Source organism: Rhizobium sp. AN80A (genome assembly GCF_030053015.1).
GTDB classification, from domain to species: Bacteria; Pseudomonadota; Alphaproteobacteria; order Rhizobiales; family Rhizobiaceae; genus Rhizobium; species Rhizobium metallidurans.
In genome coordinates, this window is sequence record NZ_JASJPX010000002.1 from 113776 (window position 1) to 171446 (window position 57671).

34 protein-coding genes and 5 pseudogenes (2 of these 39 only partly in view) are annotated in these 57671 nt (G+C 58.4%); 17 read left to right on the plus strand and 22 right to left on the minus strand.

The genetic code is table 11. The features are described 5' to 3' along the window. A protein-coding gene (locus P3R82_RS06935; protein WP_283193572.1) for a PRC-barrel domain-containing protein crosses the window boundary here: on the plus strand, positions 1-166 show its end. 647 nt of this gene lie to the left of the window's left edge; 166 of the gene's 813 nt are visible here — the last part of the coding sequence; its start codon lies off the left edge, out of view; the stop codon is at positions 164-166. 973 nt (positions 167-1139) lie between these two features. Here the strand turns inward: P3R82_RS06935 and P3R82_RS06940 are convergent. The 8 genes from P3R82_RS06940 to P3R82_RS06975 all read right to left on the minus strand — a co-directional run bounded on the left by P3R82_RS06940 (position 1140) and on the right by P3R82_RS06975 (position 12364). Beyond that, positions 1140-3134 carry a BCCT family transporter gene (locus P3R82_RS06940; protein WP_283193573.1) on the minus strand — a complete coding sequence of 665 codons (1995 nt, stop codon included), beginning with the start codon at positions 3132-3134 and terminating at the stop codon, positions 1140-1142. Positions 3135-3297: 163 nt separating this feature from the next. After that, entirely contained in the window at positions 3298-5517 is a 2220-nt protein-coding gene (locus tag P3R82_RS06945; protein ID WP_111564657.1) for a mechanosensitive ion channel domain-containing protein, read from the minus strand. 1247 nt (positions 5518-6764) lie between these two features. Then, a complete protein-coding gene (locus P3R82_RS06950) occupies positions 6765-7484 on the minus strand; it encodes a hypothetical protein (RefSeq protein WP_283193574.1) in 720 nt (239 codons plus the stop codon). Between the two features lie 124 nt (positions 7485-7608). Further along, positions 7609-8211, minus strand: coding sequence for a YecA family protein (locus tag P3R82_RS06955; protein ID WP_283193575.1), 603 nt, complete (start codon positions 8209-8211; stop codon positions 7609-7611). After that, positions 8208-9779 carry an IS66 family transposase gene (locus P3R82_RS06960; protein ID WP_283193576.1) on the minus strand — a complete coding sequence of 524 codons (1572 nt, stop codon included), beginning with the start codon at positions 9777-9779 and terminating at the stop codon, positions 8208-8210. Before P3R82_RS06960 ends, P3R82_RS06955 begins: the two co-directional genes overlap by 4 nt. A gap of 49 nt (positions 9780-9828) precedes the next feature. Next, positions 9829-10182, minus strand: coding sequence for an IS66 family insertion sequence element accessory protein TnpB (gene tnpB / locus P3R82_RS06965; protein ID WP_283193577.1), 354 nt, complete (start codon positions 10180-10182; stop codon positions 9829-9831). Continuing rightward, positions 10124-10654 carry a transposase gene (locus P3R82_RS06970; RefSeq protein ID WP_283193578.1) on the minus strand — a complete coding sequence of 177 codons (531 nt, stop codon included), beginning with the start codon at positions 10652-10654 and terminating at the stop codon, positions 10124-10126. The genes tnpB and P3R82_RS06970 overlap by 59 nt, the downstream gene beginning before the upstream one ends. 717 nt (positions 10655-11371) lie before the next feature. Beyond that, the gene (locus P3R82_RS06975) at positions 11372-12364 is read right to left on the minus strand and encodes a LacI family DNA-binding transcriptional regulator (RefSeq protein WP_111564651.1); all 993 of its coding nucleotides are present in this window, start codon (positions 12362-12364) and stop codon (positions 11372-11374) included. Positions 12365-12542: 178 nt separating this feature from the next. On the opposite strand from P3R82_RS06975, the gene P3R82_RS06980 reads away from it, so the two are divergent. From P3R82_RS06980 to ugpC, 5 genes are all read left to right on the plus strand, one after another. Then, on the plus strand, positions 12543-13787 hold the full coding sequence (locus P3R82_RS06980) for a sugar ABC transporter substrate-binding protein (RefSeq protein ID WP_112436527.1): 1245 nt from the start codon (positions 12543-12545) through the stop codon (positions 13785-13787). 75 nt (positions 13788-13862) lie between these two features. After that, entirely contained in the window at positions 13863-14789 is a 927-nt protein-coding gene (locus P3R82_RS06985) for a sugar ABC transporter permease (RefSeq protein ID WP_283193579.1), read from the plus strand. Beyond that, positions 14789-15658, plus strand: a complete 870-nt coding sequence (locus tag P3R82_RS06990) for a carbohydrate ABC transporter permease (protein WP_283193580.1) — start codon at positions 14789-14791, stop codon at positions 15656-15658. The genes P3R82_RS06985 and P3R82_RS06990 overlap by 1 nt, the downstream gene beginning before the upstream one ends. 29 nt (positions 15659-15687) lie before the next feature. Further along, positions 15688-17619 (plus strand): beta-L-arabinofuranosidase domain-containing protein, encoded by a 1932-nt coding sequence (locus P3R82_RS06995; RefSeq protein WP_283193581.1) that lies wholly within the window; start codon positions 15688-15690, stop codon positions 17617-17619. 9 nt (positions 17620-17628) lie between these two features. Next, positions 17629-18726 carry a sn-glycerol-3-phosphate ABC transporter ATP-binding protein UgpC gene (gene ugpC / locus P3R82_RS07000; protein WP_283193582.1) on the plus strand — a complete coding sequence of 366 codons (1098 nt, stop codon included), beginning with the start codon at positions 17629-17631 and terminating at the stop codon, positions 18724-18726. A gap of 70 nt (positions 18727-18796) precedes the next feature. Here ugpC and P3R82_RS07005 read toward each other — a convergent pair. Continuing rightward, positions 18797-19006, minus strand: a pseudogene (locus P3R82_RS07005) (proline iminopeptidase); the annotation flags it as partial. A gap of 644 nt (positions 19007-19650) precedes the next feature. Between P3R82_RS07005 and P3R82_RS07010 the strand changes: the two are divergent. After that, the gene (locus tag P3R82_RS07010; protein ID WP_112989562.1) at positions 19651-21492 is read left to right on the plus strand and encodes a HipA domain-containing protein; all 1842 of its coding nucleotides are present in this window, start codon (positions 19651-19653) and stop codon (positions 21490-21492) included. Positions 21493-21830: 338 nt separating this feature from the next. Here the strand turns inward: P3R82_RS07010 and P3R82_RS07015 are convergent. Next, positions 21831-22007 (minus strand): annotated as a pseudogene (locus tag P3R82_RS07015) (mandelate racemase/muconate lactonizing enzyme family protein); the annotation flags it as partial. Between the two features lie 27 nt (positions 22008-22034). Then, positions 22035-22556, minus strand: coding sequence for a LacI family DNA-binding transcriptional regulator (locus P3R82_RS07020; RefSeq protein WP_162725572.1), 522 nt, complete (start codon positions 22554-22556; stop codon positions 22035-22037). A 41-nt stretch (positions 22557-22597) separates the two neighbouring features. Here P3R82_RS07020 and P3R82_RS07025 point away from each other — a divergent pair. The 4 genes and pseudogenes from P3R82_RS07025 to P3R82_RS07045 all read left to right on the plus strand — a co-directional run. Beyond that, positions 22598-22744, plus strand: a pseudogene (locus P3R82_RS07025) (SDR family oxidoreductase); the annotation flags it as partial. A gap of 561 nt (positions 22745-23305) precedes the next feature. Beyond that, complete coding sequence (locus P3R82_RS07030) at positions 23306-24388, plus strand: ATP-binding protein (RefSeq protein ID WP_003501654.1); 1083 nt, start codon at positions 23306-23308, stop codon at positions 24386-24388. A 622-nt stretch (positions 24389-25010) separates the two neighbouring features. Beyond that, a pseudogene (locus P3R82_RS30230) lies at positions 25011-26734 on the plus strand (S8 family peptidase). Positions 26735-26964: 230 nt separating this feature from the next. After that, positions 26965-27882, plus strand: coding sequence for an HNH endonuclease (locus P3R82_RS07045; protein ID WP_003501657.1), 918 nt, complete (start codon positions 26965-26967; stop codon positions 27880-27882). Between the two features lie 385 nt (positions 27883-28267). Here the strand turns inward: P3R82_RS07045 and istB are convergent, their stop codons facing one another. Then, complete coding sequence (istB, locus tag P3R82_RS07050) at positions 28268-29110, minus strand: IS21-like element helper ATPase IstB (protein WP_113178757.1); 843 nt, start codon at positions 29108-29110, stop codon at positions 28268-28270. Continuing rightward, a complete protein-coding gene (istA, locus tag P3R82_RS07055; protein ID WP_283193586.1) occupies positions 29107-30591 on the minus strand; it encodes an IS21 family transposase in 1485 nt (494 codons plus the stop codon). The genes istB and istA overlap by 4 nt, the downstream gene beginning before the upstream one ends. A gap of 181 nt (positions 30592-30772) precedes the next feature. Between istA and P3R82_RS07060 the strand changes: the two genes are divergently transcribed. Then, positions 30773-31036, plus strand: a complete 264-nt coding sequence (locus tag P3R82_RS07060; RefSeq protein ID WP_283193587.1) for a DUF559 domain-containing protein — start codon at positions 30773-30775, stop codon at positions 31034-31036. On the opposite strand, the gene P3R82_RS07065 is transcribed toward P3R82_RS07060, so the two are convergent. From P3R82_RS07065 to P3R82_RS07090, 6 genes are all read right to left on the minus strand, one after another. Beyond that, the gene (locus tag P3R82_RS07065) at positions 30956-36829 is read right to left on the minus strand and encodes a DEAD/DEAH box helicase (protein WP_003501661.1); all 5874 of its coding nucleotides are present in this window, start codon (positions 36827-36829) and stop codon (positions 30956-30958) included. The genes P3R82_RS07060 and P3R82_RS07065 overlap by 81 nt on opposite strands. Before the next feature lie 2 nt (positions 36830-36831). Beyond that, positions 36832-38751: a hypothetical protein gene (locus P3R82_RS07070; RefSeq protein WP_003501662.1), complete on the minus strand. Its 1920-nt coding sequence runs from the start codon at positions 38749-38751 to the stop codon at positions 36832-36834. Between the two features lie 125 nt (positions 38752-38876). After that, positions 38877-41246, minus strand: coding sequence for a hypothetical protein (locus tag P3R82_RS07075; protein ID WP_283193588.1), 2370 nt, complete (start codon positions 41244-41246; stop codon positions 38877-38879). Positions 41247-41386: 140 nt separating this feature from the next. Next, positions 41387-43207 (minus strand): DNA cytosine methyltransferase, encoded by a 1821-nt coding sequence (locus P3R82_RS07080; RefSeq protein ID WP_283193589.1) that lies wholly within the window; start codon positions 43205-43207, stop codon positions 41387-41389. A 135-nt stretch (positions 43208-43342) separates the two neighbouring features. Continuing rightward, positions 43343-44482 carry an RHE_PE00001 family protein gene (locus P3R82_RS07085; RefSeq protein ID WP_035243717.1) on the minus strand — a complete coding sequence of 380 codons (1140 nt, stop codon included), beginning with the start codon at positions 44480-44482 and terminating at the stop codon, positions 43343-43345. 236 nt (positions 44483-44718) lie between these two features. Beyond that, entirely contained in the window at positions 44719-45612 is an 894-nt protein-coding gene (locus P3R82_RS07090) for a LysR family transcriptional regulator (RefSeq protein ID WP_283193590.1), read from the minus strand. 79 nt (positions 45613-45691) lie between these two features. Here P3R82_RS07090 and P3R82_RS07095 point away from each other — a divergent pair, with 79 nt between their 5' ends. The 4 genes and pseudogenes from P3R82_RS07095 to P3R82_RS07110 all read left to right on the plus strand — a co-directional run bounded on the left by P3R82_RS07095 (position 45692) and on the right by P3R82_RS07110 (position 51361). Beyond that, positions 45692-46033: a helix-turn-helix transcriptional regulator gene (locus P3R82_RS07095; RefSeq protein WP_112982076.1), complete on the plus strand. Its 342-nt coding sequence runs from the start codon at positions 45692-45694 to the stop codon at positions 46031-46033. A 356-nt stretch (positions 46034-46389) separates the two neighbouring features. Continuing rightward, complete coding sequence (locus P3R82_RS07100) at positions 46390-47307, plus strand: recombinase family protein (RefSeq protein ID WP_283193591.1); 918 nt, start codon at positions 46390-46392, stop codon at positions 47305-47307. A gap of 1473 nt (positions 47308-48780) precedes the next feature. Beyond that, a pseudogene (locus P3R82_RS07105) lies at positions 48781-49723 on the plus strand (IS110 family transposase). A 1152-nt stretch (positions 49724-50875) separates the two neighbouring features. Further along, a complete protein-coding gene (locus tag P3R82_RS07110; RefSeq protein WP_283193592.1) occupies positions 50876-51361 on the plus strand; it encodes a hypothetical protein in 486 nt (161 codons plus the stop codon). 1909 nt (positions 51362-53270) lie between these two features. Here P3R82_RS07110 and repC read toward each other — a convergent pair. From repC to repA, 3 genes are all read right to left on the minus strand, one after another. Further along, positions 53271-54494 (minus strand): plasmid replication protein RepC, encoded by a 1224-nt coding sequence (repC, locus tag P3R82_RS07115; RefSeq protein WP_283193593.1) that lies wholly within the window; start codon positions 54492-54494, stop codon positions 53271-53273. A 154-nt stretch (positions 54495-54648) separates the two neighbouring features. Further along, positions 54649-55641 (minus strand): plasmid partitioning protein RepB, encoded by a 993-nt coding sequence (repB, locus tag P3R82_RS07120; protein WP_111564288.1) that lies wholly within the window; start codon positions 55639-55641, stop codon positions 54649-54651. Next, the gene (repA, locus tag P3R82_RS07125; protein WP_111564343.1) at positions 55638-56873 is read right to left on the minus strand and encodes a plasmid partitioning protein RepA; all 1236 of its coding nucleotides are present in this window, start codon (positions 56871-56873) and stop codon (positions 55638-55640) included. The genes repB and repA overlap by 4 nt, the downstream gene beginning before the upstream one ends. A gap of 700 nt (positions 56874-57573) precedes the next feature. Here repA and trbB point away from each other — a divergent pair. Continuing rightward, positions 57574-57671: the 5' end (the start) of a P-type conjugative transfer ATPase TrbB gene (gene trbB / locus P3R82_RS07130; RefSeq protein ID WP_111564287.1), read on the plus strand. The gene runs 874 nt beyond the window's last position; the window shows 98 of its 972 coding nt (coding positions 1-98); the start codon lies at positions 57574-57576; the stop codon falls past the right edge of the window.

Genomic DNA, 57671 nt, shown 5'->3' on the forward strand with positions numbered 1-57671 from the left:
GCAGCTGGTGCTAGATATCGGTGGATTTCTCGGGATGGGAGAACATCGTATTGCCGTGCCTCTCAATCAGGCAAACATCATGCGCAACGAGAAGGGCGACGACGTCAGGGTTTATGTCGATGCCACTAAGGAGAAGTTGAAAGCGCAGCCTGAGTATACAAACTAACCATCCAGACGCCGGTCCGTAAATGGACCGGCGTCAATCTAATCTGGGAGTTGGCAGCAGAAGAACGGCAAGTGCGGAATCTAGGGCGTTCAATCCAATCCAAACCGGTGATGGGGAAGAACGACTTTCAAGAGCCTAGAACGTCTACACTGTGCTGCTTGGTCGCTCAGGATGCCGAAATGTCCGATGGAATTTCTCGATCCACGGCCTTCTGAAGGGCGGGATACCTGGCCGCCGTGACGACTTTAGTGATCTGCGGCGATATTCAGCAGACACTGTACCTCGATGTGTTTCTGTGGTGCAGCTGGCCAAGGTTGCTATGCGGACGCCCGCAACGTCTGAACTTTGCTCATGCGAGTGTCTGATACCGCAGCCAGACGGACGAGCCGAATTCTATCGTTAATTCAGCATTCTCGATGGACAGCTGCTGCTGCAACCGAACCTCACGCAGCCGGTCGCGTTGGGGTATGGGCCGGCGGCCCCGCCACAGACGCGTGCGATTTGTCGCGCGGCGTTGGCACTGCGGGTCCTTGCGCGTCACCTTCTTGTTTTTTCGTGGCTTTGATCGGCCTGGCCGAACGTCAGTTGGTGTCCTTGTCGCAAATGCGCAGGCCTATGTAGCCATGATTTCCGGCTTCGTTGTGGCCGACTGGTTGGCGCTTGCCTCGACAAAAAGCATCAAAGAACGTCAATCTGTGATCGGTGTGTCAGACCTTTCCTGATTTTGGTCAGAATCGGACGTGCATTTGCTCGCGCGATTGCGTTTGTCTTTTTTATCCTCCTTGCTATCTACCTCGCCTTCACTCGTAATGACCGGAAAGCTCTTTCGCTGTGTAGTGTATGTCTGTGCCGCTCTGCATTGTTGCACCTCTTTCACAGAGAGGCTGGGATGCGACCGTTCCTTCAAACCATGCAACAGAAAGCAATGCGTGGTGAGCGGCTAAACCCGTCCGCCACCACGCACTGTCTGAAACTACACACCGGATTGATGTTCCGGGGCGCTGTGGACCAACTGAAACTCCGGCGAATGGACGAGATGCAGATATCGTTCGAACTGGGCAAGCACATCGCTTATCAACTGATCCCGTGACATGCCCATCACGTCGTAGCCGCGGTTTCCGCTCGAGAAGTATGTGCGCGCTTCGTAACGAAGTTCTGCCGAGCCGGCGCGAACGGGTGTGAAGCTGGCAATTCGGTGACCAACGACGCTTACGCCGTAGACAAAGTCGCGAACACCGTCTGCAGGCGAGCGAAGAGCAATGGCCCTATCACGCTCTTCCTCCACCACCTGAGTATGCCTGCCGCGAGAGCTGAGTTCAGCAGCAACCTGATCAAGCGCCGGTCGCACCTGTGTATCAATGAAGCGTCGAACGTCCTTCTCCGTCGCGGCCGTCAGCATGAGCGCCAAACGGCGCTGCCACGTTTGCCCCGACGCAGGCTGGGCGGCCGGAAGCGGGTTCTGTCCATGATGGGCATCTCGCTGCGCCAGGTCTTCCCGCATGCCGAGGTAGAGCGACAGGACGAGTGCCAACATGACGATGGTGAAGGGCAGGGCACTGGCGACCGTCGCCGACTGTAGGGCCGTAAGTCCGCCTGCCAGCAGTAGGCAGCCGGCGACGATACCCTCCATCGCACACCAGAACACACGCTGCCCCGTTGTTGTTTGCGTCTCGCCGCCAGCCGCGATGGAATCGACTACTAGCGCACCGGAATCGGCCGAGGTTATGAAAAAGATCGAAACCAGAAGGACAGCAAGTGTCGACGTCAGTCCGGAGAGCGGCAGGTATTGAAAGAAACGGAACAGACCGACCGAGACGTCATCGGCAATGGCCGTGCCCAGAGCACCGGCCGCGACACCGGTATCGATGAACATCGCCGTATTGCCGAAGACTGTCATCCAGAAAAAGGTAAAACCCGCTGGAATGAAGAGCACAGCCATGACGAATTCGCGAACGGTTCGACCGCGGGAAATACGAGCAATGAACATTCCGACGAATGGCGACCAGGATATCCACCACGCCCAATAGAACAGGGTCCAGCTATCGATCCAGGGCGTTGGCTGATAGGCGTAGATATTGAAGGTTCTTAGCACCAGGGTGTCAAAATAAAGACCGAGGTTCTGAACAAAATCGCGCAACAATTGGCTGGTTGGCCCGACGACAAGAACGAACACCATCAGCAGGATGGCAATGATGAGGTTGGTCTCGGACAGGATACGCACGCCTTTGTCGAGGCCGGTAACAACGGAGACCGTGGCCATTGCGGTGACGACCGCAATCAGGGGAAGTTGGAGTTCAATGCCGATCGGAATACCAAGCAAGTGGTTGAGGCCAGCATTAATCTGCGATACGCCGACGCCAAGAGAGGTGGCGATACCGAACATCGTGCCGACAATGGCAAAAATATCGACGGCGTGGCCTATCGGGCCATCGACCCGGCTTTTAAGCAGTGGGTACAGCCCCGAACGGATGGTCAGCGGCAGATTAAAGCGGTAGCCGAAATAGGCCAGCGACAGTCCAACCACCGCATATATCGCCCAGGCGTGGATGCCCCAATGGAAGAAGGTGACGGTCATCGCCTCTCGCATGGCTTCGATCGAGCGAGGTTCGGCCGTTGGCGGTGCCATGAAGTGCGTCATCGGCTCGCCGACGGCATAAAACATAAGCCCGATACCCATGCCGGCGGCAAAAAGCATTGCGATCCATGAGACGAAACGGAAATCCGGGACAGAATCGTCCGGGCCGAGCTTCAATTGTCCAAAACGACCGAAGCAGAGCACCAGCACCGCGAGCAGGAAGACGCCGACCGAAAGCAGATAGAACCAGCCGAAGGCGCCGAGGATAGAGGTCTGGATCGCCCCGAACAGCGCCCCGGCCTGGCCGGGGACAAGCACGCCGACTCCAAGGAACAGGCCAATGACAATGATGGAACCGTAGAAGACCGGTGGATTGATGATGAAGCTTTTCATAGGCGAGAACTGCCTTTCTTCGCTTGATACGGCGCTCCCGGAAATCCTAAAGCAACCGGTCATTCACTTGGACTGGCATGAGAATTAGGACTCTCTCATGCAAATTCCATCTCAGGTCGAAGCGCCTAACCGGCAGCATATGCTCGGCCTGGCGCATCGCCGATTAAGGCTGCAGGATCGGCTTCACATCGCTTTCCGGTAATTGATTTGGGTGCGTTCCGCCCTTCAGCCGCAGCGGTGGCGCCTTGCCGGCCTTGTCCTCGCCCATATAGAGCGTGACATGCGGGAACGGGATTTCGATACCACGGCGATCGAAGACCTGCTTGATGAACTCGTTATAGACGCGGCCGGCCCCCCAGTGCCCGCCGGCGACCGTCTTGATGCGGGCACGTACGGTGATGGCGCTGTCGCCGAAGGCGGTGATGCCTTGCATGTCGAGCTTGTCGATGATTTTTTCGCTCCACTCGGTCTGCATCAGGAGATCGAAGGCTTCGTGCATCGCCTTCTTCACCTCGTCGATATTTTCTCGATAGGCAACGCCGATCTCGGCGACATGGTAGCCAAAACCCTTGACCATGTTGGAGACGGTATCGACGGAGGAGAACGGAATGAGGTGCAGCGTTCCGTCCAGCGAGCGGATCGAGACTGAGCGGATAGTCAGCTTTTCCACGACGCCGCTGACACTACCGAGGCTGACGACATCGCCCTCGTTCATCACGTTCTCGAGCTGGATGAAGACGCCGGTGATAATGTCTTGGACCAGTTTCTGGGCGCCAAAGCCGATCGCGAGACCCAGCACGCCAGCACCCGCCAGAAGCGGCGCGATGTTGACGCCGATCTGGGCCAACGCCAGCATCGACACCAAGACAACTAGGGTGATGGTGAAGGCGTTTCGGAAGAGAGACAGCAGTGTCTTCTCGCGGCTTGTAGGTATCGTGCCGAATGCCGGATTAAGCCGGTATTCGACCCAGGAGGACATAGCCAGATAGGCGACGAAGCCGATTATAAGGATAACCAGTGCGGCAAAGGCCGATCCGCTGATCCGTTGACCAGCTTCAGAAGACAGCCATCCGAGAAAGTCGATCAGGCCCCATGACTGGGCAATAGCAACTACGACCCCGATCGTCACCACTGTCCTGATGATCTGCATCACACGCGGAACGAAGGCCTGTAGCCTTCCCTCCAAGGCAGGCAGGCGGGCGCGAACATCCTCAGGCAACCTGAGACCTCCATTGGCAAAGCGACCGACAAAGGCAATGATCAAACCGCCAACGACCACAGCGACGATCGACTTGATCGTGGCGGCCATCATGAAGGGGAGAGCGGCTGTTGGATTGACGAGCCAGACGAAGAAGATCGCAATCAGATAGGCGATTGCCAAAAGATGCCAGATGCCGGCGAGAAATGCTCCACTGCGGCCGATAAAGTCTGTCCGGCCGCCGGCTGCACGAGACGACAAGGCCTGTCGCACACGATCGCGGTTCTGCAGGATGACGATGATAGCAATGACCAGTGCGGTGAGCATCACCAGAACACGAACCGCCTGGGCCGCTGCTTCGGATACATTCGACGCGAGGATGGGCGCGACAAACATGAAGGTGTACCCGACAAGCGAGACGGCGCGCGCTGCCCAAAAATACCAGTAGGCCGCCATGGTATCGGAAACGAGCACAAATCGAAGCGCCGGGAAGCGTGGCTGCAGCGCGAGCCGCATTGCGACCTTCAGCATCTCTACCATCAGAAAAGCATTGAGAAGGAGGGTCTGGTTGATATCCATGCGGCCGGTGGCGCCACCGACGACCTGCAGCGCAATCACGTAACCGGCACCCCAGGCCAAGGCAACGGTCACGATATCCGCGACTGTGGCAATCACAGTAAAGATCGTCCGGATCGACCAATGGCGGCCGACTGCCCGGCGATCCAGGCCCCGTTGAAGAAGGTGAACCAACATCCGCAACACAAAGAACGAAGCAAAAAGGCCGGCGCCAACGAGGATCACATTGAGGACCAGAGTCTGGATTGCACTATAGTCGACCGTGCTCGTGCCAGTGAAGATGACAGCCAGCCCCGCGACGCCGCTCCAGACCGCTTCACCACCGGTGACAATCTGTTCTGCCGCCGCTCTTGTTTGTTCAGCGATCTGACGGGCGATGGTGGGATGCTCTTCTACCGGCTCCTGAACCTGATGTGCTGCCGCTTCATTTTTTAGTCTCGTGAGAAGGTCATTTCGGGCATGTTCATTCTCAAGAATCCGGATCAAATCGTCGACGCTACTGGCCGGCTGCGGTGTTGGCGAAGATGGCTCCTGCGCATATGAAGGCGCTGGAACGAAGAGAAGAGCCAACAGAAACAACAAGCTGGCGGCAATACGTCGGAAGGGCATGACATCCTTTCGGGATTCGTAATTTAGGCGAAAGCATGGCGCCCCCATCGCTTTCGTCAACCCTTAGGCGTTCACAAAAACACGATCCCCTTCGGTAGCCGCGTCGACGTGACAGTTAATTTCTTCGCACTACAGATTGAAAAGACGGCGGCAATCGAAAGTTATGTCCTGAGCGGCGACGTCCGGGACGGTAATGCCGAGTGGTGTGTGCCGCAACCGAGCGTTATGCTGACCGTCGGCGGGCCCGCCGAGTAGATGAGAGCCGCGATCACAATGAGCGCCCCCTAGAAGAGGTACTGGTAGGTCTGCGTCAGGCTGAGAAATGTCACCGCACTGAGAACTTCGGCCAGCAGCACCGCGACCATGATGGGGCCTACGAACGTCCCTCACCTGCAAGGCTGGTTCCACATAGGTCCTGTTGACAAAGTATGGCAGCCATATCTTGGCTGCAGCTAGGGCAAGGAATGCTGCGAAGGACAATCGGGTTTGTCGTATCGGGCCGCGACGCGGCGGAAATGTTTGCTGCGTGCCGCCTAGCCAAAGACTTGTTACCGGTCTCAAATTAATTGCTAATTCTCAAATTAGGTGCCCGGCTAAGTTATTGAAAGAGTTGAGGCGGAATCTGATAGTTAAATACAAACCTACACTACGCGTCCCGGCTTTTTCAGCGTTTCAAGATTTGCTCATCGAGGAGATACGGGTTCAGAAGGGCGGTGGGGGCTGAGCGTTGCCCCACATAGCTGAGGCAGCGGCCTAGGCGACGCGGCCCTTGCGCCCATTTCGTTTTCAACCTGCCTCATCCTGCCACGCTCAAACGCGCCCGTGACGGCCCCTCGAAGTTCGCCGCAACCTCCGCGCGTTACATGTTAACGCATATTTTCGACGAATAACTCTGCGTTGTCGCACAATTCCTTAAGCTGACAAATGCTACGATGGCGACTTCCTGCGCGAGGAACTGCTGATCAACGGGATCAGGCCGGTTATTCCACCAAAGACCAACCGGAAGAACCCTCTGTCGGAATGGTGCCCGCACTCGATCGTGAAGTTCACCATTGAGCTCGGCCGTCCGAACCTGCATGAGCATGTGAGCGCCATGGAGCGTCCATCGCATCTGTTGCTTCTTGACCATCCTCTTGCCGACCAACGAGTTCACCTCTGACCCGGCGAGGGTGCTGGCGACACGAAGCCCAGGCTCGGTGGCGCTGTCCATAGTTGACGATCGCGCCACGGTTCGAACGAATATAGGTCTAAAGTCGCGAACCGAAGCTGTGAAGCCTTGATAGCGAGGAACCACCTTCTTGCTGTAACGGTTTCAGCCGTGCCAAAGCGGCCCCGAGATGACGGATGGCGCGATCGATACTTCCGTGCCACAGGCGCCATTTCACAGCCGTGATCTCCCTGTCGATGGACGAAAGGGTTTCGAAGAGATCGGATTGGGATCGCACCATGAAGTCCGCGATCTGCTGCATAGGCTGGATCCGCATGGCAATGTGGAACCAGTCGATAATATGCGTCGTCGGTTTCGGCAGGATACGAGGCAGGCGCTTGAGGATTTCAGCCCCATCCGAGAGCACGGTAACGTCGCCGTAACCGCAATACCCCTCCCGTCGAAGCGCATGCCAAGTTCGATCCCGGATTGCCTTGTGATCGGTGTTGGCAGTGACAAAACAGCGGCCGCCGCCATCGCCGCTACCACCACGACCACATCGGGCAACAACAAGCTCGAAGCTTCGGGCTGAATAGCGTTCGGCGCTACGAACATGGGCAGTGTCGATGCTGATGACGAACTCTTCGCGTCGATCACCTGGAAGCGGCATTTCGAGTTGGTGCCGCTCCTCCATCTTCCTTGTCGCGAGCCATTCTTCGTTTGCAATCTGGTCGTCGATCCGCTCACCGACCCTGATGGTACGCTTGCGCACTGTCGCGTGCGTCTCGGTTGGCTCAATAGGAAGAAACTTCTTGAGCACGCTCGCCGCTTGTCTGTAGGTATCCGTTGCAAGCGTCCCACTACGATTTGGCTTGACGTTTGATGGGCTCTGCGCGGTCGGGTGTCGTTGAAGGCGTTATAGGAAGCGGCCGTCGTCGATCCGACTAGATGTCGTTTGCGGGAGCGCCTGGATTGAAGCGGATCGGCTTGCAGTGCGCGTAAATGCTCTCGACCGCGATCGGGATCGCTCGCCATGCGTCTGCAAGAAGGTCCTCAGGGAGTTTTGGGAACGCCGCTGCGATCACCTCGATTAGATCGGGCTTCGTACATTGAACGAGTATGCCCATGATCGGTTCGCCGGTCTGCTTTTGGGCGAGCAACGGTGCCCAAGCGCCGAGGTTCAGGCTCATGGCGCCGTAGAACCCGTCGGCCCAAGCTCCAGAAAGCACTTCTTCGTCGTCCGTGCGCATCAACACCGGAGCATATCGGCGGGGCGCCGTCAGTTGGTGGGCGATGAGGTTGTAGTGGTCGACGATCGTATCGATCACTGCCTGGACCTCGTTGCCGACGAACGCTCTTTTCTCGTGTTCGCCGATGACATGGAACATCCAGTCATTGGGTAACAGGAAGACCGGTCCCGCAGCCAGACCGGTCAGGAAGCCGTTTAACATCGAAACGCCCCCACACGGTGGTGCCGGTTCGGTCTTGTCGAACCAGGTCTCCAACTGCTCCAGGGTCAGAAGTTTTGCACGCTTGGGGCTTTTCACGCTGCGACCGCCATATTCATATCCGCATGTTCCTCTTTCCAATGCCACGGCAGGCAACGCTCCAAGGAAGTCGACTTTATCTCGCCCGACACGATGCGTTCAAGAATGTCGTTGAGCCACGTATAGGGATCGAGGCCGTTCAACTTTGCCGTGGTCAGCAAGGAGCCCAAAATGGCCCACGTCTCGGCGCCGCCATCACTGCCGGCGAACAGACTATTGACGCGCCCAAGCGCAACGCTGCGCATATTACGCTCGACGGTATTGGAATCGACCTCAAGTCTTCCATCCTCGAGAAAGAGGGTTAGGCCCGACCAATGTCCCAGCGTGTATCTAATGGCGGATGCGACGGGGTCCTTCGCGGATATATCCTTGATCGTGTTCATCAGGAGGATTTTCAGATCAGCCATCAGGCCCTTGCTCTTTTCCTGACGAACACAGAGCCGATGTTCGGCGCTCGTGCCGTGGATATTGGCTTCGATCGCATAGATCTCGGCCAGGCGTTCGATCACCACCCTGGCCAGCTCGGACTTATACTTCTTGAAGACATCGACGAACTTGCGGCGGGCATGGGCCAGGCAATAGGCAAGAGTGATCGTGCCGGCCCGACGGCCGGGGCGGGTCAAGCTCTTGTAGGCTTTGTAGGCATCGACTTGCAGAAGTCCTCTGTAGCGGACCAACTGCGACTGGATCTCCGTCTTGCCCCGCCCTTGAGCAAAGACATAGGCGACCGCCGGATAGGCTGGGCCATTCCACGGGCGATCGTCGACCGCATGAGCCCAGAACTGACAAATCTTCGTTCGTGTTCGGTCCCTTTTGAGCACGGGCATCCGGGTTTCGTCGACAAACACCCGAGGGTGACTGTGGATATAGGCCAATAGCTTGTCGTAGAGCGATCTCAGCCACCAGGCTGAACGCTTCACCCAGCCGCAAAGCGTCGACGTGTCTAACCGGATGCCTTGTCCCTTCAGCATCTGAACCTGGCGGTTGAGCGGCAGATACCAAGCATATCGCCATACGACTACATTGCTGATCAAGGACGTCGTCGCCAGGCCGCCATCAAACAAACGCGGCCTCGCCCTGACTTGAACGATGCCGGTTTCGCAGGCCCGGCGGGCGTATTTCGGGCGCACGGTGCGCAAGACGTAAAGTGTAGCCGGCCGCGACGCCAGGGCCTCGCTTTCATCTTCACCAATGCGATGGAGCTGCCTTTGGCAGCAGGCACATTCCAAGGATAGCGGCTCGATGACCTCAACGACGCGTTCAAGATGGTCCGGCAGGGCGCCGAGATTGCGCCGGGGTGGAGACTTGACACTTGCCTGGCGCGCCATCGTGGTGAGCCTGGCCTCATCGCTGGCCGAAGCCACCTCAGGGGCAAGGGCTACGTCCCCTAGATCGAGACGGGCTTGCCCCTCCAGAACGCTTATCGACTTTTCGGATTTTTGCCCAAAAGGCTGGGCGTTGGCCGCCTTCAAAAGAACCTTCAAACGCTCTATTTCAGCGTCTCTTTCCAGGACCATGCCGACCAGAATGTCGGGATCCCGAGGCAGGTGTCGTTCACGATCGAACATGTCCAACCCTAGCAAAAGCCCAAAGAATTGTCGATAGATTACAATGGGATCACGCTATTTTTGTGGGACGTTTCACCGCCTTTCTCTCCACCCTCGTCCAGTCCAGACCGTCGAGCAAAAGCGCTAATTCGCTCGCCCCAAGATGAACCGCCCCGTCGCGAACCGCAGGCCAAGTGAAGTGCCGGTCTTCCAAAATTTTCGTCAACAACACCATGCCGCTGCCATCCCAAACAATCATCTTCAATCGATCGTTGCGCTTACTGCGGAAGATATAGATATCACCGGAATAGGGGTTCGCACCGAGCGCTGTCGATACCAGCGCCGCCAGCCCATTGATGCCTTTCCTAAAATCGACCGGCTTTGAAGCAACCAAGATCCGCAAATCCGATCCAAGCGAGATCACGCGAATGCTCGCAGCGCATTGAACACCGTACGCAACGCATCCTCATCAACGCCGCCTCAATCACGACACAAGCACCGTTCATCTCAACGCGGACGGCCAACTTCGTGACAATAGCCGGATGGGCCAGGTCACACTGGCCCTCATCGACCCTGACCACTGGCACGAAACGCATGTCCTGCTCATCCGATACGCGCTCGCGGGTGCAGCGCCGCCAATAGTGTAACAGGCCTTGGCTCACGCCGTATTGACGCGCAACGGCCAAAATATTGGCGCCAGGCACAAAACTGGCTGCCGTAATCATCACCTTATCCTGCGGGCTCCAGCGACGCCGGCGCTCTTTGCCAAGAATTACCTCGACGCGGCGCGAACCCGATCTATCACCCCCGATATCGCCTTCCGCATAGTGCTGATGACGATCATCAGCACTATGCGGCGTCGCCTTCTCGTCGTCCTCGATTGGTACCAAATCCATAAATCCGACCCTCAAATTTCGATAGATCAAGATTATGCGCGAGCTGAAACGGACTTAAAATGTGGGGCGTTCGCAACGCTTACGTCTTTAGGACATAACGCTTCCCAGCCGTGCCGTCAGCTCCATCAGCTCAGACGTCGCCCGATCAGGGCAGACTTTCTTTAGTGGCGCGAACGCACCGACCATGCCTGGATAGCAATCGCTGCACATCATCCAGCGGGGATTGCGAACCTTCACTGTGCCAAAAACGGTTTCGATGCGGCGCGTCGTGTGATCTTTGACTGCTCGGAACGTGTGGCAGTCCAGGGCAGACACGGCGGTAAAGGGAATAGGTCTCGGCCTCATGGTTCACGACGGCGTTCCGCAGCGCTTCCATAATCCTCTTGCCGTCCTCAATCGACAGGCCGAGGTCACCATCAAACAGCCGCTCCCCCCGAGATTGTCTATGCGTATTTCCTTTCGGCAACTATCGCCGAACGCATTCTTGTCCTCGATCGTGATCGTTCATTCCACTGCCATCGTTGACTCCTCCATCGAGGCAATCAAGATGGCTCAGCCGGCACTAACAGTTCGTGAGCACCCCAGAAAAGGTACCGGTCTCCAACAGCCGCAATCTCACGGTTAACTGCCAAACGACACACTGCAGCAAGATCCGCGGCTGACGAAGACGAAGGGCCGTTCAGTTGTAAATCGATCGCGCTGGAATCTTCGCGTGGGTCACGCGGAGGCCCGTCTAACGAGACTGCAGGGATGCCGCACGATACCCGGCTCAAGTTTCTCGCGGCGAGAAAGCCCAAGGATCGCCAGGCCCGCCCGGCGCCCAATATCCTTGAGCGCCATGTCAAGCGTCGTGAGCGGTGGCCGTGTCTGCTTGGAGATGACCTCCCAGTTATCAAACCCGACGACCGCGACCTCATCGGGGATGGAGATCCCTCGATCGCGAAGCGCACCGATAACGCCACGGGCGATCTCGTCGCTGCCGCAGAAAATTGCATCGGGTTTCTTACCTGTCTGGGAATAGACCGCGTCGATTGCGGTGTGCCCCCACTCCTCGGACCACTCACCGAACATCACATCGAAAGCCCCCGAAGCTTCTCTGTAGGCCTCCGCGCGGATACGGGCGGCGAGATAGTTCTGTTCGCCGGTGATATGCAGGATGCGTGATCTGCCAAGGGCCTGGAGATGCTGCACGGCCAGACGCGCGCCCTGGGCATCATCAGGATGGAAGCTTACACTATCAGCGGGTCCCTGTGAGAATGCGTAGATGACTGGAATTCCAAGTTTCAGAAGCTCGGGCGGCGGCTCCAGGTCGATCCGCGTTGCGCTGAAGATGATCCCATCAACTTGTCGGTCCAGCAATGCATCAAGATGCAGCTTGGCAAGCCGCGGATCATTGTTGGTCGCGCAGAGGAAGAGCGAAACGCCGTGGTCGACAAGGATCTCGGACACGCCCGCCGCCATTGGAAGCGTCAGTCGACCATAGGTATCGTTGGTCAACATCCCAATGGCGTGACTGCGCTTTGTCAGCAATCCACGCGCGAGTGCATTCGGCCGAAAGCCAAGCTCGTCGGCAATCCGTTTGACCTTTTCACGCGTTTCGGCATTCGTCCGGCCGATACCGTTCAAAGCGTTTGAGGCAGTCGAAATGCTGACGCCGGCCGCCTTTGCCACATCTCGGATTGTTCGCCGTTTATCGTCCGGACCGGTCAAAATTCGATGCTCCTAGCTCATATGCTAAAACCTTTTAACAGAAAAAATATAGGAGATAAAAGGTTTTATCAAAAAGCTACCGTTAACGACCCGCCTCGCTGTCGACATATAATATTTCCTGATCTAACCTTCCCTTCGCCTTGAGGTCCTGGAGCCTCATAAGAGAAGGGGAACCCGCATGTACCGTCTAAAAACCACTATTGCAGCTGTCGCACTGTTGGCGAGCACTTCTCTCGCCAGCGCTGAAGAAATCACGCTATGGGTGCGTACGTCGTCAGGGGCAGTGCTCCAGGGGCTAGCCGAGAAATATAACGCCTCGCATTCCGACAAGGTCAATGTCACTCAGATCACCGCTGAACAGATGGTGCCGAAGCTCGGTGCCGCGATCGCCGGCGGCGCAGCGCCCGACGGCGCGGTGCTCGACCTCATCTATCTCCCGACCTTTGCCGCGAACGACAGCCTCGAAGACATCAGCGATTTCGTAAAGGGTCTTCCATACGCCGACGCCCTCAGCCCCTCGCATATTCGCCTGGCAACCTATGACGGCAAGGTGTACGGCGTACCTGCATTGCCTGACGCTTCGATCATCGCCTACAATACCGACCTCTTCAAGAAGGCGGGTCTCGATCCGGACAAGGCACCGGCCTCCCTCGAGGAGATTGCTGCCGACGCCAAGAAGATCCATGCGCTCGACAAGGAAACCTACGGCTTTTATTTCGTTGCCAATTCCGGCAGCTGGCTGATCTACGACTTCCTGCCGCATCTATGGGCCGCAAGCGCCGATGTCCTGAGCGATGACGGCCGCACCGCAACCGTCGATACGCCAGCGCTGCGCGAGACCGTTGCCGCTTATCGCGACATGTGGACGTCCGGCGCCATCCACCCGACCTCGCGCTCGGGCAACGGCAACAATGCGGTTGAAGCCTTCGCATCGGGCAAGGTCGGCATCCTGATGACCGGTTCCTACATCGTCAACTTGCTCACCAGCAAATACCCGGATGTTAAGTTCGCCGTCGCTCCGATCCCGGGTCCGAAGGGCGGCGCATCGAGCTTTGCCGGCGGTGATACCCTGGCACTCATCAAGGGCCTCAGCGAGGAAAAGAAGAAGGTCGCCCTGGACTTTGTGAAGTTCTACATGGAGCCCGAGCAGCAGGTTTATATCACGCAGGAATCCGGCATGCCGTCGCGCACGGATCTTGCCAAGGAAGCCTACGCGAAGTTCGACCAGCGCAACCTCATTGCCTATGACGTTCTGGCGAAAGCCCGCACGCCTTACACCTTCTCGTCGGATGAGCTTTTCGTCAGCCGCACCGGCCCATTCCTCAACCTGATCCAGGGCACGATCTTCGGCGATGACGTCGATGGATCGATCAAGAAGGCGCAGGACGACTTCACCAAGATCCTCGACCGCACCAATCCGTAACGGCCGCGTGCGGGGTGGGCTCTTCCGCCCCGCACTTCTCCAATCGCTGATGCGCACTTTCGAGTTCTTCGAGGAATGATTGTGGTCGACACCCCGACAAAGGATATGAAGCAGCCGATCTGCGGAGAACCGGAGCCACAGGGCTGGCTTGGATTGGCGTTCATCCTGCCTGGCTTTGTGTTTATCCTGGTGCTGTTTCTGGTTCCGCTCGCCATGACGATATGGATGAGCTTCTACAACTGGCCCCTGCTTGGGCGGAAGAAGTTCATCGGCTTTGCCAATTACGCTGAACTGCTTGGCGATATGCAGCTCTGGCACTCGCTGGGCTTCACCCTGCTCTACACGGTTCTGGTAACGGCCGCGATCTTTGCCGTGGCCTTTCCCTTGGCGCTGCTCGTCGATCGCCCGCTGCGATCTGCCGGCTTCTTCCGTACGATCTTCTTCATGCCGGTTGTCATCGGCTTCGGTGCGGCATCCACGCTCTGGATGTGGCTGCTCAACCCCGACAGCGGCGTCTTTGCCCAGGTCCTGCGCGGCATCGGCGTTATCAGCGCCGCACCCCGGCCGCTTGAAAGCTTCTGGCCGGCGCTTGCCGTGATCATCCTGATGGTGGTCTGGAAGACCGCGGGCTTCACCATGGTCATTCTGCTGACCGGTCTGCAGGGTATTTCCAACGACGTGATCGAGGCTGCCAAGATCGACGGTGCCAGCGTCCTCAGTCGCTTTCGCCGGATCACGCTGCCGCTCATGCGCAATTCGCTTGTGCTGGCCCTGGTCCTCAACGTTACCTCGTCGATGCTCGCCTTCGACCAGTTCTTCATCATCACGCAAGGCGGCCCCGAAAACAGCACGATCTCGGCGGTGTTCTCGATCTACCTTGCATCCTTCTCGTCCTACCGGCTCGGTTACGGCTCTGCGCTCTCCTTTGCGCTGCTAATTGTGCTGGTTGCCATCAGTGCCATTCAATTCGTGCTGTTGCGCGAACGCGCGGAGGAAGGCTGATGACCTCCACCCAATCCAATCCGAGCAGCAATCCGCGCGGCGGCCACACCAGCTATCTGCTGTTCCTGCTCGCATCGATTCTGTTTGCGATCTTCTTCATAATGCCGATCGTCTGGTCGCTGGCGAATTCGTTCAAGCCAGCGGCGGAAGCGCTCGCCAATCCGGCTGCGCTGTTTTCGAAGACCTTCTCGCTGGAAAATTACCGCCGCCTCGAGAATGTCGGTGCCGGATGGTACGTCTATGCGGGCAATTCCGTGCTGATCGCGGTAGGGACGGTGCTGCTGACAATCATCGTCTCGGTGCCTGCCGGCTACGGCTTCTCCAAGTTCAAGTTCCCCGGTCAGTCGATGCTGTTCGTCTTGATCATGGCGACGATGATGATCCCGTTTCAGTCTATCCTGACGCCGCTGTTCCTCATCCTGAAGATGCTCAGCCTGCAGAATAGCCTGTTCGGGCTGGTCCTGATCTACGCCACGTTCCAGCTGCCGTTTTCGGTCTTCATGATGCGCAATGCCTTTGATGCCGTGCCCAAGGCGCTGATCGAGGCAGCGCGCATCGACGGTGCCTCGCAGGCGACGATCCTACGGCGCATCATGTTGCCGATCGCTTTGCCTGGTGTGGCGACGGTGGCGATGTTCGCCTTCCTGAATTCGTGGAACGAGTTCCTGGCCGCGCTCATCTTCCTGTCGGACCAGAACAAGTTCACCCTGCCGATCATGCTGGTGAACGTTTCGTCTGGCCTCTACGGCATCATCGATTGGGGCGCATTGCAGGCCGGCATCGCCGTCACCATGATCCCCTGCATCATCCTCTTCCTTCTTCTGCAACGCTATTATGTGCGCGGCCTGACGGCCGGCGCCGTGAAATGAGAAGCGGTCCGTCCGCTCAAGGAGTCTTCATGTCTAATGCCCAGAAAGCACAGCCGCGGTTGCCGATCGACCGCTACGTTCCGGCCGACCACGCCCGCGTCACCTTCGACGGCGGTTTCTGGAAAAGCTGGACGGACACCGTCCGCGACGTCACCATTCCGACCCAGCACATGCGGCTGGACGAGGAAGGCTTCCTTGAGGTTCTCGATTTCGACAAGCCTGCCGGCCCGCTCGCCCGCCCGATCCAGCCGAGCGGCCTGTCGATGCAGCACTTCTTCGATTCCGATTTCGGCAAGTGGATCGAGGCCGCCAGCTACACGCTGAAGAACAATCCCAACCCTGATGTCGAGGCAAAGATCGATGCGATCGTCGAGAAACTCGAAAACGGCCAGATGGCTGATGGCTATCTGAACAGCTGGTTCATCCGCCGCGAGCCGGAAAACCGCTGGACCAACCTGCGTGATCTTCACGAGATGTATTCGATGGGCCATCTCCTCGAAGGAGCCGTCGCCTATTTCGAAGCGACAGGAAAGCGCCGCTTCCTCGACGTAATGATCCGTGCGGTCGATCATATCATCGATACGTTCGGCCGCGAGCCGGGCAAGCTTCGCGGCTATGATGCGCACGAGGAGATCGAGCTCGCACTCGTCAAGCTCTACCGCGTCACCAAGGATCCGCGCCACCTGAAGCTGGCGACCTACTTTGTCGATGAGCGCGGCCAAATGCCTTCCTACTACGACGAAGAAGCGCGCAAGCGTGGCGAGGATCCCGCAAGCTACGTGTTCCAGACTTACGCCTACAGCCAGGCCCACATGCCGGTGCGCGAACAGACCCAGGTTGTCGGTCATGCCGTGCGCGCGATGTACCTGTTCTCCGCCATGGCAGATCTTGCCTTCGAAAACGACGATGAAAGCCTGAAGAGCGCCTGTGGCCGACTGTTCGACAATCTGGTCGGGCGTCAGCTCTATGTCACCGGCGGCCTTGGCCCCTCGGCGTCCAACGAAGGATTCACGCGCGAATACGATCTGCCGAACGAGACTGCCTATGCCGAGACCTGTGCGGCTGTCGCGCTCGGCTTCTTCAGCCACCGCATGGCCCAGATCGAGCTCGACAGCAAATTCACCGACAAGCTCGAGACGGTGCTCTACAATGGGGCCCTTTCCGGAATTTCGCGCGACGGGGAGCATTATTTCTACGAGAACGTCTTGGAGAGCCATGGGCAGAACCGTCGCTGGAAGTGGCACTATTGCCCTTGCTGCCCGACCAACATCGCCCGGTTCATCACGTCGCTCGGCCAGTACTTCTATTCCACCAAGGCCGATGAGGTGGCGATCCATCTATACGGCGAGAACACGGCTGAGCTTTCCGTCGGCGACACCTTCCTGCGCCTGCAGCAGAAGAGCCAATATCCGTGGAACGGCGACGTCGCCATCGCGCTCGGCCTCGATCAGGCAAAGCGCTTCACCTTGCGGCTTCGCATTCCAGGCTGGTGCCGCGATGCGCGGGTCTTCGTCAATGACGAGGCCATCAAGCTCGACGTCACCAAGGGCTACGCCGCGATCGAGCGGGAATGGAAGGACGGCGATACCGTCAGGCTGGCTTTCGACATGCCGGTCGACCGCCTCTATGCCCATCCCGCCGCGACGGAAGACAACGGCCGCTTTGCGCTTCGGCGCGGGCCAGTGATCTTCTGCGTGGAGGAAGCCGATCTTGGAACCGAACCGCAACGGCTGAGATTGCCGGCGCAAGGCGAGATCGCCGCAAGCTTCGACGAGACACTGCTCGGTGGGGCGACCGTGCTTGAAGGTGATGCACTCGAAGCAGATGCATCCGACTGGCAGGAAACGCTCTATCGCACGCAACCGCCGGCGCTCAAGCCGACGCGCTTCAAGGCGATCCCGTACCACCTCTGGGCCAACAGAGAGCCGGGCGCCATGGCCGTCTGGCTGCACGAGAAGTAGGGGAACACCATGGCTCGCCTTGAACTTCGCAATGTGATCAAATCCTACGGCATCTACGAAGCCGTGCGCGGTATCGACCTCACAATCGAGGACAACGAGTTTGTCGTTTTCGTCGGTCCGTCGGGCTGCGGCAAGTCGACGACGCTGCGCATGATCGCCGGCCTGGAACATATCACCGGCGGCGATATCGTCATCGGCGATCAGGTCGTCAATCGGCTCGGCCCAGGCAAGCGCGATATTGCCATGGTCTTCCAGAACTATGCGCTCTATCCGCATATGAGTGTCAGGGAGAACATTTCCTTCTGCCTCGAGCAGCAGAAGCTCCCCAAGGCGCAGATCGACGAGCGCATCAACCGCGCCGCGGAGACGCTGCATATCACCGAGCTGCTGTCGCGGCGCCCCGGCCAGCTGTCGGGCGGGCAGCGTCAGCGTGTTGCCATGGGGCGCGCGATCGTACGCAACCCGAAGGTCTTCCTGTTCGACGAACCACTTTCCAATCTCGACGCCAAGCTTCGCGTTCAGATGCGCACCGAGATCAAGCGCCTGCACCAATTGCTGCCGACGACGACCGTCTATGTCACCCATGACCAGGTCGAGGCGATGACCATGGCCGATCGTGTCGTCGTGATGAACGGCGGCATCATCGAACAGGCCGGGCCGCCGCAGGAACTATACCATCGTCCGGTCAGTCAGTTCGTGGCGGGCTTCATCGGCTCGCCGTCGATGAATTTCCTGAACGCGAAGCTTGAGAGCGCTGGCGACGGATTGGTTGTCGTTCTCGACGATGGCAGCCGGCTTGCCGTTCCCGCGTCCCGGACCGCCGAATACAGGCCGCATGCGGGCAAGCCGGTCGTCTTCGGCATCAGGCCTGAATCGATATCGAGCGTTACGCAGAAACCCGGCTTTGAAACGGTCGAGGCGAATATTGATCTCGTTGAGCCGCTGGGTCCGGAAACGATGATCTACTTCAATATCGGGTCAGTCAGCCTTTGCGCCAACGTCGATCCGGAAAGCGAGCCGCGCCCGGGCTCGCGCATGCCGCTTTCCTTCAACATGAACCGCATGCACCTTTTCGATCCGGCCGGAGGCCGTTCACTTTCGTCCTGAAGGCGTCAGGGATGAACAGCTAAAAGTTTTCTGGCCGGCCTAGTTGCCGACCAGAGAACGAATTTTGGTTCTAGCCCAGTGGGCCGCCCCGCTCGCGCACCATCTGGCGGAGGCGCGAGAAGACGGCCGAAGACTGGCGGACGCCGTCATGTTCGAACTCGTTGGTTACCCAAGCCTGGACATTGCCGACATCTCTGGCAGTTTCCAGCGACAGTTTAGCATCGACATACATGTCGTCGAAGTAGACGGCCGCGGATACGGGTACTTCGCTCGATGCCAATGCACGGAGATCGGCGGTCCGATGGACAAGTAGTCCCATGCAAAATTGGTAGAGGGATATTTCACCAGCGCAAACGAGTGGCCAACTCCCGCACCAAACCACCCTCATTGATGGAAATGCGCTGGCGTCGCGGTACAATCTCCCGACGCCAGCCAAGAATCAGAATTCAGTCCACTTTGCAGTTGCGTTCCCACCAGCAGCTGCGACTTGACGGATCGCCGGGAAGGCTGCCGTGTTGCTCTGAGCCAGCCGCGTTGGTTGCGCAGGTTCACCACCAGCGCTTCGGATTTTGAAGGCAGAGACCTGTATGAACGCTGTAATACTAGTTCTGGATCTTCGGCGCTTTTTCAACGGTCCAGTGCAAGCTGACGATCATCGTCATGTTGACGCATGCGAAGGCGGGTCGGCATCATGACAGCGATGATCGTCGTCGCCATCGCCCCAATCGGTAATAAATCAATTATGGAAAAGGAAATATAGATTTCGATTAGATATCAGCTAGATAGATGATTTTTGATTGAGTTTAAGGTGTTGATTAGTGTCACTATCGCGTATTTCAGATACGCGATAGTGACGGCAATCTTGATGACCCGACGTAAATGATGTAACTTTTCCGTATCTGAAAGACGCGAAAGTTCCATATTATGCCCCTTTATCTCGTTGGCGAAAACATCGATAAAACCCGTAGCCACCGCCAAGCGGAGGCTGGGAAACTGGTCCAGCTCATGCGCGGCATCTACGTTGACGCTGATGATGATATCGATCAGACGGTACGCGCCCATGCGGTGCGCATCGCCAAATACCTCTATCCGAATGCCTACCTATCGGCCGCCAGCGCCGTGCTGCTTGCCCCCATGCGTGATGGCCGCCTGTTTCTGACCGGCCGCCGCGTGCAGCGCCAACGTATCAGAGCGCTCGAAATCATTCAGAACAAAGCGCCGGACCACCCCTCTGTCGCCCAGGCGGTAGTCGGCGATGACATGGGCGAGTTCCGCGTGGACGTGTCTTCGCTGCGCCAGCGTTTTCTGGAAGCCTTCCGCATCCGTAGTGAACATGCGGCCTCATTTGACGAAGACATGAAAGAGGCAATCGCTGCACGGCTGATCGAAGAATACGGAAGCCCGGAGAGCGCCGCCGATGCGGTGTTTAAGCTTGCCCGCGACAATGACTGGCTTAACGAAGGGAGTGCGGCTGAGCGTTTCCTAAAACGGAAGCCATCGGCCGCTGTCGCCGTTATCAACCAGGCTACGCTCGATCTAATCGTGGCGTGGCATGGCGCCGCAATCGGCAACTTGGTGCATGATGGCTTCGAATGGCGATGGAAGGCATCCGATCCGGATGGCCCGCCGCTTGTGCGCCAGACCACGCCCGGCAAATTGCCGCCCTTTATTGAATCGCTGTTGCCGGAAGGCTGGTTGAACCGAGTGCTGAACAGCCCGGACGAGCGGGCGGAACTGCGCACCGGTAAGCGCTATATGTCGAACATCACGATCGTAGAGCGAGCGAGCGAGCTGACGACGCTTCCAGCCGACATTCTACTGACGCGGCTGGCCGGCTTCACGACAAATCACCTGTTTACAGGGACCTATGTCGGTCCCGGCCGGGGTGATATTCATGATACGTTCGAACAGAACCTGGCAAAAATCTTCGCAACGGGCGCAACGCCGCGCCTGTCAGGCGTTCAAATCAAGGCGCCAATGTTTCTCGACGCCACCGGTACGCTTATGCCCAGTTCGAACAAGCCGTTCACACATATTCTCAAGCCCGCCGGAACATCGGGATTTGAGGCGCTGCCCGCAATAGAGTGGCAGTCCATGGAACTTGGCCGGGCGGCCGGGTTCATCGTGCCCGCCATTGCGCTTGTCGCTATGCCAGACGGCATGCCGCATGCGCTTGCAGTTGAACGGTTTGATATCCGCACAGGTCTTGACGAAATGCGCCGTATGGCGCTCGAAGACATGGCATCCGTTCTCGGCGTTCGGGCGGAAGACAAATACACAGGCACCATGGAGCGGATTGCGGCAGCCCTGCGTCCCCTCTCCACCGACGCCGATACCGATTTACTGCTGGTCTTGCGTCGGGCTCTGTTCGCGTGGCTGATCGCGGACGGCGACATGCACCTGAAGAACATGGCCGTCCTGAAAATCGCGGAACCAGGCAGAGGAGATTTTAGCTCGGTCCGTATGGCGCCGCTCTATGACGCTGTAACAACGCGGGTGTTTCCGAACCTTCAGAATGACCATATGGCGCTGAAAATCAGCGGCAAGGACGAACGGTTGAAAAGAGCGGATTTCCGCCGGTTTGCAGCTACGGCAAGTATTCCGGCGGCGGCGGCGGACACGGCCATGGATGAACTGGCGGCGGCCCTTGCGCGCGGCGTGGATGAGCTTGCTCTGCCGGACCCGCTGGCAGACGGTTCAGTCGGCGCTGAACGGGCGGCGCAGATGCGGGAAATTGTCCGCGAGCGTTTAGCCGCTTTTGATTAGCATCGAGCTAAATTTGACCTTAGGCAATGGGTCGCCCGGCAGGACTCGAACCTGCAACTAGTGTCGCCCGACCGTGAAAGCGGAGCCGAAGGGTGAAAATGCGAACGGCACCGCCGAAATGAGTCGGGCGAATCAGAATACGCAACGTTGATGGGGGCACCTCTATAATATTTCGCGACGTCACCTTTCAAAATGGTGTTTGACGGTAACGTAGCACCACATCGTTTCATAACGTTAATTTATGGAACCATCGGGCGGGCCTGGGTATGTTCGCCGGAGTTGGATAGCATTGAGGCGGTGATAAAAGCGTAAGTATCAAAACCCAACGTTCTTCCAGGCGGTGCCTCCCAGTATTCGAAGCTTTGCTTGGCGATCAGCTCCCCGTTGACTTCGATCCCGAGGCCCCGATCGTCCGAAACCGCATAATGCGCGCCTTCGAGCCTTGGTTGTACCGAGAAAAAGTCTTAATTGTCGAAGCCTAGATGCTTTTCGGCCCGGCTCGCGCGGGTCTCCAGAGTGCAAGGTGCCAATGATCCCGGCGCTTACGATTCATTCGGAGCCATTCCTTGCGGTATACTTCGGGCAGAACTTACCGCTTGATGAGGGCCAACCGAGTGCCTTAGAACCAAGGATGTTTCAACACTTCTTGTTGGGCTCGCCACGCTTCCAACAGGCCGCTGTCGTGCTGCTTCGACGAGTTCGATCGCGGCTCGACCGATAGCATCGTAGGGCTGCCCTATGGAACTCAACGGAGGCGAGAGGAACCGGGTCATGCTGTCGTCATACCCAATAAGCGAAATGTCATCGGGAACCCGAAGACGACGTTCGTAAAGTGCCTGAAGAACGCCGGCGACAAGAATGTCTGAACCTGCAATGATTGCGCTGACTTCCGGAATGTTATTGTCTAGAATCTGGCTTGCCAGCCGATACCCGGGAAGAGTTTCGACTAGCCCCCCAGGCTCATATTCGCCAAGTAAAACCGGGCAACCATCTACATCAAAGCCAGCTAATGCGGCTGCCTCCCGGAAAGCATCGGCACGTTCCTCTTCTGCTGTAATCGGCACCCCGACGCGATTCTGCGACCTCCTGCCGCCGATAAACGCGAGCTTCAGACTTCCAGCGGAGTCTGACGTCGCTGGGGCGCTACGGCGAGCCAAAGGAGATCGCGAACGCCGTGGTATTTCTGGCAAGCTCCGCCGCGAGCATAATCACTGGGGCGACGCTTACCGCAGACGGCGGCGCGATCGCCTGACGCACTTCCCCATAGGCGTGGCCATTCGCTGAGGACGGCCACGCTTTTCCGCGACATCGGAAACCTTCCCTGCAGTCAAAGGCTGCGCAAGATTTCTACAGTCGCCTTGAGAGGAATCGAACCGTCGACCCTATAAGTTGGCGTCTTCAATAAGGACAACCAGGCAACTGAAACTAAAAGGCTTTTGTTTATCCTGGCGCACCCGATCACCGAACGACGGGAAAGCCACTCTTCCTCTCTTTTCAGTCCTTGGAAGACATACACCCAAACACAGGGTGATCGGGGAGCGCAACCAACGCCGACGCGGAAGCCCTGTGATCATGTGCCTTCCCGCCGTTCTCCGCCTCTTCTCTTTCTCCCTCAATCGGGTGGTGTCGATCGACCCCGACTGCTATCAGCTTACGAACAACTATCGGGGCGGAGCGTTATGCCTGTGGCTCCTTCCGGGTCGTAAGGTCCGCGCGAGCCGAGTCGCGCAGGATACAAGTAAATCTGTTCAGAAAGTTCCCATATAATCGTTCCGGGCTTCCTAAATTCCGCAACACGCTTAGAGTTAAGACCATGGCATCGGCACAACAGATCATAGGGCTCGTGAAGAGCCATGCTGAAGGCGACAAGGATCGTTTCTACGACCTTGCGATGCAGTTGGCCGCCGCCGAATCCCAGAAGGGCCACAGCCGTCTTGCCGAACAGCTTCGCCAATGGGCAGAGGCAGGCGCCAGCGCGCCCGAGCAGAAGCGACCCAACCTGACGCCGCTTGCCGCACCGCGCGGCGAGCTGTCAGGTTTCCTCGGGGCCAGCTATCCGACGGCCCGCATGTCGGATGTGATTGTACCACCGGTCATTGAAGATGAGCTCCGGCATCTAGTCGTTGAAATCCATCATGCCGAAAAGCTCGAAGAGCGCGGCCTGCGGCCACGGCGGCGGGTGCTTCTGGCCGGCCCGCCGGGGACCGGCAAGACCCTGACGGCCGCGGCATTGTCCGCCGAACTTCGCTATCCACTCTTTACCGTTCTTCTGCACGGGCTAATCACGAAGTTCATGGGCGAGACTGCCCAGAAGCTTCGCATGGTTTTCGACGCGATCAAGACGACACGCGGCGTCTACCTCTTTGACGAAATCGATGCGCTGGCCTCAAGCCGCGGCAACGAGAACGATATCGGCGAGGCAAGACGCGTCCTGAACTCGTTCTTGCAGTTCCTCGACGAGGACACTGGTCCGTCGATCATCATCGCGACCACAAATCTTCCCGAACTGCTCGACCGCGCGGTTTTGCGCCGCTTCGATCTGGTCCTGTCTTACGATCTGCCGAACGAGGACGCGATCGAAAAGGCGATGCGCCGCCGGCTGCACGGCTTCGACGTCGGTGCGATCAACTGGAGTCAGATCACCGGCTGCGCCGATGGTCTGTCGACGGCCGACGTGATCGCGGCTGCTGAAGACGCGGCGCGCCGTGCTGTCATTCTCGATTCGGGTGCCGTCGAGACTTCAGCCGTGGTGGCATCGCTGGAGCGGAGGCGTTCGCTGCAAGGCATAGGAACAGACAAGCATGGCTCGAGATCGGCGCCACTTCACACTGAGCGGGATCGGAAAGACGCGCCCGTTCGCAGCAAAAACCGGCGGATCGTCAAAACATCCAAGTGACGTCAACCACCGTGAGGCGCATGCGCAGGCGCTGCTGACTGCCCTCGACCACCTCCCGAACATCACCGAGAACAATCTACCGGGTGTCTACCTCGCGATCGAGGGACGGGCGCATGAGGTGATGGTCACCAAGAGCCTGAACGCCAGCGGGCTGACGCTTCTTAAAGTCGAGAAGCAGCCCGGCGCGACGGCGGCGGCGACGGTATTTGCGACCGAAAAAGGCATCGAGAAGCTTCGCAAGAAGATCGAGGATTTTGGCGGCGATCTACCGGTCAACGAAGACGGAAGCTTCAAACCGCCGAAGAACGCCGATTTGGTGCAAAGCATCAGCGCGATTTCCGAGGCCGGGCTCCGGGCCTTATGGCGCAGTCCCGGTGGCCGGTTTCCGACCCAGCCCGGCAAGCAGGCTTGGGAAGTTTGGCTTGGAAGGCCGGACGCCCCTGGCTTTCTCGCCAGTGCCGCGGACTACGGTGTTGCGGTCGGAACCGACAGGCTGGAATTCCCGGAAGATGTGGTGGTGATCGCGGTTGCGACTGCCGTCGAACTGGCAGCCGCAGTCCGAAATCTTGGCGGTGTCCGGGCGCTTGCGACGCCGACCCGCACCGCGGACGATTTCGATGCCATGCCGATCGAGGAACAGCATGAGTGGGTCGGTGATCTCGTCGGCCGCACGACATTTTCCGTCGATGCCGATCCGAACTACATCACGCTCCTCGATCGCGGCGTAACCCGGGCCCATCCTCTGATCCAGCCCGCACTGGCGGCAGCCGACCGGCATGCCGCGGAGGCGGCATGGGACGTCAACGATTTCGTCGGGCATGGCACGCAGCTGGCCGGCCTGGCGCTGTTCGGCGATCTGAGCACGGCCTTGCAGACCACCTTGCCGATCACCATCGGTCACCGGCTGGAATCAGCAAAGATCATGCCGGATGCCGGTCACAATCCCCATCATCTGCTCGGAACCGTGACCCGCAAGGGCATCAATGCGGCGGAGGCGGCTGCGGTCCGGCGGCGGACCTTCTGCCTGGCGAGCACCACGGAAGACGACACACCACATGACGGCGCGCCGACGTCCTGGTCGAGTGAAATCGATCAGCTCGCGTCCGGCGCGTCAGGACTGCAAAGACGCCAGAGACTTATTCTGGTCTCGGCGGGCAACAGCGACCAGAACGCTTTCACCGGTGGCAATTATCTCGCCGTCTCCGATCACCCCGACAACGAGCTGGAATCGCCAGCGCAAGCATGGAATGCAATCAGTGTTGGCGCCTATACGCAAAAGGTCACGCTGCCGCCGGGGAGCCTGGCGTTTGCGTTGCGCCCTTGGGCGATCTGGCGCCGTCATCGCGGACCGCAAGCTGGCAATCCTACTGGCCGATCAAGCCAGACGTCGTCTACGAGGGTGGCAACTGGTTTATGCACGGCGCGCCGCCGCCGATGAAACATCCGGCCCTTGCGCCGCTCACCACCGATCACCAATATCCGGCGCGGGCGTTCACGACTTGCGGCGAGACCAGTGCGGCGACAGCGCTTGCCTCGCGCGACATCACCGCGCTGTGGTCGGACTATCCGGAGCTCTGGCCGGAAACCGTGCGGGCAATCTTCGTGTCGTCGGCCCGATGGACCAACCGGATGCTCAGCCACGTTCCTCAGCAGCCGTCGAAGACGGATCTCGGAATCCTCTTCAGGCGCTATGGCTATGGCGTTCCGGATATGGAGCGGGCACGGCGCAGCGCATCGAATGCCTTGACGCTGATAGTCGAGGACGCGATCCAGCCCTACAAGAAGAGCGCCACGAAGAATGCCGAGCACATCCATAACGAGCTGAAGCTGTTCGAGCTTCCTTGGCCGGTCCAAGAGCTGCGCCGGCTTGGCGCATCCGAGGTCAAGCTGCGTATCAGCCTCAGCACCTTTATGTTGCCAAACCCGTCAGAACCGGCCCGCGGCAACAAATACCGTTATGCGTCGCACAATCTGCGCTTCAAGTTGAACAGGCCTAATGAAAAGCCGGGCGCCTTTATTAAGAGGATCAGCAAGATTGCGGAGCAAACAGATGAAGGAATGATCGAGGAACCGGATGGCTGGATGTTTGGGCCGAACCGGCGCGATGTCGGATCGCTGCAGATCGATCAGCTGACATGTGCTGCCTCTGACCTTGCACGCCGCAATCTGATTGCAGTCCATCCCGTGACCGGATGGTGGAAAGCGAAGAGCATCTCCAATCCCCATAACCTTAATGCTCGCTTTGCGCTGGTCGTCGAAATCGACGCCGGCACTGTCCCGGCCGAGCTTTATGCCGAGGTACAGGCCGCTATCGACAACATGGCAGCGGCCGTGGTCGCGGTCTAAGTCGCAACCGAGTGACTGCGTATGATGGGGGAGATGAAGAGCGGCGGTAGAAGGACTGATGCGCGATCGGTGAGTGACCCTACTTGGAGAAGCGCGCCGAGCGACGGCGGATATCTGGCGCTGGTAAGCGGCAACGTAGATGAGTTGCCGAGCAAAAGTTGCTTCAATTGTGAAGATGAAAAGGTCATAGTAGCTCTGTGCGATATTGGTGGGTAAATCACGCGCAGACAATGCGCCAGGAGGTTGACGGCGGTTACCTATGGTCGCCGGTTAGAGAAGCCCATGGTGCCCGGAGCCAGTTCTACGACAATATGCGCCGCGCAGCGCCGGGTGATGTGGTGTTATCCTATGCCGCGGGGAAAGTGGGACGAGTTGGTATAGTCTCCGACTATGTTATAAGCGCGCCAAAGCCGGAGGAGTTTGGGAACATCGGGGTATACTGGAGCGACACCGGCTGGCTTCTCCCGGTGCAATGGCTTGAAGCGGTTTTCGCAGTCAGCCCTAAAGAACTCATAAGTGATCTCGCCCCGCTACTTCCAACGAAGCACTCTCCAATCCAACCGCAGAGTGGAAATGGCAATCAGAAAGCATATCTAGCCGAGGTTGATCGCCGCGTAGTTGATCTGGTTTTGGCCGCCGCACGACTGCCTACCGCGAATCTGCTCGCTGCGCCCACCGGCACGGCAGCTGATTTCGCCACCACGCTTGATGATGTCGTTGAACGCAACATCCAGCGCGACATTTCGCTCGATGAGACGGTACGCGAGCAGTTGGTGCGAGCACGAAGGGGACAGGGAGTGTTTAGGAAGCGGGTGCTCGATTTCGAGCCTGTCTGTCGAATCACCGGCCTCGCCACACCAACCCTTCTGATCGCCAGTCACATCAAACCCTGGCGCGCATGCGGCACCGCGGCCGAGAGGCTTGATGGAGCGAATGGTTTGATGTTGGCCCCTCACGCAGACTTTCTGTTTGATCGCGGCCTGCTTGGTTTCGAGAGCGATGGAAGACCAATATTCTCCTCGCAGCTGACAGATGCCGACGCTGACAAGCTAGGAATGCATGTTGTGCAGCGACCACCACCGAGACCGTTACATAACGATAGCCGGAGCTACCTGGACCATCACCGCATGAATGTCTTTATCCCTTAGCAATGTCTCAGGATTTGTAAGCCACTGAAGCGGTACGCCGCCGAATGCAGCGCACTGCGCGCAAGGATAACCCCTTCGAGCGGGCTGTTCGATCGCAGCTCTATGCGCGCAGGTTTCGCTATCGGATCCATCACAAGATCCCGGGCTTGAAGCGGACCTCATGTGACTTCGCATTTCCGGGCTTGAAAATCGCGATCTTCCTCGATGGTTGCTTCTGGCATGGGTGCGAACTTCACCCGCCATCGGTAAAAAAGAATACAGACTTCTGGCTATCGAAGATCGCTTATAGCGCGGCAATCTGGAAGGAACTCGCGCGACAATCTAGATGGGACTGTTGTGTCGCGGACAGTGGGACTTTAGCAGCGTGATTGACGCTGGCAAGCGGTCATTGCTCTTCTAATTGTCGCGGAGCGTCAATCTGTGTAGCCTCGTTGATTGTCGCGTAGATTGGAGGCCGCCCGCGTTGCCGTTTTGCCTCCATAGCTGAGCGGCGACGGTAGCTCTCGACGTTCATCTCGAAGATCGTGGCGTGATGAACGAGGCGATCCACCGCGGCGAGCGTCATGGCGGGATCTGGAAAAACTTTGTTCCATTCGCCAAAGGGCTGATTTGCGGTCAGCAGGATAGATCGCCGCTCATAGCGTGCCGAGATGAGCTCGAAGAGGACGCTGGTCTCAGCCTGATCCTTTGCGACATAGGCAAGATCGTCGAGGATAAGCAGATCGAACTTGTCGAGCTTGTTGATGGCGGATTCCAGTTGCAGTTCGCGTCGCGCGACCTGGAGCTTTTGAACGAGATCCGTCGTCCTGGTGAAGAGCACGCGCCAGCCGTTCTCGACCAGCGCCAAGCCGATGGCTGCCGCAAGATGGCTTTTACCGCCCCCCGGCGGCCCGAACATGAGAACATTAGCCCCCTTCGCCAGCCAGCTATCTCCCGCCGTCATCGCCATGATCTGCGCTTTGGAGATCATCGGCACGGCGTCGAAGGCAAAGCTGTCGAGCGTTTTGCCCGGCGGCAACCTGGCCTCGGACAGATGGCGTTCGATCCTGCGTCTGTCACGTTCGGCAAGCTCATGCTCGGCGATAATCGATAGGAAGCGGGCCGCGGGCCAACCCTCTCTGTCGGCCTGTTGGGCAAAGTCTGCCCAAAGCATCTTGATCGCCGGCAAGCGAAGCTCGTTCAACATAATGCTCAGACGGCCAGCATCGATATCATTGGGATTGGTCATGCGCGTTCTCCCACCTGGTCGGCGCTGACAAGGACCTCGTAGCCGCTTAGCGGTGCCAGATGGACGGAGACGACGGGTAAGGCGGTGGGGTCGGGCGCAAAGTGCTTTCGCAACTCAGCCATATCGGGAAGCTCGCCGGCATCCAACGTTCTGGCCAGTTGCTCGGCCAGTTCGCGTTCGCAGGTTCGCTCATGGGCCAGCGCCAGGATCTCGACCATGGTCTTGCAGGCCTGCTTGTCGGTCAGCCGCTCCAGCAAGACCTCGAAGGTTTGCCGATATTCCAGCCTCGGGAAGAGCTGGTCTCGATAGACGAGCCGCAATAGCGCCATCGGCTTCTGACGGAGGGAGTGAATGACGTGCCGGTAATTGACGACCTGGCTGTGGCGACCATCTGGATGTCCCCGCCCTCGGGAAAGCGTCATGAGATAGGTGCCGCCGACGAACACATCAAGTCGGTCATCGAAGAGGCGCACCCGTAGCCGATGACCGATCAAGCGGGAAGGCACACTGTAGAAGACTTTGCGCAGCGAGAAGCCGCCGGTGCGCATCACCCTGACAACCACCTCCTCGAAGTCTGTCGTCCTGCGCTGCGGCAGGTCCTGAAGATGAGGTCTTTCTGCCTCGATACGCTTGAGATTGTGGGCATTGCGGCGGCTAACGATCTCATCGATGAAGGCACGGTAGGCGGCAAGATCGTCGAAGTCGTTGCTGCCGCGCATGAGCAGCGCATCACGGATCTCTGCCTTGATATGCCCGTGCACGCTCTCGATCGAGCCGTTCTCGTGGGCGATGCCTTTGTTATTGCGCGTTGGCTTCATGTGATAGTGAGCGCAAAGTTCCTCGTATCGAAGCGTCAGATCCTCCTGCTCGTCGGCAGTCAGGTTGCGGAACGCCGCCGACAGGCTGTCGCTGCGATGGTCATGCGGCGCGCCGCCAAGGGACCACAGGGCGTTTTGTAGCCCTTCCGCCAGGGCGACAAAGCTCTCGCCGCCGAGGATGACATGACCATGTTCGAAGCCGGAATAGGCAAGGCGGAAGTGATAAAGGAGATGATCGAGCAACTGGCCGGCGATCGTGACCTCCAGACTATCCATGTTGGTGAAATCCGAAAGGCCCAACCGGCCGGGCTCGTGAACCTGCCGGAAGATGACCTCCTGCTCTGCGCCATGCACAGCGCGCCAGGAGCGAATGCGCCGCTCCATCGTCCGACGAATGCCGTCCCCAAGCTCCGGGTGGCGGCGCAACATCTCCTCGAATATCGCCACCGCCCGTATTCCGGGCGCAGCCTGAAGCAGCGGCACGATCTCGGCGTCAAAGATATGGGCCAGTGGATCCGGACGCCGGCGCTCTCGCGGTTTTGTCTTTTGAGATGGCAGACGCGGATCCTTCTCGATCCGGAAAGCTGTCGTGCGGCCGATCTCGGCTTTTGCAGCAGCAACCGTGACGGAATGATTTTGACGTAACTTCATGAAAAGCCTCATTTGATGATCGTTTACATGGCGACCTGGCACAAAGTGATTCTCCGGTTATGGAAAATCGCCAGATTGACCGCGATCACAGGCGCAAGGCATGCCTGAATTTGCGCCACGGGTGGTGGGCATAACTTCGATCGGGCTACGCCCTCACTCCGTTACGCCCACCACCCGCAAAGTCCCATCCTGATTGTCGCTCGAATTCCACGTTGATCGTCGCGCGGCAATCGCTCGCAACCGGGCAAGGGATGCGCGTGCGACGGCGCATCTGACGGAAATTGGTTGGACGGTGCTCAGATTCTGGGAGCACGAGGACGTGGCGACGATCGTTGAGAGCATCGCCGCCACGGTCGAAGCCAAGAAGGCGTCCGCGTTACCTCACCGCGGCGCGAGCACGCTGCAAGACGTGCAGCGGTCGCCGGGCAAGTTCGAAGCTGTCGATCGCGATGTGTGAGCGATCCAGTCCGATCCGGTCGAAGAGCTTCCTTGCATCCCACAGCGGATGGACCACGACACCCCAACGGCTACCGCTGTCGTCCAGAGAGAACGTGGGGATGTCCGGTCTGTCCTTGGCATGGGCGACCGTGTTGCCGGGGATGAACGTCTTCGTCTGCTCCGCAAGATCGGCCGCAGATGCCTTCCAGTCCGAAACCTCGAAACAACCGAAGTCGCCATCGACCCCAGCTTGATAGGACGGATCTGCAATCGCCCTGAGATAGGCAAGCCCCAGCCGCCAATCGAGCAACCCGTGGAAGTTTCGATTGTTGTACCGCTGGAGGCAGCGGTAGCAAGAGGATCCGCAGCTCTTCCTGTGAGCCTCCACGGCAACGTCCTGCCGTGGCCATTCTTCGGTATCGTCAAGAATGCTCTTGATGAGACCGGAAACAGGAATAGTGCTGTCGCCGAGAAGGTGACGGCAGAACCCGGAGCCGTTCGGCAACGCGTCTGATATCTGGAGATATGGAAGCCGCTCGCCCATAGCTGTCACCATGATGTTCGGCGCCAGGGCGTCGAACTCTTCAGGTGCGATGTCGAGATCCAAAGCAGCGCGCTGCACGAGGATCTCGGTTGCCGAAATCGCCGCTGCGCGGACACTGGTTCTTGTAGGCTCGCGACGTCCCATCGAAAGCCCGACGTCCATGTCGAGCAGTCGCAGGTTCGGGTTCATCCGGATCGGGCTGATCTGGAGCGAGTTGGTGATCTTCGTTGACGCCAGCCACGCCTTGATCACCGTCTCGTCCGCACGGTAACGAACACCTTGGTCTTCGGCCACGACTTCGGCGCTGATGGCTTGATTCGCAAGCTTCACGACGGGTTTCGTGCTCGCCCACCAAGAGATCCGCTTCGCGTCCTGATCGACCGCTTCCTGCAACTGGAAGCCAGTGAAGTCCGTTTCGTCACGCTGACCGGGATTGACGAGGAAGATCTCTGACTGCTCGGCGAAGTTCACCTGCAGGTTAGCCTCAGTCTTCTCCTTGTCGACCTTGCCGATACTGGCAAGCGTCATCCGCTGACCAACCTTCGAAGCCAAATTCTCGTCCGTCGGACGGAACTCGGTGCGATAGCCCGCGGGCGTTATGCACCGGATACCCGGATCTGTCGTCGCTGCGCCGCAGGCTGGGCATTCAGACGTTTCGTTGCAACCTCGGCTCCACGCACCGCAGGTTCCGCAGAAGCGAAGCTGAAAGTCGTCCTTCCACCACTCGCCGAACGGCTTTATCGGGGTGCCGAAGTCCGTGATGTGCTCATTCGGTTTGGGAAGCGTTCCCGTGAAGCCGATGCAACGGTGGCGGAGCTTCTCGCGCGTGCGGACGCTGCCGGGCGCGAAATCGAAGATCGCCATGTCCTGGTCACGGTCGATAGTGTCCCAGTCTGCATCGAAGTCCTCCTTAGCCTTTGCCTTGGCCAAATCGACGTAAAGGTTTCGGGTGCGTGTCGGCATGCCATAGAGAGGAAGCAGGCCGCGCTCCGCCAGCGCGGATGCAATGCCGATAGGTTGCAGGCCCAGTTCGTCGAATAGGCCATCGATGGCTTCGAGCACTTTTTCGGCAGTGACCGCGGACAGGATCCGGTCGACGTCGCACTTCGAAACGTCGGCAAGCACCTGCGCGAGTTTCCTGCGCTGATCGTCTGTCTCGTCCAGAGCTTCCGCAAGCTTTCGGGACCAGTTCCGGTCCGTGCGGAAGTATTCGCTGCAATAGAGGAACTCGCCGTGGATGTCTCCCGGCACCATGTCGTCGCCCGGCCAATCCTGATCGGCTTTCTCTCTCATCAGGCCAAATGCCTTCACCAGCCAGAACTTGCGAAGCAGGCGGGACGGAATATCTGTCAGCCCCGTCGTGATGAAGGGCGGAGGCGGTGCCGATCCAGTAATTTCGATCGGATTATGGAAGTAGTGGATGTCGTGGCTCTTGCTACGGCAGACGGTGAGGACGGTCGAGAACGCCTGTCCTCGCCGACCTGCACGACCCACGCGCTGCTGGTAGTTGAACCGCTGCGGCGGCATGTTGGCCTGGTAGACGGCCTGAAGGGAGCCGATGTCGACACCGACTTCCATCGTGGTCGTGACCGAAAGCAGGTCCACGGTGTCGAAAAGCTTGCGCCACGCAAAGTCGGCGTCGTTCTCTTTCGCGCCCTTAACAAAGACGCCTTTGAACTGCTGGAGCCGTTCCGCCGGATCGCTCGTCTGACCCGTCAGCTCCTCGCACTTCAAGCGGAAGAGCGGCTCGTCAGCCTCGATCGTGCGCTTAACGCGGCGCCCGAGGAAGTTGCCCTTGGCAATGACCTCGGCCGTCAGATCGTCCGGGCGCTTCAGCTCCTCGCCGCAGCGCGTGCACTTCCCGAAGCCCTCGTGCAGGTGAACTCGTCCACAGCGGTCGCATCGCCAAGCCGCCCCGGTCGGCTTCGCGGCCCTGAAGAAGAGAAGACTGATGTCGATCGATCCGGCCAGACGAGTCTGCCGGAGCTTAGTCCTGAGCTTTTCAAGGAAAAGATTGCACTCCGCCTCTGTCTGCAAAGGAAACAGCTTCGACATCAAGCGACGCATGCGGTTGTCACCGCGGCCGAGCATCTCGTGAGCTGTCGACCAGACTGTCTTCACCTCGTCCATGTAGGGATTAGGCGTGATGCGATATGCGTCCGCAAAAATGCGGAGCATCGCATCGTCCTTCGACTTCTCGGGAGTGTACTCCTCTGACCCGTAAAAGCTCGGCCATCCCAGGCCCGTCTCTTCAAGGGCGAAATAGGTCTTGCTGAACAGAAGGTCGGTCGCATCCGGCGGCTGCTCGTCCTGCACCTTCTTTCTCGCCCTCGCGAGCAGATCGACCTTTTCGTTGAGCTCTTCCCGTTTCCAGGTGATGTCTCCGCTGTCGTCGCGATCGAAGAACTCGTACCACGACTTGTTGGAGACGCGGTTCTTGTAGGTGTCAGCTCCCTCGACGGGGGTCGAGCCAAGCTTCATGAGTTCGTTGAGGATCGGTCGAGTGTCGTACCGGACGTTCTGTCGGGCGAACTCGAAGAGGTCGCTCAATGGTACGCTCGGCTCCTTGCCGTCGGCGTTCCGCTTACGGTTGAGCACTCGCTGGCGGGGCATGAGATGGTCGAACTCATGCCCTTCCCCCATAAGGGCGGCAATTTCTGCGTTGAGGTCGGCGAGCTCCACCTTGTCTTCGTCGGTGTAGGTGAGATCCGCGGCGAGACGTGTGGCAGCAGCGATCAGGATCTCGCGCCTCAGGTCGCGCTGATGCTGAACTTCGACGTCGAGCACCAGGGTCGCCGCGTCTTCGCGACTGTCGGAGAAGGCTACGAGCTTTCCGTCGCCGCCCTGCGATTTCAGAGCCGCGACGAGTTCAGTCGCCAGCAGCTGCGAGGTCTTGCCGAAACCAGTCCTGAAGCTTCGGATAGGAGAGAGGCGGCCTTCCCTTCGCTTCGAGTTAGCCTGCCGATATCGGCCGGAGTAATCGGTGCCACACTTCGCGCAGCAATAGGGAACGGCAGTGCCGTCGTCCTCGATCGTGCGCTTGTGGAACTTGTCGTCACCACGCCACCGCAGAAGGTATCCTTTAACGCTCTCTTCGCTCTCCTCCTCTCCTACGACTCCTGTACGCGGATTCAGGTAACCGACGATCCATTCGTACGGCGTGTTGTCGACACGGATTTCACGCTCGGGAGTGCGCCCCTGCGGCCAGAACAATGCGAACTCGCGGAAGCTCGCATCCTCGAAGCGGAGTGACGAGGCGCTTTCCGGAAGCTTTTCGAGTTCCTGTGGCGCTGGCAAGAGCGATACCCGGCGCGACGAGCCGGGATCGTTCTCCCCGCGCTTGCCTCCGAGATAGAGGTCACCGCATGCTTCACAGTACAGCATCTCGAACATGCGTCTACGGCCTTCGGAAGCAGCCTTCTCGTCATAGTCCTGACCGCGCTCGATACTCGGGCAACCCCAGGCCACGGAGCCGCTGTCGTCACGGCCGACCGAAGCGAACAAGCCTTCGATATTGCGGACAAAGCTGTGCATTCTGAAGCCCGGCAGGCTTGCGATGTCGCCACGGGATGGCCGGAGATCGTCGGCTAGGACGTCGTCCGGGAGATCTGGGATCGCTCGCAATGCAAGCAGTCCGCGAACTGCTTCCCTATCTGCTTCGTCAAAGAGTACCTCGCCGATCTGTGCGATTGATCGCGGTGTCTTTGCTCCCGGCTTGTCTCTGTCCTGCATGGCGAAGTCGAGCATGGCGGCCGCTGCGGCTGTCGCGTGCAGCATTACCGACCGCAAATCCTGGCCTGCCGCTCCTGGCAGGCTCAGCGCAGCTTCGAAGAATCGCTGACGCAGTTTCTCCGGCTGCTTTCTATAGTCTAGGTCGTCCAAAGCCTTAGCCAGAGCGACAAGGCTGTCACGTGACGGCGTGCGCTCGGGCCGCTCGACGACGATCGGCTTGCCCGTCACGACACTGGCCTTCCACGCAGCATCGACGTCGGAGGCACCTGCGGTTCCCGCGGCACCGAACATGTTGCGGAGATACTCGATACTTGCCGACGCGTTTTTCTCGTCCATCGGAAGCGATGCCGACGACGAGAGAATCCGGAGCTTGTGAGCATGAGCGGGATCTGCGAGCCCGATACGCTCGAGGAACACCTTGAGAAGCCCCGCCATTTCGGCGCCGGAGGAGCCGCGGACGAGATGGAGTTCGTCGAGGACGAGGTAGAACCTGGCGTCCTCGTTCCCGATCAGCCATTCGCGAGTTTCCTTCAGGATGCAGTCCTCGACCTCGCGAACCAACATCGCGTTCAGTATCGACTGGTTGGTGACCAGAATATCCGGAGGCGTCTTCTGCATGTCCCAACGGGAGATCAGCTCGCTGCCGTCGGTCGTCGGGAAGATATAGTGTAGATCTGGATCGGCATCTGCATCGAGCCGGGAATGGATCGACTGGTATCGCTGCAGCTCCACCTTGAGATCGCGCCGCGCGCGGCTGTTGCGCTTCTTCCAGGTCTTGTCCTTGCTTCTGCGCGGATGATCGAGAAACCCGGTCACAGGAGACTTTCCCGTGTAGCGGCCAAAGAAGAGGCGGTTGCCCCTGAAGTGCTTCTGCATCACTGCCTGTGCCGCCGGGGAATCGAGCGCCTTGCGCAATCGCACCATCTGGTCTTCAACGAGGGCGTTGAGAGGATAGAGGATCATCGCCCGGACCGCTTTGGGACGGTCAGGATGCTCGTTGCGGCGATGGATCTGGAAGCTCTTGCCGTCTTCCAGCCAGTCGTCGTCTACAGGCCGCAATGGTGCAGGCCAACTCGTAGCCTCCTTGGCCAGTTGGGCAAGGATAGGAAGCATGAACGATTCCGTCTTGCCCGAACCGGTACCCGAGGTGACGATCCCAGGCGTCCCGTCCTGTACGCCCTTCGACAGCATCTGCACCTGATGAAGATACGGTTGGTAGGCGCCCTTGATTTCGGCGCTCTTCGTGTCGCGGTCGAACAGGCCTGACACGGCAAGTTCCACGAATGCCTGGCGCTCCGCCTTCAAGAAGCCCGGCAACTTGCCGTCCTTGTCCTCAATAAGGGCCTCCAAGCCGTAGCCTGCAGTCTCGTAGCGAGGAACGGCCTCGAATATGGGATCGAGAGCAAGCTCGCCGGGCGTCGATAGCAGCTCCCTGCGCATCGCAGATACATTCTGGTTATCGATGCGATATGCCGTATCGAGATACGACAGGAACTGTTCGATCATTCTGTTGAAGCCACCAATCGGATCGAACATGTTCAGCCCTCGATATTCTTGAAGCGATTTTTGAATTCGTATTGTCCGCCGCCGGAGACGCTCGCCAGCCACTGGGCCTGCCGGACGAGTGGCTGGGCGACCTCAGCCATCGCCATGCCCTGTGGCGTTCTCGACAGCGTCTTGGCCGCACGTTGGAGCGACCCGTTCTCGAATGCTTCCGACTGCGTGAGCACGTCGATCGCATCGGCGAGGTTCGACCGGTTGGCGTCGAACTCCGCGGGCCACGATCCGGCAAACAACCTGCGAACGGGCTTGGCGCTGTTCGGCACCTCGACAGGCATCAGGAAGCGAAGGACAGAGTCTGGTATCGAAACTCGCGACCCATCGATGCCCGCACTGGCCACTATTGCGAGGTTCCGCGGAAGACGCCCGATGCGCCTGGATTCCACGAACTGGGGAAGCCAGTACTCGCAGGGGCCATTGGTGATGCCGCATATCGCTATCGGGACAAGGATGTCCGGATTGGCCTTGGCCTTCGCCACCGCTGCGGCGAGGCCCGAAGTCTCGTCGTGCATGAGATCCTGCCACGAAATACGCGATGGATCGCAGAAGGCGACCGCACTGTCCTCACCACCGATGGCAGCCACGATATCGGCTGCCACGCCGGAAGCCCGTTCGCCGACAAGCAATGGGACCTCGTCTGTCGATTTGAGTAGGATCGCCATCAAATGGGCTTGCGAGATCCCGGTTGCAGATGCCAAGCCCGCGAGAATACTCTTTCGCGCGCCCTCGTCAGCCTTCGGCCCGACGGCCGTGCCATTGACGTCCGGCCGTTGCGGTTCCGGAATTTCCTCAGCCGCCGACACGACGACGGTTGTGGGATGGCTGGGCATTTGCAGTACCAGGTCTCGAAGCTCGTCGAGTTCACGACGAAGATGGTCGGTCTGTTCTATTGCGCCGCCCTGCAGCTGTTTTGCAGCTTCCTCAATGCGCGCTTTCATGACCTCGTCGTGCTTTTCGGCCTCGTTCCGAAGAAGCAGTTCGCGCTGCCCGGCGACGGCAAGGCGAGCATCTGCTTCGGCGATTTCCGCTCGAATCTCCCCGAGACGAGCCTTCTCCGCTTCGATCTCGGACTCGACTTTCGACCGGAGCCTTTCCTTGAGACGTTCCTGCTCCTGAAGCTCGAACTCCTGAACCCGCTTCTGAAAGGCAGGATCCTTCGCGAGGATCTGTGGCATGATGTCGAGTATCGATTGGCGACCTGCAAGAAGTCGAGCCGCGGCGGCGATATCCGCTTTCTCGTCGTCATTGACTGTCGTCGCCACGTGGTGCCGAAGCAAGTCGACAGCATTAGCGTCGCCCGGCGCGCTTTCTACTGCGAGCGTTGAACGACCGAGCCAGCGCTCGGCAGACTCCAGCACCTCATGTTCGGGGCGGACATCCTTTTCTGTCGCGAGGCTCCATCGAGGCTCGGACAGGAAGATCAGCAGGCCCGACGGCAATTTCATCGAATCAGGCTTGTTCTCGATGGTTTTGACAGGAAGTGCTCGCGGATCCGCATCGGGCGAAAGCCCGTACGAACCGGAAGGAAGGCGAATGAAATGGCTAGTGAGCCAGTCGCCTTTGGACACCTCGATGGCAATGATCTCTCTCGATGGGATTTCGAACCTGCCCTCCCGCAGTCGGCGAACGACCTCTTCGAAGTCGATGTCTCGCGCGCTATAGGCTGCAAGGATGCGCGTCACGGTGACGAAAGTGGTGGTCTTGAAATGTCCGGGGAGGTTGAATGCTTCGACGGTCGCCGGAAGCTCGAATTCAGAGCTGGCACGGATCGTCGACGACAGCGTCGAGACCATCGGCACGCTGAAATCTGGCAGCTCCTCAAGGTCCTCCAATACGTGTTTTGGCTCGTCCTTCTCTCCAGTGACCAGCCAGAGAGAGCCGACGCCATCGAGTACCATCCGCGGCTCTTTGGTTTCCCGTAGCCTCCCAGTCTGGGAGCTGCCCCCTCTTATCTCCACGACCAGGGCGGAGGAGTGATTCAATACCTTGACGACCTGGAATACTGTCTTGCTGGAACCCGACATTACTTCTTCCCGCGCATGCGTGCCGCCGAGCGAACCAGCCGCGAGCGGTTGTCATAGATTTTTCGATCTCGATTGGATGCCGACAGGACGAACCCATCCCGCCAGCTCTTGGTCAGTCCCGTGTCCATCGAAACTGGAACCAGTTTCGATATCGCGGCTACCGCTGCTTCTCCCACGGGATACTCATAACGCCAGAAACCTGAAGCGTTCGACAGGCCGGGATTACACAGTGAGAGGTCAGAAGCCCATCTTGCCCAGCTGGACGGGAGCTTTACCCTCGCCGCGCGAGCAAAGACGATGCCGTCCTTGAACTCGAACACCTCCCCGCCGAGCCGTAGATGATGAGACAACAACGCCACGGATGGAGAAACGTAATTCTGATCAGGCTTTCCGGGGATTACCGAACGATAGTAGAAGTGCATTCGGCCTTCAGGCCGTTCGATGCGGTACAGACCGTTGGTCATCTCCTTGTCGAAGGCTGTCGCAAAGAACCCGCGGTCGAGTGACAGTTTGCCGACGACGCGGAAGCCGTGGGGATCGCCATGGTCTGCGCGATCAGCCACCGCCGGGGCGCTTTTCGGCGCCAAGCCTAGTTCTGCTCTTCGCAGAAACTCCTGGACACCGCCGCTGCTCTGCGCGCGGAAGACATACCGAGGAAGCGACCATGAGGAGGCGCCATTTCTTGTCTCGATCGCTCCGCCGGCGGCTCTTGCCGCAACTGTCAGCCTATCGACGACCGCCAGGGGCGTTGGGCCGCAGATAACGACTGTGGTCTCGTCGACAGGATACGCTGACAGTTGCAATTGAAGGAGACGCCGCGCCGGGAAATGTCTGAGGAAGGTTGGCTCGAGCCACCCGGCATCCGCAAACAATCGCACGATATCCCACTCGGACGGGCGATCTTCGAGAAGACTAATCCCACGCCTGACGATGTCAACGGCTTCAGACAGCGGCAGGCCGCGAGCTGTTCGTTCGTAGAGGGCTTCTCCGATCGTCAGGAGTTCGTCGCCAGGCGCCATGCGAACGCCCGACCAGACTTCCGTGTCGAGAGCGACCGATGGAGCTGTGCCATAGTGGAAGTCGTCTTCAGGAATATCCTTCGCTAACTCCACTGGCATCCGTCGCACCGGACTGACCTCGTTCGCGCGAGCAACCAGGAGCACTTCGTGCGACGCCCCAAGACTACGAGCGACCGCGGCACCAGTGTAGACACCTGGCGGTAGGGCCATGTCGTCTGCGACCCTGATCAATCCAACTGATTTTCCACCCACCTCTACCTTGATCGCTTCAGGCACAGGCCCGGAGACGGTCGGCGTAAGTGGTGATCTTCCGAGGTAGGCTCCAGCACCGACTCGAATGCCGTCGTGCCACCCGAACTCCCTCTGACCGGAGGCACTGATCTCGGTCTCACCCAGCTTCCCGCGAAGGGTCGCCACGACCCACTTTGAATTGATTGACGCCGAAGAGCGGATGTTCGACCTGTCGCATTGTGCAAACTTAGTCGCGTGCATCAGAAGAACATTGGAAGTCGCCTTCGCCTGCGCCCGGTATCGTCCATAGCCCAGACTCTCCAGGCAGACCAAACCTTTTGAAATCAACTTCGCGATTGGTTTGGGGACCAGCCTCAGTGCCTCTTCCGGCGCCGAGATCAGAACGCGATCCCCGACCGGCGGTACGCGGTAGAGTTCGTAAACACCAAAATCGCTTTCGATGACCTCGATGTACTCGGCGGCGGCTTGCGTGGCGACAATCGCGTACCATGCCTTCCAGAAGGGCGTTTTCTCAAACTCTCTGAACCCACGCTTTCGAGCCTGATCGAATTCCTCGAAGTTATAGACGAACGACTGCATGGTCTCACCAAGCGAGCCTCGCGAAGTTCGAACAGTGTTCGCAACGACCAGTGGGTCGAGCAAGTGCTGTTCGGAAACCTGCCTCTTAAGCTTCCGCAAAGCCTCCCGGTCCCGCCAGGTCGGGAATGCCAACTGCAGAGTTCGACCGATTTGCGTGTATACGCGGTGGATGTCCGGCAGGACGAGAATAACTCCATGTTCCTTTTTCAAGAAGTCCCGGAAATGCTCCCACAGCCCGTTGAGCCCGCTCATACTCCAAGGGCGAAAGCCGATGTGACCCTCGAATATTTCGTGAAATTGGCGAGTGCCGCCCCAGCGTGTCTCCGTAGTCTGCATCCAGCACAGAAACATCAGCAGCCGGATGTAGGACGGGACACTGGCGCGGGTCGGCTGAAGCTCACCCGAAAGATAATCTCGAAGATTGGATCCAGCTGGCAAAAGCTTTATGAATCGGCGGCGCGCCTCTTCGATGTCGTTGACTCCGAGGATCTCCAGGAGATCTTCATCCGACAGGTACACGCTCCCGATCGGCCCAGCGTTACCGGGCGCGAGAAAGTACCTCTCGATACATTCCTCCTCGAAGCTAGCCAAGATCCCCCTACCCCGTCTCGTCCCCACTTACCTAAAGTCGAACAGCTTCTGTATCGGCGCAACCGAAATCATTGCTCCGCGTGAAGGTCTTGTCCAATCCGAATGGCGTCGGCCTCCATGTGCCTCCAGTGGAGAACAAGGTGTGGCCCCCGGACAGCGTCAGTGTCCGCCAGGTCAGGATCCTCGAATGCGAGCCGCGCAAACTGTGAGAGGGCGTCGGATTTGCCGAACCTGATGACCTCCTCGTCGTCAGCGATTTCCATGGCGGGTAGGTCGGCGGCCTGCTTCTCCCGCAGCTGTTCGTGCAGCAGCTTGGTCCGGGCGCGCAGGTATCGAACCGGGGCATCGACTTCCAGCGATCCGGGACGAGTGCCGACGACTGCAAGTATCTGAACAATTGCCCGATCGATAGCGTCGACGTCGTCCTGCTTGACGAGTGGAAATGCGACTGACCCTGCCGCCACGTGCTGCTGGCGCTGGGCATCGTAGACCTTGACGATGTCCTGGTCGACGAACCGGTCCCGGTTGGCTCGCCATTCGTCACGGCGCCGATAGCGAAGCGGCATGTCCTCCTTGAGGCGGTAGCCGTTCGCGGCCACGGCATCTGCGGCAATCGGCTCGCCCCAGCCCGCTGGCCAGTAGGTACCGCCGCCGTATCCGTCCCGCGAGCGCTCGGAATCGTTTCTCTTCGCCGTGAAGCGCTTCACCATGCTCGGCAGCTTCTTGCCTCCTTCGAGGGCCGCGGCAGTGATGCGTGCGGGCACCCCCTTTTCACCGGACATCAGGTGCTGGACCAGTTGCATCATGAAGAATGGAGGAACTGCGTTGCCTACTTGACGGTATTGCGCCTCCTTGGGGCCAAGGAATTCGAAGGAGTCTCTGAAGCCCTGCAGGCGGGCACCCTCGCGCACCGTCAGCGCGCGGTCGTGTATGGGATGCGTGAAGCAGCCGGACGTGACGTTGTTGAAGCCAGCCGAGATCGTGTAGGAAGGCGAAGCCTCATGAAGGCGGCCATACAGGGTCGCGTAGTCGGTCAGGCGGACGCGGCGGAACCGATCTGGGAGAAGCTCCGGTGGAATGTCCTTCCAGCAGCCGCCCTGCGGCACGGTGGCGACCCGCTTCCTGTTCACCTCCGACAAGTGGTTGCCGTGATGGTTCGGCGCGAAACCGTTGCCGTCGCGAACATAAGACTGGAACCGCGTCGGGCGCCCGCGGTACGCCAGCTTGACGACAGCCTTGTCGTCGGCCTGACCGACTGCGAGATCGGCGATGGCCTCGCTGACGGAAACGTATTCCCTGAGTTCGCCCTTTTTCACCGGAGCATGCGTGTGCCGTGGGAAAGTCGGCGGCACCTCGTTGACAGTCGCGATCAAGATGAAGCGGTTTCGGAGCTGCGGAAGCCCGTAGTCCGCCATGTTCACGACGTCGGCGAACACATAATAGCCGCGCTCCTTGAAGATCTTGAACAGTTCTTTGACGATCACAAGGTTCTGGCCGTAAACCACACCGGGCACGTTCTCCATCACGACATGGCGCGGCTTCCTTCCGGCGGCGGTGAAGCCGTCGAGCAGCCGGATGAAGTGGACGAAGAGGGCGTTCCGCGGATCATCGAGATGGAAGACACCCATCGTGCTCACTGCCTGGCAGGTCGGCCCCGCGAAGAACCAGTCGATCTTCTCGATCCCAGCCCGCTCCACGACCTCGGCCGCCGACACGAGAGAAACGTCGCAGCAGTCAACCACAGCTTCAGGGTGAGCATTTGCGAATGTCTTGGTGGCGTTGACGTCGATGTCGAGTGCCCACTTGACCTGCAGATCGGGAACGGCCGCCGCGGCTCCCGCTGACATCCCACCGCAGCCGGAATAGAGATCGATTGCGACTTGACCCATAGTTTTCCCCATGCATTTCAGCATACTTAGCAGCATGCAACGCACGCATCGATAGAAAAGATAACTTGCCCAAAACTATTTCTTGAAATCGTTCGAAGACACTCGCAGATGTTTTATGCGAGCCTGCCCTCTGCACTATACGATCCCCCATGCCCGAAACCTCCCCCTCCCCGTCATCTCTCTCAAGCCCAGCTCCAAAACGATCCGCCGCGCCGCCTGCGGCGTCACTTCGAGCGTCTTAGCCACCATCCCGGCCGACACTAGCGGTTTTGCCATCACCAGCTCGACCAGTTCCGGCAGTTTTGACGACGCGCGGCGCCCCTCCAGTTTTCGCTCGAACATCGTTTTCGCAAGCGTCAGCCGGTCATGCTCTTTCATGCCGATTTCGGCGGCCGCCCAAAAACCGTGGGCAATGGCGAGCAGCCGGGTTTCGCGATCGCGGTGACGGCGCCGATCGACGGGAATGGACTTGAGCCCAAGATTGAGCGCCGCAAGATGGGCGCCGGTGGTGACGCCGGCCTGGCGCAGGATCGACGCGGCCAGCAGCCGGCCAAGCCAAGGGGCGTGCTGAAGGACGGACAATTCGTTCCAGGCATCAAGGGCAACGATGGCCTGCAGCATCGCTGGCAAGTTTTCCGCCTGGCGCACCACGCTCCGCCATTCGTCGAGCCTTGAATCCTCGTCCCAGTCGAGATCATAGATCATCGGATCTTTTTCGGCCCCGCCGCCGCGGCCGGGACGGGTTGCGTTTGCGATCGCCGCTTCCGATCGGGCGAGCACGGCATCGATGGCGGCGTAGTCGATGCCGGGGAGATGTTCGATGTCGTCGGCGTCTTCCCCCTCCCCTTCCGGATCGCTAGCGACCGCGCGCCGGACAGTGCCGGTCGTCTGCGCATCGTCCGCATCGGCGAATGTGATCTCCGCGGTTTTTCGCAGCGAGCGGATGCCGTCGGCAGAGAGCGCCCAATCCGGCGATTGGCCGGCGACCCGCCGACGGGTTCGCAAAACATCGCGGGCGATTGTCAGCTCATGGGTGGGTGTGCGAATATCGCGGGTGGCGTCGTGAAGCACGAGGTCCTCGAGATGGACGAGTTCGCCGTCGATCCATAGCGAGGCGCAGGCGTCGGCAAAATGGGTGCGTTCGATCCATCCCTGGCCGACCGGCGAACGGGCGATGCGCTCGTCGAGACGCGTGAGTGCGACGCCGGCGTCGAAAGCCGGCCGCATCAGGGCACTCATGCTGATTTTCGCAGTTTCGTAAGTCATTGATATTATGTTAAACTATTTCCTAAAGGAACTCTATCTAAACGTTTGGGTTTCTCACATGGTATGATTGTGGGCTGACGCTCTAACCATCGATAATGATCGGTTATCGATGGAGTCCGTTCCACCGCTGAATCAGTCAAGGCCGCGCAGCAATGCCGCTACAACGCATTACGATTCTCGACTTCCAGAATCGCTCTTCATGCACCTATGGTCAACCCTTTGGGTATTTTCACGACCCCTCACCCCTAACACTCCCCGCGCCGCACCATCGACTTGGCGATCTCGAGTATGTCGTCCCTGCAAGCCGTCGGATCTTCCTTGCTCCAGGCAATGCCAAGCCCGATCTTGAAATCGATCCCCCTCACCTTCTTCAGAACGAAGGTGCGGTTCGGAATGTCAGTCGTCCATTCCGGCGCAAAGCCGATGCCAAGGCCGGCGGATACGAGTGAAACCAGCGAATAGGTGTCGTCACAGCTATAGGCGACGTTCTTCGTCAGATCATATTCCTCGAACTTCTCATTGAAATACCGTTCGGTGTAGGAGAGGTTCTGCCGGTTGAAGGCGATGATCTTCTGATCGCGTAGGTCTTCGATCGAAATCTCGTTGAGGGAAGCGAGAGGATTGCTCTCGGCAACCGCCAGAAGATAACGTTCATGGGCAACCGAGAAGAAGCGCAGCGATCCGATATTCTCGACCGGCCGGATGAAGCCGAGGTTGAGCTGCCCGGTCTCCAGCCCGCGGATGATGTCTCCAGTGTTGCCTGAAGCGATATGGATGCGGACGTCGGGAAACTTGCGGGCGATCTTGCCAAGAAACAGGGGCAACATGCCCATGGTGGCTGGATAGACGGTACCGATCTTGATCTGACGGAGGCGACTGCCGCCGGCGGCACGCGTCAGCTCTGTGGTCAGCTCCATCTCGCTGAGGATGCGAACGGCACGATCGTAGAAGGTCTCCCCTGCCCTCGTCAGCTCGACCCGACGAGTGGTGCGAATGAACAACGGACAGCCAAGCTCCCTCTCCAGCGCCATGACATGGTTGCTCAGCGCTGGCTGGGCGATGTTCATCTTGATTGCGGCCCGACCGAAGTGGAGTTCCTCGGCGACGGCTCGGAAAAGAGATAGTTGGCGTAGTTCCATTCAAACACCACATATCGTGCTTACAATAAAGCACGAATTGTACATGGACCCGTGCCGCCTGTCATGAACAAATTGTGGTATGGCTGACTTTGCAACGAATCTTCGTAAACGAGCTGAACAACTTGGCTTCTCAAACGCTGAAGTCGCTAGGCGTGCTGGGCTCAGCGAACGGCGATACGGCAATTATGTGAGCGGTGCGCGGGAACCCGACCTGAACACGCTTGTGCGCATTGCGCAAACGCTAGGTACTTCAATTGATAGTCTGCTTGGTCTAGACGACGTTAGCCTTAACAAGACATCAGAAGAGGTTTTCCAAGAGCGCATACAAGCGGCACTTCGAGCACTCAGGGAAGAGCAGCTCGCGTCGCTGGTGGTGATGATTGAAGCTTTGGCCACAGACCGGACACGTCAATCATCCTAGGTTTTCGTCTAACGCAGCGATCGTCGATCGAAGTCGGTGGATACCTCTGTCCCGCCGAATTCGGTCGATTTCCCGTGCCCAGATGTTTCCGCACCAATGATTGGTGCTCCCAGCGCGGTTTGCGTTTAGGTCCAAGTCATCTGCGCGAAGCTGGCTTTCAGCGATCAATTTTTTCCGCCATAAAGCGTCGCCAGAAGGCAGCGCCGGCCAAGACGGTGAAACCATCCGACCACGCATAAGAATCGCGCTGTGTGAACCGCAGTTGCGACGATAATACACGCTTGCAAAGGTGGTGTTTCTAGTACAATTTGAATCTGTACAATCTACAGCGAGCTCGAAGATCGGGACCATCATCGATGGCGCAAGAAACAGCAGACAATTACAAGACCCCTACCCGTCTCGTAGGTTACGCACGTCTCTCGTCCGCCGGTGATCAAGCTAAAGACCGACAGGCCGATGACCTCCGGGCGGCAGGTTGTGACCGCATCTATCAGGAGCACGGATCCGGCGCGTCCCAAGCGAGACCGGTTTTGGTCCGCCTACTTGCAGATCTGAACGCTGGAGATGTTTTGATGGTCACTCGCTTGGATCGAGTCGCGCGCTTTGCTAATGACCTCCTGGCGCTACTTGAAAAACTCAGAGATCGAAATATCGGCTTCCGCTCTCTCGGTGACCCCGTTGACACGACTGGGCCGTTGGGAGCCTTCTCCATCGAGTTTCTTCGCGCGATCGTAGACCTTGAAAAGGCGCAAAACGCCGAACGCGCGAGAGAAAGTATCAACGCAGCAAAAGCTCAAGGACGACTTCCTGGCAACCCCGGTCTTAGGGAAAGACGCCCGGAAGCGATTGAAGCTGCGTCCAAGGCACGCGAGAAGCTTTACATCGATGGTCTCAACGCCTCGTCGGAAACCTGGCTTCCAGTCGTTAGGCAACTGCGCCCAAAGCACAGCTGGGATAACGTCGTCGACGTTCTTAACCGACGCGGCCAAGATTGGACAGTCGAGCGTCTTCGTCGAGCGGTACATCGTCTAGTTCGCGAACAGCTAGCAGAGAAGGAACTCCTTGACCGCTCCCCTCGCCGCGCGCCCGAAGACCATCTTATGAAGAAGGTAGCGGCGATCACAATCGCTGATCCGAGTTTGTCGCTTCGCGGCATTGCGAGTGAGCTTGAAAAAATGGGAGAGCGACCTGCACGCGGCGGGAAGAAATTCCAGCCCTCATCTGTCCGTGATCTGCTCGACAAAGCCCACCGATTTGGTCTCATCCGCCGTTAGGATCCAGGCGCCCAGTGCCTGTCTCTATCTCACTCCGATAGACAGCACGATTAAACGAGAGTCTCCACTCTTGATTCTCGCTTGTGTTTTCAAGCACTGCATAGCCCTTCAGATGACAAATAACTCACCGCCTTTCAGACAGTCGGCCTGAGCAGTCGACCTCATCAGTCGTCACGCTCGCTCGGCTGACACCTCTTGAAAGTTCGTCACGCAAGAGCCGATAACTTTTTCCGGGATGGTCGTCACCAGTGGCTGGCGAACCCACCGAGGAACGTCGCCCTATCCAGGCAGGGAACTCCTCCGCGCTGTCCCGAAAATAAGCGACGTTGCTAATGACAACTCAGTACCCCCAATCGAGACGAGACGTTAGATCGAGAAGAGGGCAGCATTTTGCGGCAGCCCCGATGTCGCCAAGGCCTACGGGACGGCGATAACCTGTCGACGGGCACGAGCCTTTCTTCGAATGATCTCTCGTCGCGGCACATACGGGTGCGATACCAATCGCCGGACGCAGCAAAAGCCAGCCGTGAACGCCACTGGCAAACGCTATCGCCCAAGGCCCCAGAGCGCGGTTTAGGGCACACGGCTCCTGATCAAAAGCTGAATAGCACCGAGGCATCATGGCCCCGGCATTGGGGCCAGCACCACGCTATCAAACCATCCGGTTCCATATTAGCTGCATCTCAGAATGAAACGTTGCAGATTTCGTGGTGGAGAAACGTTGGATCTCATTACTATGCTGAGGACCCAATCGCCTCTTTTGCGATGACGCTTTCGCAACGGAATTCGAGCGCTTCCCTAGCCAAATCGCTCCCTGCATGTCGATCGATGTAGGCTTCGATTAGTGTATCCTTCCAGAAAGGCGCGCGCACAGTCAGCCTGTAATTGAAGTCCAAAGCGCGCATGTTGCGCCCGGGACGACTGGCCAGCGTGACAGACGCTACGGCTCAACCACATAGCCGTAGCAGACACTGACGCCAACCTCAGCAGATCGGCGCAGCCGATCACGTCTCGCGAAGCTAGCTCTCAGCCTACAGTCCCTTGTCGGACAGCAAGCAACAGCTGAAGTTTCCCAAGACACTTCACAGCGCACGCACATCTTTGGCGGGTGTTCGGCGCGCTCGCGCCGGATTTTGTTCAGCGCTGGCCTCAATGGTCATCGCTCGTAGGATGCACCAATTCCCGCGAACCCACGTTTCACATCTAGAGACACTTTGCGTTGCGATGATGTCGGCGGCCTTTCTGCGTCGCCTCGAAGGCAGTCTGGCTTGTCTTATGACTTTCTGTGCCGGACGGGCGAATATGAACCGCTGCGAGAGGGTTGCCTCCCTCTCTCAGCGGCGAGGGTCGGATCGTTGAATGGCTGACCGTTTGACGGGTCGAGCTAGAGTGTGATCGCCCTCGTCTTTCTCTTTGGTCCTGAACGGATACCCGGAGTTCGGCTCCGGATGACAAGCAGAGGACAAGCGAAAGATGATTAAAGATACCATTGGTGTCGATATCTCGAAAGACCACCTCGACGCGCACCGGATGAGCGACGGCGCAGCCCGCCGCTTTGCCAATGACTGCCGGTCACAGCGCCTTCATCGACTGGCTCGGTCAAGCCGGTCCCGCCCATGACATTCGTGTCGTCTACGAACCGACAGGTCTCTATCACCGGGCGTTCGAACGCCGGGTCGACAGGGCGGGCGCGGCACTGGTCAAGGTCAATCCGCGGCAAGCACGGCGTTTTGCCGAAGCCACAGGCAAGCTGGCCAAGACGGATCGGGCAGATGCCGCCATGCTCGCACGCATGGGAGCAATCTTGGAACTCGAAGTACGGTCGGTACGAGGCCCGCTCCTCAACGATCTCAAGGATTTGCATATGGCCCGAGAAGCGTTGATCAAGAACCGCACTGCCGCCAGGAACAGGGCAAAGAACCTGACCTTGGCTATTCAAGCGTCACAACGCTGAGCAACTTAGGCAGATCGAGCGTCAGATCATCGCGATCGAAGGGAGATCATGCTGATCATCAAGCATGATCCAGACCTCGCAGGTCGTTTCGATATCCTTGTCTCGATTCCGGGCGTGTCGACAGTTACCGCCTTCGCGCTCCTGATCGACATGCCCGAACTCGGCACTCTCGAGCAAGGGCAGGCAGCTTCTCTGGCGGGTCTCGCACCCGTCGCAAGGCAGTCTGGGACATGGACCGGTCGCGCGTTCATCCGTGGGGGACGCGCCAATGTCCGCCACGCGCTATACATGCCGGCACTCGTCGCCATGCGCTACAATCCCGATCTAAAGGCAAAATACGATCAGCTAAAAGCTGCAGGAAAAGCACCAAAGGTTGCCATCACAGCAATCATGCGAAAACTCATCGTCCTCGCCAATGCACTGCTCAGCAAAGGCAGAAAATGGCTCCCATCCCTACCTTGACCAACACGGATACTCAAGGCGTGATCGGCAGAGACTTGGACAGGCGGCCCCTCAGTGCAGCGGCTGGTCTCCAATGACCACCTGCGGCGGAGCAGGACGCAGGCGTCAGGTGCCTTGCAAAACTGGGGCGGTGGCCACAGCCAGAAGCACGTCCTTTGCTAGGGAGGGCCCCTTGAGCACGCAGATCATTAAACATCCTCCGCCACCTCTGCGCGCGGAGGGAGCAGTCCTGACGTCCGCCGAAATTCCCCGCACCTGTCCGGCCGTTTACAGGTGTCCCCATATACTTCTTGCAAGGATCTAGAAGCTGAGAGCGTCTGCCACAAAACGGCAAGGAGAGAAGCAACGCGGTCATGCAGGTAATAGTTTGTTGGTCCGACCAGGCGTTGCTCATGCCGCGACATTTCCCGGCACTACGAGAGTGAAGCTGGCAATAACCGACGTGGGCCGTGGCCCACGGTCATAACACTCTGAATTCGCTGCATAATCTGAAACAGTAAAATGATGATAAGATTCTAGCCCGCCTCCGTGGGCCGCGCCCACGACCTCAACTCGTTGAATTAACGACATTTTCTGAAACCGATCGCAAAATCGGCCACCCCACTCCCTGTGCGCCGGCCGCCAAGCGGTCATTGATGTCGGCGTAGGGCGCCCAACCAACGACTGATCAACCACTCGCCTCCTACCACATTCAAGGCGACGAATCGTGTAAAGGCTCGCGTGAGTTCAACCGGCACGTCGATAAAGGCTGGTCGGCGTTCCAGTCAAATGCGCGCTCTAACAAGCGAGCGGCGAGGGGAGGGGGGCGAAGACCTGGCCACGCAGCAAACAGCGATCACCGATCAGCGATCAGTGGAACCGGTGACGTCGCTAAAACCAGCGAGCGATCGAACACCTCCCATCGCCAGCCACCCACGGAGAGCATTCGTCGCTGCGGCAAGTCGAACGCGGCTGCGCGCATATGCGTCGCGTGGATGGCTTTAACTCACCCGCCAAAAAAGCGGTCCGCTACGGGGAACGCGGTAACTGGATGTTTGTCTGAGGTCACTCGATCCTCTCAGCGACCCATTCCGGTGGGCTGAACTTCGACGTCGTCATCAAAAATCCGGGAATGACGTTTCTATTGAGCCTCACGGCGGAGGCTTACGGGAGATGATCATGGAAGTGGGACGGGCGAGAAGCACAATCATCTGGGCTGCGGCTGGACTTATTGGGCTGGGGTACTCCCCGGTCTCAGCGAACTGCGTGTCGATTATCCAAAACGAAAACTGGCCAGCTATTGCACGCGCGATCTCCAATGTCCGGCTCTGCGAACAGCTGCCGGTCGGACCTAACAAGACGAGGAGTTTCGAGGTGGCGTCTGCTGAGGTCTGCCCGCAGTTGGGCGGGCTGACAACCAAGCGGGCGCAGGCCTATCTGACATGCGAGGCCGACGGCAGTTCGTTGTTCCAGGTCGATGCCGTGGAGGGAAAAGTAAGCGTTGACGTGACCCTGGAGCCGTCAACTTGCAGAATCACCGACGCCCACCTCAAGATCGATGATGGTTTTGGGGGCCTTCTGTCTGGCTTAGCCGATACCGACGACCTCGCGCGTAGCTGGGCACAATCACAGGCCACTCGGTTATGCCGATTGCAGTAAGAGGAGAAGGCGAGAGGGGAGGGGCGCCCTCTGAACTCCAGCTTGTTCGAACGCCATTTCAGCAGGATTGAGATTCTCAAAACTCCGTGACGGCAGCGCGAGGAACTCTCGTCTCCAAGACACGGAAGAAACAACTCTAGTTGCGCCGTACGGCGCTTGTTGTTGGCTGAGGGGAGAGGCGTGATCCTGCAGCGGACATATTGCCGGGCTGCGTATCGCTGTCCCGCCATCCCGCGCCCGGGAACATTCCCTGAGAATGGGGAACAAGCATTGACGCTCCATGCGCGTAAGCAACTCACTCCGATAGACTCTTCCCGGACTTGCTAGGCTGCCTCCTAAATAACGCGACCGCCCGATTGCGATTTAACGTCTTGCCGGACGTAAACTCGATGCGTCGATCCCTACCGCAGATGAATCATAAAAGGCAACGCGCAGCACATTTCCAGCGAAGTTGCGGCTACTGCGCTGATCGCAGCCCGATTGAGCCGCAGGTAATTTTCGTTTGCTCGCTCGTCAGACGTCATTGCCATTTGAAGGATTTCACGACGATCATCCCGCAATGGCGGCTCCTCTATCCGATCCCGGCTTCGAAATCGGCAGATGATCCCAATCGCCGCTTTGCAAGCGAGCCAGGCAAAAGAGCTCCTAAAGTCCTGGAAGCATTGAGAAGAAGCCTAGTCTCGCGACTCCCCGTCATGCACAACCGTACCACCTCGGGGGTACGTCGCCGTCATGTCACATCACTCCACGATCCCTTTCCACACACGCTCGCAAGCCGCCACGGAAGCATCGCGATCGACGCGCGCTCTCTTCTCACTAGTCCGGGGGCCAAGTCGAGCGAAGGCACTTGCGAGACGTCGGCTTCACCATGTGAATAAGTTTCTCCGAGCGGCTGAAAGACCTCGATCGTGATCAGGATCATCCGAGAATGCCTCAGCCCGAACTATGATCCCTCCCGCCTCGAAAAATGATCGATCTCACCAAAAGCTGCCCGAGATTGAATCCGATTGAGCGCAAAACGCAGGTCTCCCTGGAGCTCGGTCGCTACGCAAAACCTCGTACCCGATGCCAGACAGGCCCGCTCCGGTCAGCCTTTGCCTCCCAACCTATAAAAGGGCCACACGCGCGATCCCAAAAGCCGCTTCAAAATCGTTATGTTGTTTTGCGGTAATGTGAAGCGAAGCTGTCCCGGAGCCCGTCCCGCCCAAAGCATTGATCAAACCATTGCAACCTTGGTGCCAAGACCATTCGCTGGCTAAGTCATGCAAGTTGTTACAAGGACGATGTCGTTCAGACCACCACGACTGCGGGCTCCGTCGCTGACCTTCCTCTCCCTCGATACGAAAAATTATATCATCCTTCCATATGCTTAGTCACAGCCAACTCATCAGGAGGGAATTTTGAGCCGGAAGATCACAGCCCCGCAGTAGGTCGCAGGTTTTGCCGATCATGTGACATGATGATCCCGCGTGGACGACCTGGGGCGCGACCAATGAAACTCCGACGCTCGTATCCCCGCTCGACAGCGACCTCCAAAAAAGTCTGATGAGTGTCACCAGGCTCTTCCAAGGGCGCATTTCGAACCATATGCGGCACGCGGAGCTCCTCCCTTGCGAAAGCATACCCTAGGCATGCGCCACCTTGATCTCTTTCATCCTCCGTAATGTTTGCCGCCAATGACCGCTTCCCATTCCTGCTCACCGCAATGACAACAGCTATCAGAGGCTTCAACCGCCTTGATCTTTCCGGAGGGATTCTTCCTACAAGACCGCGCAGCGCCTCCACACGTACCATGGAGTAAAGGACTATGCGTCCCACTCAAACGTGAACTAGATAAATTCCAGGGCCTGCCGGGCTATCAATCTCCGCGACCATGTGTCTTGCTGTCGTAAGGCCTCTTCGCTCGAACTCAAACCCTCCGCTCGGGATCGGCATTCGCCTTCAAGAGAGCCATGAGCATTGGACCAAGAGAAAACGCACCTCTCTGTGCTCGGCCGGTCAAATTTCTCAGGTATCCACCAGGCGAATTGATCATGTTGGCTCGCTCGAGCATGCAAGCGACTGACACCGCTGCGTTTTCTTGCCCCATGACATCACAAGCTTGTTGATATGCTGAAGGCGTGATCCCCAACATCGATCGGACGACCACGCCGGCGGACATGAAGTCACGCCACGACGTGATGCTCCCGCCAGGCCCGTAGTCGACAATCTGCGGGCATGCTCTCAGCACGGTACCCAGCGCGAAAACCTTGAGAGGTTCACGTGATTGTTTCTTCGCACGAGTATCTTCCACCGATTTCGCTTCCAGCTGCTTTCCAGAGCTTTGTTCAAATTCATTAGGAGATTCGGGATTCGAATTATGTATGTGCTGCTCAATATGAGCATCATTGGTGCCCGAAAAAACCGATTTATCGAGCTTTTCCAATCGATTGAGGATCTCTGTCCGCAAGGCGAGCATTTCCTCCAGGGCGCTGGTAACGTCTTTGAGCGATGCAACGCGCGGCAGACGTCCAATTATGGCTGCATAGGCTGCTTCCATGGCATACCAATCACCGCCCTCGACATCTTCCTCGATGGCGGCGGTAATCAGCTTTCGAACATCGCGTCTGCAGATCGTGAGGTCTTCTTTCGCTTTACGCAATGTGGTGCGTGCCGCGATCACCTCCTGGGCCATGGCGGCAAGTTCTTCCGCTCGTGCAAGAAGGGGTGCGAGATCAAAGCCAAAGGCGCGTTCAACGTCGCCGGCACCGTCCTTGCGTGCATACCGCTTGCCGTTGGCACTGTCCTTGCGCACGATCAAACCCGCCTCGACCAAGAGGGCAAGGTGACGTCGCAACGTCGAACCGGGCATGCCATTGGCTCTAAGGGAGAGCTGGAGGTTGGAAGGATAGACAACCAACTGGCCATCCTGGCGCAGTTCATTTTCAGGATAAAAGCTCAACAGAGCGTCGAGCACCGCGAGGCTGTTCGATTGAAGGCCCAGCTGCTCCATGGCGGCAGAGGCGTCCCGCTTAACTTTCCACTTGTCACAGGTCTTACCCGCCTTCAGCTCGGCAACCGATTGTTGCCGCCTGATCAAGGCAAGCGTCATCGGCCGCCGCCCAAACGGCGTCGCCACACTTTCCGTATGCATCGTCCTTCACCTTTCTTCAGGCAAAAGCAATTCGCTCATCAAAACGATGCCAAAGACTCTTGACGATGAATCCCGGAAATGCGATTCTACTGGTGCTTAGACAGATAGGGGCTTCCAGGACGGCGACGTTTTGGGGGCTCTTTTCTTTTGCGGGTTACGCTTCCTTTTTTGGCTGCTGTTTTGTGCGGTATTCGGCGTAGATCGAGGGCAACTGCTCCAATACGAAGGCGGCAAAGTCAGGCATTGCCTTCCTGTCAATTGTCAGTTCCACCTTGGTCTTGTTCTGTTTGACTTGAGCAAGCCGTTGCCCGTCAGGCCCTGAAAGCACGTCTGGAGCACCGCGTGTGATTCGACGCGGCTTCAGATGGGCAATCACGCTTTTGAAGCGATCCTGCGACGACAGGCTCGTGAGCGTTTGTGCATAGCGTGTTGCATCTTCCGGTGAAGACGCTTTCTCAAGGAGCTCGGTCAATTCGATCCAGCTGCGGCGCCCGACGCCGGGTGCCCGACCAATAGCGTCGATCAGATCCGCTGGCAGCGCATCGACGATGTTGAACATCCGCGTCAGATCGCTCTTATCGACAGACATCGCCGCCGTGATCACGTCACGGGCGAATCGTTCCTTGAGACGCGCCGCGAATCGGGCTTTCTCGATGAACGTCAGGTCCTCACGCTCGTTGTTTTCCTGGCCCTGAGCAATGACCAGCTGTTCGTCGCTCAGTTCTCGAACGATCGCCTTGACCTGAAGGCCGAGCTCAGTGAGTGCCCGCAAACGTCGGTGGCCGAAAGCGACCTGATAGCGACCCGATTGTTCAGGATGAGGGCGAACGAGGATTGGAACCTGTTGGCCTTGCTCTCGTATGGATGCGACGAGACCATCAAGGTCCCCCTCCATTCGATCCTGCACGAAGGAAGGTTCGATGGTGGAAGCGTCGAGCTCGATGACAACCTGGCCTTCAGCCAGCTTCCGCTCGATTTCGTTCGCACGGCGACTGCGATCGTTGAGGTCGCCGAGCGACTTGCTGATCGCGGCCAGTGGCTTTGATCTCGGCGCGTCGAGGTGTGGTCGCGACGGCGGCGGCGGAGCAGCTTGCTGCCCGTCCTTGGCTTCATTGTGAAGCATCGGGAGGAGGTTTTTCCGGCTCATGATCTACCCCATGTCGCTCTGATCAATGATTCGATCTCGGCGTTGACGTTGTTCATCGATTCCAGTGCCCGGTCGTACGTGGATCGGGTGAACTGGGCGCGTTCCACCTCGAATAGTGTCTGGTTGGTGATGCCTGCATCGGATACGGCCGTGCTCTTCAGCATCGGATTGACCAACACGTTTTCGCCGAACATCGAGCGAAGGAAGGCAACCATCTGGTTCTGCGGGCCGTCGGTCGGCTCGAACCGGGTAATCAGATAACGCATCCAGTTGTTGCGATCCTCGGCGCCAGCTTCGGCGATTTCATCCAAGAGCGCGCTTGTCATGGCGAGGAATTGATTCATGGACATGACGTCGAGCATCTGCGGATGGATGGTGATCAGTACCGACGTCGCGGCCGTGAGTGCCGACAGCGTAAGAAAGCCCAACTGCGGAGGGCAGTCGATCACAACGACGTCATAGGCGTCCTCGACGTCCTTGATTGCAGCCTGTAGACGGGCAAAAAACAGGATATCGTCGGGTTTGCGTTGCAGCAAGGCCTTCGGAGTATCGTGTTCGAACTCCATCAGTTCCAGATTGCCTGGGATGACATGAAGATCAGGAATATAGGTTCCGCGAATGATTTCCTGGATAGGGCGGCGTTCCTCGTCGTAGCGGATCGCGCCATAGACGGTTTCGTTTTCACCGACGTCGAGCTCCGGCTGATTGCCGAACAGGGCTGACAAACTGGCCTGCGGGTCGAGATCTATCGCAAGAACGCGGTAACCGCGTAGTGCCAGATACTGAGCGAGATGGGCCGCGGTCGTTGTCTTTCCCGAGCCTCCCTTGAAATTCATTACCGAGATGACCTGCAGGTCCTCACCTTCGCGGCGATGCGGCAGGTAACGGCCGTTCGAACGGGCCGGCTTGTCGAGATGGGCGCGCATGGCGGCGATGTCCTGTACTGAGTACATGCGCCTGCCACCGGCGAGCGCCGGACTGAAGTCGCGCTCCGAGCCGCCGGACGCTTTCTTTTCCAATTCGACCGCACTTGTGCGAAGGTAACCTTCGGCCACTCCGAGCAGCTTTGCTGCTTCGGACGGAGAAAACGACCGGATGGTCTTGCGCGCATGCGGCGTGAAGATATTCGACTGGTGCTCTTGAAGCTTGGCCGAAAGAGACGCCGAATGACTCGCGATCTTCGATCGGAGTGGTGAAGAGCGGCTGTCGCCATTGTTTGTGGTCTTGGTCATCATTTCGTCCATCAGGGCACGTATGCGGAAAACGCCCGAAAAACGTGAAAAATACGCATCTGAGGAGTGCATCGATTCTCTGACCCTTGCAAGCCTTTTAAAGTTAACGAAATCTTGCTCCACCCATGGATTGCACAGCTTTCCATAGCGAGTAGCAACATTTCCTCGAGAATTCAGTCCTTTATCGCGATCTCGGCGCTTTCCGTGCACACACTGCGAAGTCACCGTCGAGAGACCGAAGCAGCTCCATTCTGCAAAGCGGCTACAAAATAATGGGCCAGCCAAACTCCTGCTTCGTGCGATCGTCTGCTCGCCGCATTGGCAAACAAGCTCGGCGGCGTGATTTATGTCTATGGCCGATGTCTCGACGCGCTCAATCCCCCGCGAGCCGCGGGATCGGCGACTTGCCCGCTCAACTGATGCCCATCAATCTCCTCACGATGTGTTCCTCGCCTTGCGGATCGGGCTTTTTCTGTCTGCTTCAGATCGAACAGGCCACCCTGAATATTCTCCGGCCGGATGGCGGAGACCACATACATTCACATGACATCCCAGGCTCGCCGCCGCCTACCCACAGATCTGCGAGTAGACGCTCGCGGCGTTGGCGAGCTACCAACCAGTCACCGCCAATCCAGAACGACCTCATTGCGGTGGATGGGTGGACAGCCCGCAACTAGAAACCTGCGACGGGATTACCTCCATGACCGACAGCAGCCGTCATTCAATGTTACGCCTGATCAGCAAGCTCGAACATGCCCTCGGCCCGGACCTTTGTCGTGTGATCGACGAGCCCGACGT

Bases quoted from the DNA above. Each gene is read 5' to 3' on its own strand.
- P3R82_RS06980 (WP_112436527.1), top strand. From the start codon at position 12,543: ATGTACCGTCTAAAAACCACTATTGCAGCTGTCGCACTGTTGGCGAGC.
- istB (WP_113178757.1), bottom strand. From the start codon at position 29,110: ATGACCAATCCCAATGATATCGATGCTGGCCGTCTGAGCATTATGTTG.
- P3R82_RS07065 (WP_003501661.1), bottom strand. From the start codon at position 36,829: ATGTTCGATCCGATTGGTGGCTTCAACAGAATGATCGAACAGTTCCTG.
- P3R82_RS07010 (WP_112989562.1), top strand. From the start codon at position 19,651: ATGCCCCTTTATCTCGTTGGCGAAAACATCGATAAAACCCGTAGCCAC.
- P3R82_RS06940 (WP_283193573.1), bottom strand. From the start codon at position 3,134: ATGAAAAGCTTCATCATCAATCCACCGGTCTTCTACGGTTCCATCATT.
- P3R82_RS07100 (WP_283193591.1), top strand. From the start codon at position 46,390: ATGGCGCAAGAAACAGCAGACAATTACAAGACCCCTACCCGTCTCGTA.
- P3R82_RS07110 (WP_283193592.1), top strand. From the start codon at position 50,876: ATGATCATGGAAGTGGGACGGGCGAGAAGCACAATCATCTGGGCTGCG.
- P3R82_RS07030 (WP_003501654.1), top strand. From the start codon at position 23,306: ATGGCATCGGCACAACAGATCATAGGGCTCGTGAAGAGCCATGCTGAA.
- ugpC (WP_283193582.1), top strand. From the start codon at position 17,629: ATGGCTCGCCTTGAACTTCGCAATGTGATCAAATCCTACGGCATCTAC.
- P3R82_RS07090 (WP_283193590.1), bottom strand. From the start codon at position 45,612: ATGGAACTACGCCAACTATCTCTTTTCCGAGCCGTCGCCGAGGAACTC.
- P3R82_RS07070 (WP_003501662.1), bottom strand. From the start codon at position 38,751: ATGGTACTCGATGGCGTCGGCTCTCTCTGGCTGGTCACTGGAGAGAAG.
- P3R82_RS06990 (WP_283193580.1), top strand. From the start codon at position 14,789: ATGACCTCCACCCAATCCAATCCGAGCAGCAATCCGCGCGGCGGCCAC.
- P3R82_RS06985 (WP_283193579.1), top strand. From the start codon at position 13,863: ATGATTGTGGTCGACACCCCGACAAAGGATATGAAGCAGCCGATCTGC.
- P3R82_RS07080 (WP_283193589.1), bottom strand. From the start codon at position 43,207: ATGGGTCAAGTCGCAATCGATCTCTATTCCGGCTGCGGTGGGATGTCA.
- istA (WP_283193586.1), bottom strand. From the start codon at position 30,591: ATGAGGCTTTTCATGAAGTTACGTCAAAATCATTCCGTCACGGTTGCT.
- P3R82_RS07095 (WP_112982076.1), top strand. From the start codon at position 45,692: ATGGCTGACTTTGCAACGAATCTTCGTAAACGAGCTGAACAACTTGGC.
- P3R82_RS06945 (WP_111564657.1), bottom strand. From the start codon at position 5,517: ATGCCCTTCCGACGTATTGCCGCCAGCTTGTTGTTTCTGTTGGCTCTT.
- repC (WP_283193593.1), bottom strand. From the start codon at position 54,494: ATGCATACGGAAAGTGTGGCGACGCCGTTTGGGCGGCGGCCGATGACG.
- repB (WP_111564288.1), bottom strand. From the start codon at position 55,641: ATGAGCCGGAAAAACCTCCTCCCGATGCTTCACAATGAAGCCAAGGAC.
- P3R82_RS07045 (WP_003501657.1), top strand. From the start codon at position 26,965: ATGCGCCAGGAGGTTGACGGCGGTTACCTATGGTCGCCGGTTAGAGAA.
- P3R82_RS06995 (WP_283193581.1), top strand. From the start codon at position 15,688: ATGTCTAATGCCCAGAAAGCACAGCCGCGGTTGCCGATCGACCGCTAC.
- P3R82_RS06960 (WP_283193576.1), bottom strand. From the start codon at position 9,779: ATGTTCGATCGTGAACGACACCTGCCTCGGGATCCCGACATTCTGGTC.
- P3R82_RS06970 (WP_283193578.1), bottom strand. From the start codon at position 10,654: ATGGATTTGGTACCAATCGAGGACGACGAGAAGGCGACGCCGCATAGT.
- repA (WP_111564343.1), bottom strand. From the start codon at position 56,873: ATGACCAAGACCACAAACAATGGCGACAGCCGCTCTTCACCACTCCGA.